We start from the raw sequence: 40,608 nt of genomic DNA on the forward strand, positions 1-40,608 counted from the left end.
CCGGCCGCCGGGCGACGACGCGCGCAAGGCCGCGTTGCTGATCAGCCCGGACGCGCTGGCCCTGGTGCGCTTCGGCCTGCGCGCGCCGGACGATCCGCGCATCGTCGACACGGTCAWGGCGATCGACGCGGTGCTGAAGGCGGAGCTGCCGCAGGGCCCGGTCTGGTACCGCTACAACGACGATGGTTACGGCGAGCACGCGGATGGCGCGCCCTTCGACGGCACCGGCATCGGCCGGGCTTGGCCGCTGCTGACCGGCGAGCGCGCCCATTACGAGCTGGCGGCCGGCCGGATCAAGCAGGCGACGGCGCTGCTGGCGACGCTGGAGCGCTCGGCCGGGGAGGGCGGGCTGTTGCCGGAGCAGGTGTGGGATGCCGACGACGTTCCGGAGCGCGAGCTGGTCCGCGGCCGTCCCTCGGGCAGCGCCATGCCGCTGGTCTGGGCGCATTCCGAGCACATCAAGCTGCTGCGCTCGCTGCGCGACGGCCGGGTGTTCGACCTGCCGCCGCAGCCGGTGCAGCGCTACCAACTCGACAAGGTGGTCTCGCCGGCCCGGTGCTGGCGCTTCAACCAGAAGCGGCGCGCCCTGCCGGCCGGCAAGATCCTGCGCCTCGAGCTGCCGGCCGCCGCGACGGTGCGCTGGACCCTGGACGACTGGGGTACGACCCGCGACGACCCGACCGAAGCGACCCCCTTCGGCCTGCATGTGCTCGACCTGCCGACCGCGTCGGCGCCGTCCGGCACGCGGATCCGCTTCACCTTCCGGTGGCGCGACGCCGAGCGTTGGGAGGGCGCCGATTTCCTGGTGCTGGTCGACGGCGAGACCGGCATTGCCGCCGGGCATGGTTGACGCTTTGCGAGGCGAGCCCCCATCCTGCGGCAGACTAGGGTGGCAATCGGTGAAGGGACGCGGGCCTTAATTGTTGCCTCTCCCGCTTGCGGGAGAGGTCGGAGACGCGAAGCGGCTCCGGGTGAGGGCTCTTTGTCGAGGCCCGGGCCAGCCCTCACCCGGTCGTCCTGCGGACGCCCGACCTCTCCCGCCAGGCGGGAGAGGCAAACGTGAGGGAACGGTGTCGTCGCTCATACGGTTTCAAGGACCGACGAAGGAGGAACGCGCGTGAAGCCTGGCATCCTGGCGATCGATGTGGGGGGCACGGGGCTCAAGGCCGCCGTGATCGACGATCGTGGTCAGATGCTGTCGGACCGGCAGCGTGTGCCGACGCCGCATCCCTGCCCGCCGAAGCTGTTCCTCGACACCGTCGCGGCGCTGGTCAAGCCGCTGCCGGAATTCGACCGCATTGCCGTCGGCTTCCCCGGTGTGGTCCGCGACGGCCGCGTGATCACCGCCCCCAATCTCGGCACCGAGGACTGGGCCGGCTTCGCCCTGGCCCCGGCCCTGTCGAAGCGGCTTGGCGGCGCCCCGGTGCGGATGGTCAACGACGCCGAGATGCAGGGCCTGGCCCTGGTCGACGGCAGCGGGCTGGAGCTCGTGGTCACCCTCGGCACCGGTGTCGGCACGGCCCTGCTCCGCGACGGCGTGCCGGCGCCGCATCTGGAGCTGGCGCACCACCCGCTGTCCAAGAGCGGCAAGACCTATGACGAATATCTCGGCAACGACGCTTACGAGAAGATCGGCAAGAAGCGCTGGAACAAGCGGGTGAAGCGGATGCTGGAGGTGCTGGAGATCCTGCTGCATCCGGACCGGGTTCACATCAGCGGCGGCAACGCCAAGCACATCGACTTCACCCTGCCGAAGGGCGTGACCATCGCCTCGAACGACGCCGGGATCGAAGGTGGCGCCGGTCTGTGGCGTGAGCCGGCGGGCAAGAGCCCGCGGGCCAAGAGCGCCCCTGCCAAAGGTCCGCCAGCCAAACGCCCGGCGGCCAAGCGCCCGCCTGCCAAACGCGCGGCGGCCAAGGCCTGACAGGCCGGAAGACGCCGGGAGCTGAAGCGTCCGGCGGCGCCCGCTCAGGCCGCGATTGCTATGAGAGGGCGATCGAACCCCACGAGCGCTGAGGATGAGCGACGCATGCGAATGGTCGGAGCCGCGCTGGTGCTCACAGGAGCTGTCGCGCTGTCGGCTGGGAGCGCCCGAGCGAACCAGGCCCCATTGGCGGACGTTTGCTATGGGGCGGTGCTCGATGCCGCGACGGCATACGCTCTCGGCAGAGTCCAGCTCGAAGCCGAGGATGAGAAGACGGGCCATCCCGGGATCGCCAGTCGCCTCAAAGCGATTCAGGACGAGCTGACACACCAGATGGGGGCCGCGCTCGATGCCGGGTGCTCATCCGCGCCGTTCGAGGAACTGATCGCGTGCCTTCAATCGAAAAGCGACGGGAGCGGCAAGAATGTGCTCAAGGCCAGTGAGTGCGTGGACCAGGTGACTGGGAGACGGGACGACCCTCGCATCGAGGGGGAATAGCTGCAGATCGGGCCGATGCAGCGCGGCGGCGCGTGACCGCGTTGTGCTATTGCGTTAACGTGTGATTCTCGTTCATGATATGTTCTATGGATAAGGCGCAATCCGAACCGATCCGGCCGACCGACCCCGACATGCATTGGACGGGCTGGGCGCTGACCACGCTGCGCGAGGCGGCCGAGATCGACATGCGCTGCAAGCGGCTGACCGAGCGGCAGCAGGAGCGGGCGCATCACGACCCGAAGGCGCCGCCGCCGGCTTTCGGCCTGATTCAGGCGCGGCTGACGCGCTCGGTGCGGCTGACGGTCGCCCTGACCGACCGGATCCGCAACGGCTTCATGACGCGGCGGGACGAACGCAAGGCCTCGGGCGAGGAAGCCCGCCGCCGGCAGCGGCGCGAGCGCGCGGCGCAAATGGTCGGCGAGGCGACGGCGCAGCCCGAACGCGGAATCGACGCCGAATGTATGCGGGCGATGGCGTGGGAGTCGCTGGTCGAGGACGAGATGCTCGACGCGCAGCTGGACACGCTGTCGGCGGAAGAATTGGTGCGGGAGGTCTGCCGCAAGATCGGCCACCCGCCGGTCCGGCTGCCGCAGAGCTGGGACGAGGGCGCCGAAATGACGCCCGTCCCGCCGACGGAGACCGCCGAGGCGGACCGCGAAACCACGGACGACTGGTCCGTCGAGCCGGCCGACTCCGACACCGGCCGGCCCGAGCCGCAGCCGCCGAACCCGGACAGCAGTTGAGCGCCGGTGCGGCACGACCGCGTAGGTTGGGTTCGCATCGCGAACCCAACATCCCGCCGTCGCACCATTGTTGGGTTCGCTTGCCGCGAACCCAACCTACGAAGCCAACACCGCCCAACCTTCCACTCTCCCCCTCCTCTTGCGGGAGGGGGTTGGGGGGAGGGGTCTGCGCGCGTCCGCGCGCGAATTGGCCTGCCTTCGCTTAAAAAACTCCCGTCATCCCCCGCGAAAGCGGGGATCTCGCCCAGGTCCATCGGCAGAAGATTCCCGCTTTCGCGGGAATGACGGTCCAGAGGATGGAATAGATCGGCCCTGATCCGTCGGTTTTGGCCACGGTAGCAGCCGTCCCAGCGTTCGTTGCGTTTCTAATCCACGAAAAGACCGACATCCCGATCAATCATCGGTGATGGTGCTTTTCATCGATCTAAAAATATGCCTCACTCATCCCACAGCGGGGGCAGGGGAGGCGTCATGGCGCGGCCGCAGGGGCACGGGAAGGTGCTGACATCCAGCGATTTCGGGGCGACCACGGTCTATGCCTGCGGTCTCGACCAACGCTTCAGCTACTGCGCCTATGTGCCGGAGGATTACGACGAGGACGGCACCGACCGCTGGCCTCTGGCGGTGATCGTGCACGGCACCGAGCGCGGCATGCAGAGGTACCGCGACGGCTTCGCCGATTTCGCCGAGCGGCACGGGGTGATCGTGCTGGCGCCGCTGTTCCCGGTCGGCATCACCGAGCCGGGCGACCTGTCCAGCTACAAGCTGCTGCGCGCCGGCGACCTGCATTACGATGCGGTGCTGCTGGCGATGATCGCCGAGACCCAGGCCCGCTACCGGATCGCGGGCGACCGGGTGCTGATGTACGGCTTCTCCGGCGGCGGCCACTTCACCCACCGCTTCCTCTACCTGCATCCGGAGCGGCTGCTGGGCGCCTCGATCGGCGCGCCCGGCGTGGTCACCCTGCTCGACTTCGAGCATGACTGGTGGGTCGGCGTGCGCAACTTCGAGGCGGTGTTCGGCAAGCCGCTCGACCTCGACGCCATCCGCCGGGTGCCGGTGCAGATGGTGATCGGCGGCGACGACACCGAGACCTGGGAGATCACGATCAAGCCCGGCGACGCCTGGTGGATGCCGGGTGCCGACATCGCCGGCCGCAACCGCCAGGACCGGATGCGGTCGCTGCGCCGCAGCCTGGAGGCGCAGGGCGTCGCGGTGCAGCAGGACACCATCCCCGGCATCGCCCATGACGACCGCGAGCTGCTGGGCGCGGTGAAGAGCTTCTTCGGGGAGGTGCTCGCGCGGCGACAGGCGGCCTGAGGTTCGGAACCAACAACGATAAACAGTGGGCAGTGATGAAGGCGGTGTTCGGCGGTCGACGCGGTCGGGCCGAAGCTGAAGGGCTACAAGCCCTGGGCCGCCGACAAGCCACGGCTCTGGGGCGCCTGGAAGGCGGAATAGGGTTCAGAACGGGTGAGAGCTCACCAGCATTCCGTGCACGCTGTAGGTCATGATCGCCAGGAGGGCGGTCAGGCCGAGATACAGCACGCCGTATTCGATCCGGGCGTCCAGCGGTGCGTTGTAGTAGGCCTGGGCCTCCGGGCTGTTCGGGTCGTGCCGCCAGGCCTTCAGCACCTGCGGCGCGGCGAACAGCGCCACCAGCAGCAGCACCGGGCTGGGCCGCCACAGCAGCAGGCCCAGCATGATCGGCGCGCCCAGCAGCCAGACCCGTGGCGACAGGATCGCGGTGATCCGGCCGCCGTCCAGCGGCGACACCGGCAGCAGGTTGATCAGGTTCAGGAAGAAGCCGGAATAGGCCACGGCCAGCAGCAGCCGGCTGTCCACCTCGCGCGCCCAGAAGTAGACGGCGAAGGCGCCCAGCGTGCCAAGGAACGGGCCGGCGAAGGCGACATAGGCCTCGGTCTCGACATTCATCGGCTGCTCCTTCAGCTGGATCCAGGCGCCGATGAAGGGGATGAAGGTCGGCGCCCCGACATTCAGCCCGCGCCGCCTGGCCGCGATGTAGTGCCCCATCTCATGCACCAGCAGCAGCAGCACGAAGCCGGCGGCGTAGCCCCAGCCGAAGACGAAGGCGTAGGTCACCAGCGACAGCAGCATGGTGCCGCCGGTCAGTGCCAGCGGGCCGAACTTCAGCCCGCCGACCAGCAGCAGGAGCATCTTGATCATGGCCGGTGCCGGGTCCTCTCAGGCGACGCCGCCGTCACGCGGCTTGCGCCGGAACAGCTTGGCCAGGGCGACGCCAAAGACGCCGAACCCGATGACGAACACCTTGGCGAACTTCAGGATGAAGGCGCCGGCGATGGCGATCAGCCCCAGCTTCTTCGCCGCCACGCCTGCCACCAGCGCCGCCAACCCATATTCGGCCACCCGGTCGGTGCCCTCGGTGAAGTCGTCATAGCGCTTGCCGGGGCTGTAGCTGATCGAATTCAGCAACTCGCGGGCGTTCTGCTTGAAGCCGTCGATCTTACGGGTCGAGGTGATCAGGTCCAGGCTGAAATAGCCGTCGCGGCCCAGCGCGTAGGTGTTGTAATTGGCCGAGCCTTCATCCTGCGTGTCATTCTTGCGCACGACCTTGGCCGACCAGACAAGGCGATGGGTGGCGGTGTCGTATTGCGGCGTCTCGATCCAGCCGGTCACGGCCAGCGGCGGGAAGCCGCGCGCCGCACGATCCTCGTTGTTGGCGTCGGTGCCGTCCTTCAGGTTGGTCAGCAACTCGTCGGCGTTCCAGTCCTTGGCGTCGTCCTCGCGGATGTAGCCGTCCTTGATGTAGTCGAGCGACGCGTACCAACTCGCATCACCGTCCGGAAAGACCAGGCCCACCAGGTTGTCGCCGGTGGTGTTGCCGTTCGCCCGTTCGATCCGGCCGGCCTCCGGCTGCGGCACGAAGGCGTATCCGGCCGGCAGCGACAGCGTGCCCTGGTCGATCAGCGGGATCTCCGTCGGGCCGAACTTGGCGACCTTGTTGGCGGCCTCGAAGGCGGCATCCTGCTCCGCCTTGATCGTGGCCGCCCGGTCGACGGGTGTTGCCGCCGGCGGCGTCTGTGCCGCGGCGGTGCCGGCCAGGGCCAGCGTCAGCGCGATCGCGAGCACGCGATGCGAAAAGCCGAAACTCATGATGATATCCCCCTCCCGTGTCCCACGGCCCCCGCCGCATGGGAACATCATCATAAGCACGCAAGATGGCAGCAATTTGAAGCGAATTCCGATGCTGTCCGGCGGGGCTCAGTCGTCGCCCGGGCTGCCGCGCATCCGCTTCACCGACGACCGCTTGCTCTTGGAATCGAGCCGCCGGATCTTGCTTCCCAACGTCGCCCGCGTCGGTCGGCGCTTCTTCGGCACCACCGCGGCGCGCTGGAACAGGTCGACCAGCCGGGCCACCGCCTCGGCCCGGTTGCGCTCCTGGCTGCGATACTCGCGGGCGGTGATCACCAGCACGCCATCCTTGGTCAGGCGCTGCCCCGCCAGGGTCTCCAGCCGCGCCCGCATGTCCTCCGGCATCTCGGCGCGGTCGATCGGATAGCGCAGCTGCACCGCGGTCGCGACCTTGTTGACGTTCTGCCCGCCCGGGCCGGAGGCGAGGATGAAGCTCTCCTCGAAGTCGCGCTCGTCCAGCGCGATGCGGGCGGTGATCCGGATCATGGCCGGACCCTCGCACGGCCGGGCACGCTTGTCATGCCCCCGCCGCTGTGCCATCCCGGTCGGGGGAGGGACTTCGTCCGATGACCATCAGGCTGAGGCATATCGAGGCGCTGCAGGCGGTGCAGAAGGCCGGGTCGATCACCGGCGCGGCCGAGCTGCTGAACGTCTCGCAGCCGGCGGTCAGCAAGCTGCTGCGCCATGCCGAGGACCAGCTGGGCCTGCGCCTGTTCGAGCGGGTCAAGGGCAAGCTGGTGCCGACCCGCGAGGCCAAGCTGCTCGAGGTCGAGATCGATCGCACCTTCGCCGGGCTGGAGCGGATCTCCAGCATCGCCGCCAACCTGCGGCGCGGGCGCGAGGGCCATGTCCGCATCGCCTGCCTGCCCAGCCTCGGCTTCGGCTTCATGACCGAGCAGATGGCGTCGTTCCACCGCCGCCACCCCGGCGTCAGCTTCGACCTGCGCACCCATCACACCCGCGAGATCCTCGAGCTGATCGCCACCAACAGCCTCGACCTCGCCATCGCCTATGAGCCGGTGCTGCCGCCGGGGATGCGCAAGATCGCGATCGGCACCTCGCGGCTGGTGCACCTCTCGACCACGCCGCTCGCGCCCGGCGAGGCGGCCGAGATCACACTCGACCGGATCGACGTGGAGACCTTGATCGGCGTCGACCCCGACACCTCGATGGGCATCACCCTGTCGGACGCTTTCGAGCGCGCCGGCATCCGCTACGCCCCGCGCAACCTGATCCAGACCTACTACCTGGCGCTGCCGCTGGTGCGCTACGGCGCCGGCTCGGCCATCGTCGACGAGCACACCGCCCAGGCCTGGGCCGTGCCGGACGTCACCGCCCGCGTGATCGTGCCGGAGATCACCCTGCCGATCACCGCGCTGCACCACGAAAACTATCCGCTGTCGCAGGCGGCGCATCTGTTTCTCGACCATCTCACCGGCAAGCCGACGCAGCGCACCCGCAGCGCCAGGCGATAACGCCCGATGCAGGTCCCATAACCGACCGGAATTTGACAGCCGCCGGGCCGCCGGGCATCACCGGAGGACCCGTTCCGCTTCCGCACAGGACGATCATGGCCAAGCCCGTCATCGGAGTGACCTTGGATGCCGAGGAGCCGGGCGGCTATTCCTCCTCGCCCTGGTACGCGCTGCGGCAGAACTATTGCGGGTCGCTGGCCGAAGCCGGCGCCGTGCCGCTGGCGCTGCCGCATCTGGTCGATGCGGCCGACCGCTATCTCGACCTCTGCGACGGCATCGTCGTCACCGGCGGCGGCTTCGATGTCGACCCCGCGCTCTGGGGCGCCGGCTCGGTGCACGAGACGGTGAAGACCAAGCCGGTGCGCACCCAGTTCGAATGGGCGCTGGTCAAGGGCGCGGTGGCGCGGAACAAGCCGGTGCTCGGCATCTGCGGCGGCGAGCAGTTGATGGCGGCGGTGCTGGGCGGCACCCTGGTGCAGCACATCCCGGCCGAGATCGACAACGCGCTGGACCACAGCCCTGAGCGCAAGATCCACGACCCGGCCGGCTGGAAGGCGGCGCATGAGGTCGAGGTCATGCCCGGCACGCTGCTTTCCCGCATCACAGGCGCGGCCCGCTTCGGCGTCAACAGCTCGCACCACCAGGCGGTGAAGACGGCGGGGCCCGATCTGGTCATCTCCGGCGTCGCCCCCGACGGGGTGGTCGAGGCGGTGGAGCATCCGGGCCAGCGCTTCTGCCTCGGCGTGCAGTGGCACCCGGAGTATCTGCGCAGCGAGGCCGACCGCGCCGTGCTCGCGGCCTTCGTCGCCGCGTGTGCCGAATGACGGGCGCCGCGCTGGTCCACGGCCTGCTGGACGAGTTCAAGGGCGAGGTCGGGCCGGAGGATTTTGGTCTGACATTCCGGCTCTACCCGGGCCGGCTGCGCGACGGCGCCGCCGACCGCTACTCGGACGGGCCGGTCTTCGCTCATCGCGACGAGGTCGCAGTCTATCCGGCCAGCACCAGCAAGAGCTTCTATCTCGTCGCCTTCCAGCATTGGGTCGAGACCGGGTTGCTGCAGCCGGATGACGAAGACCTGCGCGCCCTGTCGGCGATGATCCGCCAATCCAGCAACGACGCCACCACCTACCTGTTCGGCCGCATGACCGGCACCACGCCGGGCGGCCGGCTGCCGGAGCCCGAGATGGCGGCGTGGTGGGACAAGCGCCAGGCGATCCAGCGCTGGTTCGAAGGCTGGGCCTGGCCGGAATTCGACCGGCTGCGGCTGTGGCACGGCACCTACGAGGACTCGCCCTATGGGCGGGAGAAGGCAGCGCGGGCCCATGGCGGCAACCTGATCGCCCCACGCGCGGCGGCGGCGCTGCTGCACGGCATCGTCGCCGGGCAACTGGTCTCGCCCGCCGCCTGCAGCCGGATGATGGAGTTGCTCGACCGCGAGCACGAGCGCGAGCCGGAGCGGCTGCCGCCCGACTATTCGGACCAGGTCCGCGGCTTCCTCGGCGCGACGCTGCCGCGAGACGTGCGGCTGTGGTCGAAGGCCGGCTGGACCGGCGAGACCCGGCACGACATGGCGTATTGGGAAACCCCCTCCGGCCGCAGCCTCGTCGCCGCTGTCTACACCGTCGGCGGGCATATGTCTCAGAACCGCCGTTTCCTGCCGGCGGTCGGCGCCCGGCTGCACGCGCTGCTCGAGGCATAAGGATGTCCAAGCCGCCCGTCTGGCACGATGACCACCGCTCACCGAACTACGCCCATCTGGCGGCGCCCTTCGCCGACACCGTCTTCACCGCGGATGCCGGGACCTTCGAGACGCTGTGCCGGCTGTCCCGCTTCCGGCCGCGCGGCGCGAGGATCCTGTTCGGGCTGCGCGGCTGCGGCCTGGCCGAGCCGGACTCCGCCGGCCAGTGGTCCGAGGCGCTGCAGCTGCGCGAAGCCCGGCCGGATCATCACGTGCCGCGCTGCGTCCTCGGCGTCTGGGACCGGCCGGCGGGCCGGCTGATCGCCTGGCCCGGCTCGACCGTCCCCAACGTGCACTACATGCGCCGCCAGGCCGAGGCGCCGGACCAGCGCATCGCCAACATGCTGGCGCCGGGGCTGCATCCCTATGTGGTCGGGCCGCATGTGCCCGCGGGGCGCCCGGCGGAGGAGGGGGCGTTCCAGCTCGACCGCACCGTCGAGGTGCCGGTCTGGCGCTCGCCCGACGCCGCCGGCTACGACCTGTCCGGCCGCTTCGACATCTGCGTGCCGGAGGACAACATCCACGCTGCCGGCTGGCCGGGCGATGGCATCGAGTTCTCCTCGGCCGGCTGCCAGACCCTGCCGGGGCGGCACCTGCCGCCGGCCGACCCGACCGGCGCCTACGCTGCCTTCCGCGTGGCGGCCGGCCTCGCTGCCAGCCCCGACCTCGCCGAGACCGGCCTGGCCTTCGACGACCTGCTGGTCACGGGCCGGCATCTGCGCCTGGTGGTGGAGCGGGTCCCCGGCCTGGCCCGGCTGATGCCGGGGTCGAGCGGCCATGAGGTGCGGCAGCTGCAGGACGCCTTCATCGGCCTTGGGCTGATCCCCGACTGGGGCTTCACCGCCGGCGTGTTCAACGGCTTCACCGCTAAGGCGCTCTACGACTGGCAGGCCGCCGCCGGCCGGGTCGCGGACGGCGTGCTGCGGCCGCAGGAGGCCGAGGCGCTGGGCTTCCCGCTCGGCTGAGCAGCCGATAGGAGGATGGGGGTTCCCGTTGCAGCGGCGACATCTAGTTTCATCGGAAACCGATGAGATGTCCGATGAAGGCGCTGCAGTTTTTGGCCGTGGTGCTGACCGCCCTGGCTCTGGTCCCGGATGGCGCGCACCTGCTGGCGATGCCAAACAAGCTAGGCCTGGACGAAACGGCCTATTTCACGGCCCAGGCGGCTTATCGCGGCTGGTCGTTGCTCGGCATTCTTCTGGTCATGGCCCTCGCGGCGGATCTTGCCCTGGTGATCGGTGCGCGACGTCAGCCGACGCCGTTCCGGCTGGCCCTGGCCGGTGTCCTGTGCCTCGCCGCCACCCTCGCGGTGTTCTTCCTGTGGACCTATCCCGCCAACCAGGCGACGGCGAACTGGACCGCCGTTCCCGACGACTGGGCGGCGCTGCGGCTGCAATGGGAATACTCCCACGCCGCCAACGCGCTGCTGACCCTCGCCGCCCTGTGCCTGGTCACCCTGTCCGTGCTGCGCTGGCGGCCCGGCTAGGGTGCGGCGGTCAGGTTGTCCAGCGCATCCAGAAATTCCTTTGGCGACATGGGGCGCAACTTGTCCTGGGCCGTCCGGAAATACGGCTTGCCGCCCCAGAGGTCTCGATCGCCGATGATGTAGAAGCCCCGTTTCGCCCGGGTCGCAGCTACGTTCAGCAGATTGGGTTTCGACGACGCCCAATCGGCGCTGCTCGCATGTGCGTGATCCGCGCCGAGCACCATCAGCACCAGGACCTCCTCCTTGCCCTGGAAGGTGTGGACCGTGCCGATGCGCTCCCTGCACCAAGCGGCGAGGTCCGTCTTTTTGGGGACGGCCAGGCCGAGCGGATCGAGCTGCGCTTTCCAACACTCGATATCGCCGAGCCGCCTCGTCAGGGCCTGCTTGACGCTGCGGAACGGCGAGATGAGATAAAGGGACGGCAGCGCGCCTCGACCGAGGCGATAGAGATCCAGCACGGCTTGGACGGCGATCTCGATCTGCTTGGGAACGACCTGCCTGCCCTCTCGAACCAGACCCGGGACATCGACCCAGCCGGTATATCCGTCCTCATCCGGACGGGTGGCGAAGATCATCTTGCCGCCATAGGCGATGGCGTTCGCGATATCGAACATGGTCCTGGCGCAGCGCCGATGGACACGCAAGGGGCTGCCGATCCAGATGGTTTCATCCTGGTCATTCGCGGGAACCATCGCCCCGTATGGATTGGCGCGATCGGCGAGTTGCTGCACCGAGACGCGGTTGGGCGCATATCGTCCTTCCTGGACCGCCGCGACACCGTCCGACAGGGCCTCGATCAGCCGGGTCGGAACCGTGTACACGGGCTCGATCTGAAGCGGATCGCCCACCACCACCGCGCGCCTGGCCCGCCACAGCGCACCAACCGCGGCCTGGGGCGGGGCTTGGCCGGCCTCGTCGATGAACAGCCAGCCGATGTCGCCCGGTCCCAGGTCCTGGAACTGGCGGCCGAAGGACGCGAAGGTCGAGGACACGACCGGAACGACCATGAACAAGCTCTGCCAGATCAGCCTGGCGTGGTCGGCATCGATCGGGCGCCCGCCCTTCAGCATCCGGCGGATGGCGACCAGATTGCCGCCGAAGCCATGCCCGCCCTTGTCCTTGTGTCTGCCGGCCTCCGCCAGCCACGCCTCATGCAGGGCCAGTGCGGCTTTGAACAGGCTGGAACGCAGCTCGGCGAGGCGATCGTCATGCCAGAGCCCTCTCTCCTGGACGGTCTCCCTGTCCAGATCCGCCGGTTCCGAAAGCCCGAAGCGGTCTTGCAGAACCTTCCAACGATCCTGCTTGCGCGACCACTCCGCGGCCGCCGCATCGCGGGCCGATCGGGCCGTTTCGAGTGCCGCCGTGGCCGTGGTGAGCGTCGCCAAGGCGGAGGCCGCCTGCGCTTCCAGCACCCGCAGGCGCCTGCGGCGAGACAGCTGCTCTTCGGCATTGGCCCGGCGGCTCTCCTTGAAGGCTCGATGCCTGGACCGCCGAAACAGCCAGGCCAGGCGACCAGGCGCCTGCCGGTCGATCAGCCGTTCCTCCTCGGCGAGATCGGCCAGCTTCCGCTGGCATTGCGCGAGCTCGGCCTCGATCGTGGCGAGCCTCGCCGTGGCCGCCTGCTGCGCCGCCTCGGCTGCTTCTGCCTTCGCCGCTGCGGCGCCCGGGATGTCCATCGCATCCGACGACAGCATCTCGGCCGCGATGTCGGCTTGTTCCGCCAGCACCGCGATTTGCGCCGACACGGCTTGGTCCGCCTCGCGGAACGACCGCGCAGCAGCGGCGAAGGACGGGCCGTCGTAAGCGTCGATCCATTCGTGGATGCTTGCCGCCGGATCTCGCAAGGCGGGCTTGCGGCCCCGCTGGTCCGCCTTGACGAACACCCGATGGGCAAACTCTCGGCGGTTCGCGAACTTGCCGAGAGCGCATGAAATCAATCCCCAAGGCGCATCATCCGGGTCGTCGGGTTCTCTGAACCTCCCGTCTCCCTGCTGGACCACGACCTTGTGGGCGACCGGCCGCAGATAGCTGATGTTCCGCCAGCCCTCACCGAGCGCCTTTCGTTTCGGCAGATCCTTCGAGATGTTCTCGACCGCCGTGTTGTTGGACGAGCCGACCACCATCTCATAGCCGACGAGCTCGGGAGAAAGCTGGCGGATCGAGGCCGGATCACTCGGGCGCGCGAAGGCCACACGGATCGGGGTGTTGATCAGGGTGTCCGCAGCCGTCTCGAAGCTGGCCAAAGCCCGCGCCCGGCGGACGATGATCTCGGCGACGATGTCGCCGAGCAGAGTGGTCTTGCCGGTGCCCGGCGGACCGTTGACCGAGAACACGCCGTCCGTCTCGAGGCGTTCGAGGGCGGCGTTGATCGCGAACTGCTGCATCAGGCTCATCGCCTGCCCCGGCGTCCGCAACCAGCGTCCCGGAGGCAGGCGATGCGGATGCAGCATGTCTAGGATCGCGCGGCGCCCTTCCGCGGAGTAAAGGTCGATCCGCTCCCCAGCCGGCGGATCGAGATAGGCGGCCAGGGCGGCCGGGACCCTGCCCCCGCGCAGCATGGCCATCACCCGCTCCAGATCCCGGATGAAGAAGCTGTTCAGGATGTCGATCTCAGTACTCGTGGCGGCGCTCTCGTCGTCGTCGCCATCGGCCGGCTGTTCACCGGCGGGCTCCGGGCCGATCTGATCCGCTGCTCGGGGAGCCGGTTCTGATCTCTCTGAAATCCTCTTCTTCTTTGTTACGACCTGCAGCACGGCGGCGTCCGAGTGCTTGGGGGAAAAGCCGGCCCAATCCTGGAGCAGCCCGATGAGCGAGAGGAGATCAGAGCCGTTCAGTCCTGGTGCCTGATTGTCACCCGCTTTCAGCAGCCGCTTGGTCTCGGCACCACGCAGGCGCTCACCGAGGTCGGCGAAGGCATCGGCGCGGTTCTGGTCCGTCAGGGAGTCCCATTCGTCATGACCGGCGCGTCCGATCGCCCATGGCACCGTCGACACCGAGACCGAGTCGAGGTCCGGCACGCCACCCGGCGTCAGCTTCAGCCTGGCGAAGCAGGTGTCGCCTTCGGTGTCGGTGCGTTCGGCATCTTCGTTTTCCTCGTTCCCGGCGACCGCGTTGGTATGGAGCTGTTTGGCAAGCTGGTCGATTTCCGCCTTGGCGAAGACCCCGAGATAGAGATTGAACCCTGCGATCTCCTCTTCCTCGCCAATGGAGACATCCCAGAGATCGATGGCGGTCTTCTCGGCCAGCCCGGCAGAAGCGACCGCAATGCACTCACCTCTCTTCTCTTCGGTGACTTGCCTGAGGTCGAAGGGAATGAAGAACTCGATCCTGTGCCAGTAAGCCAGAATCTCGAGAAGCTTTGCGGTCTCGGCTTCGGGCAAGGTTACTCTCCGCAGAAGAGATGGTTTGAAAGCGTCAGTGTGCCGCCGCTTCCGTCACTGCCCGCCGCTCTTCAGCACCAGCGGCGACAGGTCGGTGATCTGGTCCTTCACCGCTGCGGCCAGCCCGGCCGGGCAGGTGGTGCCGATGCCGGACAGGTTGCACAGGCGCAGATCGTCGATGTCGGCACCGCCGGCGGCGATGGCCTCGGTCGAAAGCGGCAGATGGGCCTTGTCATAGGCCGGCAGCGGCCAGATCCGGCGGGCGATATAGATCGCCTCGCGGCCGACCGCGATGTGCAGCAACTGCATCTCGCCCTGGCCGTCGCTGATGCGCTTGGTGCAGCCGAGCGCGGTGCGGACGGTGCCTCCCGGGTCGGTCCGGACCTGGCCCTCGACGACGTCGTCGCAGGCTTGCTTCAGGGCCTCGGCGCTGTCGCGGATGAACTCGGCCGGATCGCTGTTGCCGAGCCCGCCGATGCGGGTCACGGTGATGCTGCCGTCCACGGCCCTGGCCGGGTCATCCTTGCGCCATTCGACGATGGTGGTGCTGCCCTCGGTGCCGGCGAAGCTGCGGGCCCAGCCGGACGGCAGGGTCAGGGCCAGGATCTCGCCATTGCCGCCGGGCAGGACCAGCGTGCTGCCCGTCTCCGCCGCGGCCGCGCCGGACACGGCCAAACCGGCGAGCAGCGCCAGCGCCGCGCCTCGAACCATCATCCTCATATGCTTGTCCTACTCAGCCTGCTTCGGCGGCGGGGACGACGAAGCTGTCCATCACCCGCTTCTCGCCGGAATGCTCGAAGGCGATGGTCAGCTTGTCGCTGTCGACGCTGCGGACGTCGCCATAGCCGAACTTCTGGTGGAACACACGGTCGCCGACAGCGAACGCACGGGCGGGGCGCGGCCGGGACTGCACCTCGTAGCCGCTGCCTTCGATCACCGTCGGAGCACGGCGCATGAAGCCGCCCTGCGGCGGTGCCGTCCACAGCCGGGTCGGCGCCGTCTCGGCGAAGCGGCCATAGCCGGTGTCGCCGAAGCCGGTCTCCGAGCTCACCTCGACATGGGCGTCCGGCAGCTCGCCGACGAAGCGCGAGGGCAGGGCGGTCTGCCACTGCCCGTGGATGCGGCGGTTGGCGGCGGCGGAAACATAGGCCCGGCGCTTCGCCCGGGTCAGCCCGACATAGGCCAGGCGCCGCTCCTCCTCCAGCGCCGCGATGCCGCCGTCGTCGAGGGCGCGCTGGTTCGGGAACACCCCTTCCTCCCAGCCCGGCAGGAAGACATGGGCGAATTCCAGCCCCTTGGCCGCATGCAGGGTCATCAGCGTCGCCTGCTCGCCGGTCTTTCCCGTCTCGTTCTCCATCACCAGGCTGACATGCTCGAGGAAGGCCTGGAGGGTCTCGAAATCCTCCATGGCGTTGATCAGTTCCTTGAGGTTGTCCAGCCGGCCGGGCGCCTCGGGCGATTTGTCGGCCTGCCACATGGCGGTGTAGCCGCTCTCGTCCAGCACGGTCTGGGCCAGTTCGACCTGCGAGGCCTGCTCCGCCAGGCGGCGCCAGCGCTCGAAATCGCCCATCAGGGCGCGCAGCGCCCCGCGCGGCTTGGGCTTCAGCTCGTCGGTCTCGATCAGCCTGAGGGTCGCCTCGGTCAGCGCCACACCCTGGGCGCGGGCGACCGTGTGCAGCATCTGCACGGTGGCGTCGCCCAGCCCGCGCTTCGGCACGTTGACGATGCGCTCGAAGGCCAGGTCGTCATCCGGCTGCGCCACCACGCGCAGATAGGCGATGGCGTCGCGGATCTCCTGCCGCTCATAGAAGCGCGGGCCGCCGACCACGCGATAGGGCAGGCCCAGGGTCAGGAACCGCTCCTCGAACTCGCGCATCTGGAAGCCGGCGCGGACCAGCACGGCGACCTCGTTCAGCCCGACCTGCTGGCGCTGCAGCCGCTCGATCTCGTCGCCGACCCAGCGCGCCTCCTCCTCGCCGTCCCAGACGCTGCGGACGATGACGGTCTCGCCGCCCTCCGCCTCGGTGAACAGGGTCTTGCCCAGGCGGCCCTGGTTGTGCGCGATCAGCCCGCCGGCCGCGCCCAGGATATGGCTGGTGGAGCGGTAGTTCTGCTCCAGCCGGATCACCGCGGCGCCCGGGAAGTCCTGCTCGAAGCGCAGGATGTTGCCGATCTCGGCGCCGCGCCAGGAATAGATCGACTGGTCGTCGTCGCCGACGCAGCACAGGTTGCGGTGCTTCTGGGCCAGCAGGCGCAGCCACAGATACTGCGAGACGTTGGTGTCCTGGTACTCGTCGACCAGGATGTAGCGGAACCGGTCCTGGTAGTCGGCCAGCACCGCCGCATGCTCCTGGAAGATGGTCAGGTTGTGCAGCAGCAGGTCGCCGAAATCGCAGGCGTTCAGCGTGCGCAGCCGCTCCTGATAGGCGGTGTACAGCTGCAGCATGCGGCCCTGCGCCACCTCGCCGGCATCGGCCGGCTTCAGCTTGGCCGGCGTCAGGCCGCGGTCCTTCCAGCGCTCGATCACGCCCAGCAGCACCCGGGCCGGCCAGCGCTTCGAATCGATGCCGTCGGCCTCGATCAGCTGCTTGATCAGCCGGATCTGGTCGTCGGTGTCGAGGATCGAGAAGTTCGAGCGCAGCCCCGCCAGCTCGGCATGCCGGCGCAGGATGCGGGCGGCCAAAGCGTGGAAGGTGCCCATCCACCAGCCCTCGGTCGGGGTGCCGAGCAGGTGGGCGACGCGCTCGCGCATCTCGCGGGCGGCGCGGTTGGTAAAGGTGACGGTCAGCACCTGGCTCGGCCAGGCCTTGCCGGTCGACAGGATATGGGCGAGGCGGGTGGTCAACACCCGGGTCTTGCCGGTGCCGGCGCCGGCCAGCACCAGCACCGGGCCGTCCAGCGTCTCGACCGCCTGGCGCTGCGCCGGGTTCAGATTCTGCAGGTACGGCGGCTCGAAGCCAGCCGGCATGTTCCGGGAAAGTTCGACCATGTGTTGTCTATAGCATGACCGGGCTGCGCCGAAACCGCTGGCGTCGGGTTGACGCAGCCCGGAGGCGCGTCGAGGATCGCCGCGACCCGAACCGAGAGCCTGCCATGACCGACCTCGTGATCCGCCCCGCCGAGCCCCGCGACGCCAAGGAAATCCTGGCGATGATCACCGAGCTGGCGGTGTTCGAGAAGGAGCCCGACGCGGTGCTGGCGACCGAGGCCGACCTGCTGCGCGACGGCTGGGGGCCGACCCCGAAATTCGAGGCGCTGATGGCCGAGCGCGGCGGCCAGATCCTCGGATTCGCCCTGTTCTTCTCCAGCTACTCGACCTGGGAGGGGCGGGAGGGAATCTATCTCGAGGACCTCTATGTCCGCGACGCCGCCCGCGGCCTCGGTGTCGGCCGGGCGCTGATCGCCCGGATCGCGCAGCTGGTGGCGGCGCGCGGCGGCAAKCGGCTGGACCTTTCGGTCCTGACCTGGAACCCGGCGCGGGAGGTCTATGACCGGCTGGGCTTCGAGCACAAATCGGACTGGACCGGCTACCGCCTCACCGGCGACGCGCTGGCGGCGTTGGCGGGAGAGGGCCGAGACGATGGCTGACCAGCAGGCACAGCCGCCCGGGTATCGGCCATCGGCATCGGCCGAGGAGCTGCTCCGCCGGTATCAGGCAGGCGAACGCTGGTTCGCCGGAACCGAGCTGCCCGACGGCGCGGTGTTTCGGGGCGCTGACCTGTCGGGCGCCAATCTGCGGGCCTGCTGGTTGAGCGATGCTGACTTTCGCGGCGCGGATCTGCGGGGCACGGCGTTCGACGGCTCGAACCTGAAGCTGTCCGATTTTCGCGATGCGGATCTGAGCGGCGCGTCCCTTCGCGAAGCCCTGCTCTGCGGAGCCAAGGTGCGCGGCGCGAGGATCGAGGGTACCGCCGTCGACGGCGCGACGTTCTACGGCGCACCGCTCGTCAGCCTCGGCGATCTTCCCGGATAGGCGCTACCGGCTCCGCTGCCGGAAGTATTCCAGGATGATGCAGAGGACCACCGGCACCAGGTTGAGCGCGACGATCGTCCCGGACAGCCCGGTGTCGAGATAGAAGCCGAGCGACAGCGCTCCGCGGAACGGGTCCAGGCCGATGCCCCAGGATGGCGTGATCGACATCGCCGTGGCGCCGGCGACCAGTGTCACCGGAAGCCGCGCGATCATGTGGAAGTGATAGGCGATACCGGCGGTGTAGAGGATCGGGATCTGGCTGGCCTGGACCAGCAGCGACAGGGCATAGCCGAGGGCGCGGCGGTTCCACAGCAGGGCGCCGGCGGCGATGCAGAGCAGCATCAGCAGCGCCGCGGCCAGCAGCACCAGCCATTGCGTCACGGCGATGATCGCCGGCCCGTCGCGATAGATCCGCTCGCCGATCTCGGTCAGGCCGGCAACGCCGCCGACGATCTGGATCACCGCGATGACGCGGTCGAGGGGAAGGGCGGGACGCCGGGTGGAACTGCCGGTGCTGGTCATCGCTTCGCTCGGTTCATGCTTCGGGGGACGCGGCCCGCCGGGCTATTCGCACAGCCCGATCGAGCCTTCGGCGCAGATCTTGGCGCCGTCGGTCCAGGTGGCGCCGGACAGGTCGGCGCCGCGGAACACGGTGCCGCGCAGATCGGCCCCGGTCAGGGTGGCGCCGCGCAGCCTGGCACCGACGAAGCGGGCATTGCGCAGGTCGCTCTTGCTCAGATCGGCGCCGGTCAGGTCGGCATCGGTGAAGTCGGAATTGCCGAGGCGCGCCGAATCCAGCTTGGCGCCCTTCAGGCTGGCATTGCTGAACCTGGCGCCATAGGCCTCGGCGCCGGTGAAGATCGCTTCGTCCAGCACCGCCCGGGTCAGGCTGACCTCGCGCAGCTGCGCGCCGGTCAGGTCGATGCGGCTGAGCGGCCGTTCGTCCAGCAGGCAGCGCCGCCAGTTGACCCCCGGCGCCGCGGCGTCGGTGCAGCCGGCGATCGCCGCCGCGGCCGGGCCGAGCAGCAGGGCGATGGACAGAGCGAGGGCCCGGGCGACTCGGGAGCCGAAGGATGCGACCGACATGGCCGGACAGTCTCCGATCCCCGGATTCAGCGCAAGGGCGCCGAAGTCACATCGATTTGCCGACCGGGCGGACGATCCGGCGCTGCCGCTCGCGGAAGGCGATGAACAGGGCGGAGCCGACGATCACCGCGGTGCCGAGCAGCTCGATCGGGGTCGGGAACTCACCCCAGGCGAGGAAGCCGAGGCCGAGAGCGAAGATCAGCGAGGCATAATCGAACGGCGCGATCACCGAGGCCGGGGCCAGCTGATAGGCCTTGGTCATCAGGATCTGGGCAATGCCGCCCAGCACCCCGACCGCGACCAGAATCGGGATGTCGATCAGGTCGGGCCAGACGCCGATGAAGGGCAGGGTGACGGCGCCGGCGATGGCGCCGGACAGGGTGAAGTAGAAGACGATGGTGACGTTCGATTCGGTGTCCGCCATCTTGCGGATCGAGACCATGGCGAAGGCGGTGGCCAGCGCCCCGCCGAGCGCCACCAGGGCGCCGAGAGAGATGCCGGTGGCGGGGCTGGGATGCACCACCAGCAGCACGCCGATGAAGCCGATCACCACCGCGCTCCAGCGATAGATCCGCACGGTCTCGCCGAGCAGCGGGATGGCGAGGATGGTGATGAACATCGGCGCGGCGTAGCCCAGCGCCGTCGCCGTCGCCAGCGGCAGCAGGCTGAGTGCGGTGAAGCCGCAGAACATCGAGACCAGGCCGGAGCCGGAGCGGCGCAGATGGCCGCCCAGCCGCTCGGTGCGCAGCACCCGCCAGCCGCCGAGGCGATGCACCAGCCACAGCACCGGGATCATGGCGAAGAAGCTGCGGACGAAGACGATCTGCCCGACCGGATACTGGTCGCCGAGCTGCTTGATCAGCGCCGACATGCAGGTGAACAGGGCGGCCGAGGCCAGCTTGTAGCCGATGGCGGGCAGAATGGAGGCAGGGGCCGCTTCGTCAGCGGACCCTTTCGGTTCGGCCTGGGAGATCGTCATCGGAAACGGGCCCCGTTGCGGCTCGATCGTTCCTCCAGAGTTACGCCGGAGGACTCGGCAGGGCCATGGCCGATCGCGCCGGGGCTGCCATGCACGGCAATGTCGGAAAGGACGCCTGGATTGGGTCCGCAGTCCGCGGACCCAATCCAAACGGCGCGGCTTACTCTCCGGTCCAGCCCTTGTAGTCGTTGACGTTGTCGCGGGTGACGAGGGTCGAGGGGATCAGGGTCGGGTCCTTCTCCGGCTTCTGGCCGTTGAGCAGACCGACGCCCTCCTGCACCGCCTTGCGGGCCATGAAGAACGGGTCCTGGGCCGAGGAGGCCTGCACCAGGGTGTTGCCCTTCAGCGCGGCGACGATGTCCGGCGCGCCGTCGACGGAGGTGATGACGATGTCGCTGCGGCCGAGCTGCTTGGCGGCCAGGTCGGCGCCGATCGCGGTCGGGTCGTTGATGGCGAACACGCCGTCGATCTTCTCGAACCGGGTCAGCAGGCTCTGCATCACCGACAGGCCGCCGTCGCGCGAGCCCTTGGCGTCCTGGTCGCCGGACAGGATCTTGAGGTCCGGCAGCTTGTCCCAGACGTTGTGGCAGCCCTTGACCCGGTCGGTCACGGCCGAGACCTGGGGGCCGTTGACGATGACGACGTTGCCCTTGTTGCCGAGCTTGTCGGCGATGTACTTGCAGGCGATCTCGCCGGCCTGGACGTTGTCGGTGGTCACCGTGGCATCGGCGCCCTCCGCCGCGGTGTCGACCGCGACCACGATGATGCCGGCGGCCTGCGCCTTCTTGATCGCCGGGCCGATCGCCTTCGGATCGCCCGGGTTGAGCAGGATCATGTCGACCCCGGCGGCGATGAAGTTGTCGATCTGAGTGAACTGCTTGCCCAGGTCGTAGTCGTAGCCGACGGCCTGGACCTCGACATTCGGGTTGGTCTTCTTCGCCTCGAACTCGGCGCCCTTGGCCAGGGCGGTGAAGAACGGGTTGCCCATCGAGCCGAGCGAGACGCCGATCTTCTTGAGATCCTTGGCTTCGGCAACGCCGACCGAAAGCGCCAGCGCGACGCCGGCGAGCAGGATGTGTTTCAGCACGTAATTCCTCCCCTGGTCTGTGCGATTGGAGCCGGCGGGCGACCAGAGGTCCCGCCGGCCCGTTCCGGAAAACGGGAAACTCAGGTGCGGGCCGATCCCTGCAGGCGCAGGCGGTCCAGCGCGACGGCGCCGATGATGATCAGGCCCTTGATGATGTACTGCCAGACGTCGGGCATCCCGACCAGGATCAGCCCGTTCGACAGCACGGCGATGATCAGCGCGCCGATCAGCGTGCCCCAGATCGAGCCGATGCCGCCGACGAAGGAGGTGCCGCCCAGGATCACCGCGGCGATCGCGTCGAGCTCGTAGCTGGTGCCGAGCTGGGTGCCGTTGGCGGCATAGAGCCGGGCCGCCGACATCACCCCGCCGAGCCCGGCGAGCAGGCCGGAGGCGCCGTAGACGAACAGCAGCACCCGCCAGACCTTGATGCCCGACAGCCGGGCTGCGTCCGGGTTGCCGCCGACCGAATAGATGTGCACGCCCAAGACCGTCCGCCGCAACACCAGCCAGGACAGGACGATCACCAGGAAGGCGATGATCACCAGCCACGGCACGCCGAGCACGGTGGCGTTGCCGATGAAGTCGAAGGGCAGGGACGGGTTGAACACGGTGGTGTCGTCGCCCAGCAGCCGGGCGATGCCGCGCACCGCGGTCAGCGACCCCAGCGTGACGATGAAGGGCGGCAGGCGCAGGAAGGCGATAAGCCCGCCATTGGCGAGGCCGAAGACGAGGCCGCAGAGCAGGCCCAAGGGGATGCCGAGCAGGCCGGCATCCGGGATCAGCGACCCGATGACCGCGACCATGGCGGCGGCGGCCAGGATCGAACCGACCGACAGGTCGATGCCACCGGTCAGGATGACGAAAGTCATGCCCGCGGCCAGCACGGTGTTGATCGAGGCCTGCTGCATCACGATCGAGGCGTTCTGCCAGGAGGCGAAGCGGCCGTTCATGGCGTAGAAGGCGATGCACAGCAGAATTAGCACCGGCAGCATGCCGACGGTCCGGATCAGGCCCTGGATCATGAGCCGGCGTTCGGCGTCGCGGTTGATGTCGGAGGTTGCGGCGTTGTCGGCCATGGAATGACGATCCCTTACTGGACGGTGACGGGGTCGGTGATGCCGGTGGCGAGGGCCATGATCGCCTCCTGGGTCAGCGGGCGGCCGGAGGCGCCGCCGGCCTCGCCCTCGATCCTTCCCTCGCGCATCACCAAGGCGCGGTCGGCGATGCCGATCACCTCCGGCAGTTCCGAGGAGATGACGATGATGCCGATCCCGGCCTTCGCCAGCCCGTCGATGATGCGGTAGATCTCCGACTTGGCGCCGATGTCGACGCCGCGCGTCGGCTCGTCGAGGATCAGGATGCGCGGCTTGGTCTCCAACAGGCGCGACAGCAGCACCTTCTGCTGGTTGCCGCCGGACAGCGCGCCGACCGTGACCTCCGGATTGGCCACCCGGATCTTCAGGGCGGCGATGGCGTCGCGGGCGCGGACCTTGGCGCGGGCGCGGTCGAGCACGCCGCCAGGGCTAGCATCGGTGCCGCAGACCACGAGATTGATGTTGTCCTGCACCGACATGTCGAGGAACAGGCCCTGGCCTTTCCGGTCTTCGGTCAGGTAGGCGATGCCGGCGGCGATCGCGTCGCCCGGTCCGTGGATCTGCAGCGGCTTGCCCTCGAGGCTGACCTCGCCCGTGGTCTTCGGCTCGGCGCCGAAGATCAGCCGCGCCAGCTCGGTGCGGCCGGAGCCGACGAGGCCGGCGATGCCCAGCACCTCGCCCTCGTGCAGCTCGAAGCTGCAGCCGCGCACCCGATGCCCGTCGCTGATGTCGCGGACCGCGAAGATCACCCGGCCGGCGCTCTGATGCGCGTCATGCTCCTTCTTGTAGAAGCCGGAGATGTCGCGCCCGACCATCATCTTGACCAGCGCCTCGGCGGACAGGCCGTCGCGGTCCAGCGTGCCGACATAGCTGCCGTCGCGCAGCACCGAGACGCGGTCGGACAACTCGTAGATCTCCGACATCCGGTGGCTGATATAGATGATCGCCAACCCTTCGGCCTTCAGCCGGCGGATCAGCTCGAACAGCCGGTCGGTCTCGCGCGCCGACAGCGCCGTCGTCGGCTCGTCCATCACCAGGATGCGGGCCTGGGCGTGAATGGCGCGGGCGATCTCGACCAGCTGGCGCTCGGCGATCGACAGCGTGCCGACCAGCGTGGTCGGGCGGAAGCCGGCGCCCAGCCGCTTCAGCACGTCCTCGCAGCCGGCCAGCATCGCCTTGCGGTCGACGAAGGGGCCGGATTTCGGCTCGCGGCCGAGATAGATGTTCTCCGCCACGCTCAGATTGGGCGACAGGCTGAGCTCCTGGTAGATCACGGCGATGCCGAGCTGCTTGGCGGCGAGCGGCCCGGCGATCGTCACCTCGCGGCCGTCGAGGCGGATGGTGCCGCCGGCATCGGCCTGGTAGGCGCCGGACAGCACCTTCATCAGGGTCGACTTGCCGGCGCCGTTCTCGCCCATCAGGGCGTGGATCTCGCCGGGATAGACAGTCAGGTCGACCCGGGTCAGCGCCTTCACCCCCGGGAAGGTCTTGGAGATGCCGTGCATCTCCAGGATCGGTGTGGGGCTAGTCTGCGGCTGCAGCATGGTCGCGCCATCCTCTCTCGTCGGCGCTGCGGGTCAGGATCGACGCCCGCGGCGAGAAGCTGAAGAACATCGGCAGGCTGGCGGCGCCGATGGCGCCGGCATCGCAGCCGAAGGAGCCGTGCAGCAGGCGCGGCGGCTGGCCGGCCTCCGGCACGGTGGCGGCCAGCCGCGCCTGCAGCCGGCCAATCAGGGCGTCGATCAGCCCGTCGTCGATGTCGGCGTCGATGATCACGCTGCGCACCTCCAGCAGAGCGGTGGCGGACCAGATCGCGTCGGTCAGGGCGTCGACGCAGTCCTCGACCCATTCCGCCACCGGTGGCCGGCCGGTGGCGATCGCGGTCTTCAGGTCGGCGCGGCCGCCGCCGGCCAGGCCGTGGAAGGCGAGGTGGCGCGACAGCGCATTCAACGAGGCCCGGGTCAACAGGATGTCGCGGCCGTCGACGGGGGAGGGGGCGGAGGCGAGGCGCCCCGGCCCGACCGGCAGCAGCGCCACGTCGCCGGCATTGCCGGTCGGGCCGCGCAGGCAGTCGCCGCCCAGCACCACGCCGCCGCCGATGGCGGGGCCGATGAACAGGTACAGGAAATCGTCGATGCTGCGGCCGATGCCGTAGAACAGCTCGGCCACTGCGGCGGCGGTGCCGTCGTTCTCGCCGAAGACAGGCAGGCCCGTCGCCGCCTCCAGCATCGCCGGGAAATCGACCGTGTCCCAGGCCGAGAAATCGGCCGATGGCAGGTCCAGCTGGTGCAGCCAGGCGCCGAGATTGTAGGGCTGGGCCAAGCCGATGCCGGCCAGCTTCGGCCGGTCGGCGGGGGCGAGGACGGACAGCAGCTCCTCCACGTCACGGCGAGCGATGCGCAGCGCCTCGGCCGGGGCGGGCAGCAACTGGTCGTGGCTGCGGCGGGCGATCACGGCGCCGCCGAAATCGATCAGCACCGTCTCCATGCTGCGCCGGTCCAGCCTTACGCCGATGCCGTAGGCGCCCTTCGGCGCCAGCCGGTACAGGGTGGCGGGCTGGCCGCGGCCGCCGTCGTGCCGCTTGCCGAGCGAGACGATCAGCCCGTCCCGTTCGAGTTGTGCGATAATGCCGCCGATCGCGGTGTTGGTCAGGTCGGCCAGCCGGGCCAGCTCGGCCTTCGACGCCTCGCCGGCGCGGCGCAGGGTCTGCAGCACCAACCGCTCATTGTAGCGGCGGAGCTGCACTGAATTCGTGCCGCGGCGGATGGCGGACCGTCGCACTTCCTTCCTCTCCTCCCGGGCGCGTTAATTAATTGAACGTGATGGAATTAATCCCGGCGGCCTGTCCGCGTCAAGGGACATTTTCTCTCGCTTTTGATCTGGTTCCCGACAGGAGCTTGTCGAAAACGCAAACAATTGCATCGTTGCGTCGCAACGCCCGAGGGAAGGCAGGCCGCTTATATCATGACGTGGCCGTGGAACTCCCGGTCGGCCACGTGGACAGCGCCTGCTCGGCAACAGCCTCCAGCATCTCGCGGCTGAAGCCGGCCTTGGCCTGCACCGCCATGCCGTGGGTGACAGCCATCACGAATGCCGCAAGGGCATCGGATCTGGCCGTGTCCGGCAAGTCGCCCTCGGCCTTCGCCCGTTCGAAACGCTCACGAATCTGCGCCTGAGCCGTCGCGCGAAACTCGATCAGCGCCTGCCGCACAGGTTCCGCCTCATCCGATCCCGCCAGGGCCCCATTGATGCCGAAGCACCCCGGATGGTCGGGAAAGCGCGTGTTGAGGTCGGCTGCATTGTACAGGATATGCGCAGCGACCTGCCGCGCCGTGGGGAGCTGAAGTGCCTCCGGAACGTAGCCCAGATATCGCTCGGTATAGCGAGCCAGGGTTCGGCGGAAGAGCGCTTCCTTGTTGCCGAACGCGGAGTAGAGGGCGGGTCGCTCGACGCCGGCAGCCTCGGTCAGGTCGCTGTAGGAAGCGCCCTCATAGCCCTTGCGCCAGAAGACGCACAGCGCAGCATCGAGCGCTTTCTCCACGTCAAATTCGCGATGGCGCCCCATCAGGCCAGTCCGATTTTTTCCATAATGGTCATTACTAAACCGCTTGACAGCCGTTGTCGAGATTTCATACCAATCGTTATCGTAACGCACATTACGAAACCAACGGCCGCTCGCTAGGTTCGGTCGGCGGTCTGATCGCGCACAGAAGGGATCCTCATGTCCAACATGTTGAAGAACAAGGTCGCTCTCGTGACCGGCGGCTCGCGCGGGCTCGGCGCTGCCGTGGCGGAGGCGCTAGCCGACCATGGGGCGGACGTCGCGATCAGCTACGTCGCGTCGGCTGCGAAGGCCGAAGCTGTGGTCGAGAAGCTCAAGGCGAAGGGTGTCCGGGCTCTCGCGATTCAGAGCGACCAAGCCGACACGGCTGCGGCCAAACCGCTGGTCGCCAAGGTGGTGGCCCATTTCGGCAAGCTCGACATCCTCGTCAACAACGCCGCGATCGCCGTGCAGGGCAAGACAGTCGACGATCCCGATCTGGACACGGTCAATCTCGACCGCCAGTGGCAGATCAACGTCATGGGCGCGGTGGCGACCACGCGCGCGGCAGCGCTGGTGCTGCCGGATGGCGGCCGGATCATCTTCATCGGCTCCCTCCTGGGCAGCCGCATCCCATTCGCGGGCGTTGCCGACTATGCGGGAACCAAGTCCGCCATCGCCGGATATGCGAAGGGCGTCGCCCGTGATCTCGGCGGACGCAATATCACGGTCAACATCGTCCAGCCCGGCATCATGCCGACCGACATGGCGGCAGCGGTGCGCGACAAGCTGCCCGACGCGATCATGGACCTGCACCCGATCCGCCGGATCGCGACGCTCGAGGAGGTGTCGGCCCTCGTCTGTTTCCTGGCGGGTCCGAACGGGGGCTACATCACCGGCGGCGTGATCGACGTGGCCGGCGGCCTGCAAGTCTGAGCCTCGAAGGTCAGCCCGCAGGGGCGTGRCCATCCAGCGGTATCGGCCGCTGGATGGCCCCTTCTAAACTCAAGGAATGCTCCGCGCCTCGTCATGACGGGGAACCGGCAGCTCGGCGATCCGCCACAGGCCCAGCGCCTTGTCGCGGTAGGCGCCGCTCTCCTCGGTGCAGCCCTCGACGATGATCCGGTGCGGCGCCGGCAGGCCGAAGGGTGGGCGCTGCAGGTTCAGTGGCCGCCAGTCGCCGTCGGCGATGGTGCGGTTGCCCTGCAACTCCAGGAAGGTGGTGGTCAGCAGCCAGGTCGAGCCGGAGCGGCGGAGATTGGCGAAGGCGGCGGCGATGCTCTCGGCCGAGAGGTGCACCAGGCAGTCGCGGCACAGCACGACATCGGCCTTCGGCAGCGGGTCGCGGGTCAGGTCCAGGCGCAGGAAACGGCGCCGGCCGGTCTCGCCGTAGCGCACGATGTTCTTGGCGACCAGGTCGGCGACGATGTCGCCGCCGGCATAGGCGATGCCCTCGAGGTCGACGCGGCTCATCCAGCCGAAATCGCCACAGGGCAGGTCGAGCAGCGAGGCGGCGCCGAGCTCGCGCAGCAGGGCGGGGATCGCGGCGCGCAGCCGGGCGGTGCCGTCGAGGCCGGAGCCGAGGCCCGAGCGCGATTCCTCGGCGCCCCAGACATTGTTGCGCCAGATGTAGTCGAAGGTGTCGGCCAGGCCGAGGTCCTTCAGGGCCCCGGTGTGCCGGCGGTAAACGCGCTGGGCCAGCGCCTCCGGCCGATCGGCGTCGGAGAGCGGCTTATCGGTCATCGCGGAACTTTCAGGCGGCGCAGGCCTGGGCGCGGCGGGGACGGATGCCGAGGAAGCGGCAGATCGCCAGGGTCAGCTCGGCCCGGTTCAGGGTGTAGAAGTGGAACTCCTCCACCCCATGCGTCTGCAGCAGACGGCACTGCTCGACCGCGACCGAGGCGGCGACCAGCTGGCGCGTGTCCGGGGTCTCGTCCAGCCCCTCGAACAGCATCTCCAGCCAGTCCGGGACGGCCGCGCCGCAGGCTGTGGCGAACTCCTTGGTCCGGGCGAAGTTGGTGATCGGCAGGATGCCGGGCACGATCGGCAGGCCGATGCCGGCTGCGGCGGCGCGGTCGCGGAAGCGGAGGAAYGCTTCGGTGTCGAAGAAGAACTGGGTCAGCGCCCGGTCGGCGCCGGCATCGGCCTTGCGCTTCAGGTTGTCCAGGTCGAAATCGGCCGAAGGCGCCGCCGGATGCGTCTCCGGATAGGCCGCGATCGAGATGTCGAAGTCGGCGATGCGGCGCAACCCGGCCACCAGGTCGGCGGCATAGGCGTAGCCGTCCGGCCGCACCTCGTAGGGCGCGCCGCCGGGCGGGTCGCCGCGCAGGGCCACGATGCGGCGGATGCCAGCGGCCCACAGGGCGCGGGCGACGTCGTCGATCTCCTCGCGCGAGGCGCCGACGCAGGTCAGGTGCGAGGCGGTGGGCAGGCCGCTGCCGTCCTGGATCTTGGTGACGATGCCGAAGGTGCGGTCGCGGGTCGTCCCGCCGGCACCATAGGTGACCGAGACGAAGTCCGGCGCCAGCGGCGCCAGCCGCGTCACCGTCTCCATCAGCGTCGCCTCCGCCGCCTCGCTCTTCGGCGGGAAGAATTCGAAGCTGACGATCGGGTCGCGACGGCCGGCCTCGGCCGACGCGTTTGCATGGAAGGTCGTCGTCATGCCGCGGCTCTCCGTTGTGCCGCCCGCCGGGCGGGCCAGATGGTGACGGTGAGGGGGGCGCCGGGCAGATGCACCGGCGGTTCGGTCTCGAAGCCGGCCCGCTGCAGCCAGCGGGCGAAGATGTCGTCGGGGAAGCCGAGCCAGCGATGGGCGTGCTCGCTGCGCAGGTTCTCGACGTCGTGCGGGGCGAAATCGGCGACGACCAGCCGGCCGCCGGGGCGCAGCACCCGCGCCGCCTCGGCGATCGCCGCGGCCGGATCCTCCAGATGATGCAGCACGTGGTGCACCAGTGCGACATCGAAGGATTCGCCGGGCAGCGGCAGCTGGTACAGGTCGCCCTGGCGCACCTGGCAGCGGCGCTGCAGCCCGGCGCGCTCGATATTGGCGCGAGCCACCGACAGCATCTCGCGCGACAGATCGATGCCGACCGCGCGGCGCACCCTTTCGCCCAGCAGGATCAGCATGCGGCCGCTGCCGGTGCCGAGGTCCAGCAGGTCGCCGATCTCGCCGGGCGGCAGCAGGTCCAGAATCGCCTGCTCGACCGCGCTGTCGGCGATGTGCAGGGTGCGCAGGTCATCCCAATGCGAGGCGTTGTCGCGGAAATAGCCGGCGGCCATCTCGGCGCGCTGGCGCTTCACCGCCTCCAGCCGCTCCAGGTCCAGCCCCACCGTGGCATCGGCGTCGGGGATCAGGTCGACCAGGCTGCGTGCCAGCTCGGCCACGGCGCCGCTCTCGGCCAGCCGGAAGAAGGCGAAGGTGCCTTCGCGGAAGCGGTCCAGCAGCCCGGCCTCGGCCAGCAGCTTGAGGTGGCGCGACACGCGCGGCTGGCTCTGACCCAGGATCTGCGTCAGGTCGGTGACCGACAGGTCGCCGTGGGCGCACAGCATCAGGATCCGAAGCCGTGTCGGCTCGGCCGCCGCTTTCAGCCCCTGCAGCAGACGCTCCACGACCCTCAGGCCTCCCGCTCAGCACCACACATGAGAGCCACGATACCAAACTCCCAGTAAGACATAAACATGTCTTTATGTGTTTGTGACGAGGCGCGGACTCGGCCGCCCTACAGCGCTCCCATCTCGACCAGCTCCCGCCGTGCCTGCTCCGGCGATTCGAAGTGGATCGCGCGCATGCCGACGGCGCGGGCGCCGATGACGTTGCCGGGGTTGTCGTCGATGAAGATGCAGTCGGCGAGATCCAGGCCGAAACGGCTTTCGAGCAGCCGGTAGATCCGCGCATCCGGCTTCAGCAGCTTCTCATGGGCCGAGACGATGACGCCGTCGAACCAGCCCAGGAACGGCCATTTCGTCAGGGCCAGGGCGAACTTCTCGGCCGAGAAGTTGGTGATGGCATAGACCTTGTCGCCGCGGTTCTTCAGCCCCTTCAGGATCTCGACCGTGCCCTCGATGACATGCGGCACCATCTCCTCCCAGCGCTCGTCGAAGGCGCGGATCAGGGGTTCGTGATGCGGGAACTCCGCGACCTTCGCCGCGATTGCCTCGGCGAAGGGCGTGCCGCCGTCCATCGACAGGTTCCAATCATGGGTGCAGACTTCGCTTAGGAATGCTTCCATCGCCACCTCGTCCGCGAACAGCTTGCGATAGAGATGCCGCGGGTTCCACTCGAGCAGCACGGCACCGATGTCGAAGACGACGGTGGGGCGCCCCGAGGGCGGGTGTGACGAGGACATGGCAACTGGCTCCGCTTCGGGCTATGTGGATTCGCTGGTAGCACGCGGGGAAAGCTGACCCAAGCCATGAAGCTGCACACCTATTACCGCTCATCCGCCGCCTTTCGGGTCCGCATCGCCATGGCGCTGAAGGGGCTCGACTACGATTCGGTGTTCCACCATCTGCGCCGGGGCGAGCAGGCGGTGGAGCCCTATCGTTCGCTGAACCCGCAGAAGCTGGTACCGGCGCTGGAAGGTGAGGGGCCGGTGATCACCCAGTCGCTGGCGATCATCGAGTATCTGGAGGAGACGCATCCCGCGCCGCCGCTGCTGCCGCCGGACCCGGCGGGCCGTGCCCGGGTGCGGTCGATCGCCCTGTCGATCGCCTGCGAGATCCATCCGCTCAACAACCTGCGCGTGCTGCGCTACCTGCGCTCGCCGCTCGGCCATGACGAGGCGGCGATCGAGGAATGGTACCGGCACTGGGTGGCCGAGGGGCTCGGCGCGCTGGAGGCCCAGCTGTCGCGGTCGCCGCAGACCGGTGCCTTCTGCCACGACTCCATGCCGACCATCGCCGATTGCTGCCTGATCCCGCAGCTGTACAACGCCCGCCGCTTCGACTGCGACCTCAACCCGTATCCGACGCTGCTCGGGATCGAGGAGCGGGCGGTGGCGCTGCCGGCCTTCGCCGAGGCGGCACCCGAGCGCCAGGGCGACGCCGAGGCCTGAGAGCCGACCTCCGCCGGATGCGGCGGCAATGACGAGGGCCCGCATGACGACCGAGACGAGCGATACCAGCCCGACCGCCTGGTTCCAGGAGATGTCGCCGCCGGAGCGGCGGACCTTCTGGGCCTGCTTCGCCGGCTGGGGGCTGGACGCAATGGATGTCCAGATCTACTCCTTCGTGATCCCGACCATCATCGCGCTGTGGAGCCTGACCAACGCCCAGGCCGGCCAGATCGCCACCGTGACGCTGCTGTGCTCCGCCGTCGGCGGCTGGGCCGCCGGGCTGCTGGCCGACCGCATCGGCCGGGTGCGGACGCTGCAGCTGACCATCCTGTGGTTCTCGGTCTTCACCTTCCTCAGCGGCTTCGCCCAGAGCTTCGAGCAACTGCTGATCGCCCGCGCCTTGATGGGCTTCGGCTTCGGCGGCGAATGGGCCGCCGGCGCGGTGCTGATGGGCGAGGTGATCCGGGCCGAGCATCGCGGCAAGGCGGTGGGCACGGTGCAGTCGGGCTGGGCCATCGGCTGGGCCATCGCGCTGATCGCCAAAACGGTGTTGTTCCTGGCCTTCGACCCGTCCGTCGCCTGGCGCTACCTGTTCTTCATCGGCATCGTGCCGGCGATCCTGGTGTTCTTCCTGCGCCGCTTCGTCGACGAGCCGCCGGTGTTCGCCGAGACGCAACGCCGGATCGCCGAGACCGGCGACCGGCCCGGCCTCCTGGAGATCTTCTCCGGCCCGGTCTTGAAGATCACCATCCTGACCTCGCTGCTGACCACCGGCGCCCAGGGCGGCTACTACGCCATCACCACCTGGCTGCCGAGCTACCTCAAGGGCCAGGGCCTGTCGGACATCGGCAGCAGCGGCTATCTCGCCGTGGTCATCGCCGGGTCGTTCACCGGCTATCTCGTCGGCGCCTACCTGGCCGACCGGATCGGGCGGAAGATGCTGTTCTTCGTGTTCTCGGCCTGCGCCATCGTCATGGTGTTCGCCTATACCAGCCTCAACCTGAGCAACGAGGTGGTGCTGCTGCTGGGCTTCCCGCTCGGCTTCTTCGGCTCCGGCTATTTCAGCGGCGTCGGCGCCTTCCTGACCGAGCTGTTCCCGACCCGGGTGCGCGGCTCCGGCCAGGGCTTCGCCTATAATTTCGGCCGCGGCGTCGGTGCCCTGTTCCCGATGCTGGTCGGCACGCTCAGCGCCAGCATGCCGCTGGGCCGGGCGATCGCCATTTTTGCCATCGGTGCTTACGCCCTGCTGTTCATCGCCGCGCTGGCCCTGCCCGAGACCAGGGGGAAGACCCTGCATGCCGATGGCTGAGCCGCTGCCCACCGCGCCGCTGTGCCAAGGGCCAGATCCGAAGCCGCGGTCGCCGCGCCGGATCACGCTGCCCGACGGGGCCTGCGACACCCATGCCCATGTCATCGGCGGGCCGCCCGGCTATCCCTTGGTCGGCAGCCGCAGCTACACCCCGCCGGAGGCGCCGCCGGCCGCCTATCTCGGCATGCTCGACGCCGTCGGCATGGCCCGCGGCGTGCTGGTCCAGGTCAGCGTGCACGGCACCGACAACCGGCTGATGGTCGAGACGTTGCGGGCCAACCGCGCCCGGCTGCGCGGCATCGCCGTGGTCGGGGCCGATGTGCCCGACGCCGAGCTGGCCCGGCTGAAGGAGGCCGGCGTGGTCGGGCTGCGCCTCAACGTGCTGTTTGGCGGCGGCATCGGCTTCGACCAGCTCGAGCGGCTCGGCGACCGCTGCTGCGAGCTCGGCTGGCACCTGCAGTTTTTGCTCGACGCCCGGACCCTGCCGGAGCTGGCGCCGCGGCTAGAGCGGCTGCCGGTGCCCTTCGTCGTCGACCATATGGGCCACATGCCGGTCTCGGCCGGGATCGACCATCCCGGCTTCCAGGCGCTGCTCGGCCTGCTGCGGCGGGGCAGGGGCTGGATCAAGCTGTCCGGCGCCTTCCGGGTCTCGACGGCGGGTCCGCCCTATGCCGACACCATCCCATTCGCGCGCGCCCTGGTCGAAGCCGCACCGGACCGGATGGTGTGGGGCAGCGACTGGCCGCATGTCGCCCATCCCGGCGTCATGCCGAATGTCGGCGACCTGCTGGATCTGCTGGCCGACTGGGTGCCCGACCCGGCGCAGCGCGACGCCGTCCTCGCCGCCAACCCGGCGCGGCTGTACGGGTTCGGCTGACCGGGCCGTGGCGGCGTCGCGGATCGGGACCGGCCGCGGACCGGTTGATACCGGCGTGATGGTGCAGCCCGGCAGGCCATGAAAGTCGCGACCTTCAACGTCAACGGCATCAACGGCCGCCTGCCGGTGCTGCTGCGCTGGCTGGCCGAGGCCGCGCCGGACATCGTCTGCCTGCAGGAGTTGAAGGCGCCGCAGGGCAGGTTCCCGATCGCCGCGATCCGCGCCGCCGGCTATGGCGCGATCTGGCACGGCCAGAAGGGCTGGAACGGCGTCGCCATCCTGGTGCGCGGCGCCGACCCGATCGAGACGCAGCGCGGCCTGCCGGGCGATCCCGACGACAGCCACAGCCGCTACATCGAGGCGGCGGTCGCGGGAATGCTGGTCGGCTGCCTCTATTTGCCGAACGGCAACCCGGCGCCCGGTCCGAAATTCGACTTCAAGCTGCGCTGGTTCGAGCGGCTGGGCGCCCGCGCCGCCGAACTGCTCGCCACCGGCGCCCCGGTGATGCTGGCCGGCGACTTCAACGTCATGCCGACCGACCTCGACGTCTACAAGCCGGAGCGCTGGGGCGACGACGCGCTGTTCCGGCCGGAGGTGCGGGAGGCGTTCCACAGGCTGCTGGCGCAGGGATGGACCGACGCGCTGCGGAGGCTGCATCCCGGCGAGCGCGTCTACACCTTCTGGGACTATTTCCGGAACGCCTATGCCCGCGACGCCGGCCTCAGGATCGACCATTTCCTCGTGAGTCCTGTGCTGGCCAAGCGGCTGAAGGCGGCCGGCGTCGACCGGCATGTTCGCGGCTGGGAGAAGGCCAGCGACCACGCGCCGACCTGGATCGAGCTCAAGAAGGCCCGGTAAGCTGACGGGAAGGGAGGGCGACGCCGATGTGCAACGAGTACAGCTCGAGAGTGGACGTCGCGACCGTCAACCGGGACTTTGCGGCGGCCGGGGTCGAGCTCCGCGCCTCCGAGGGCACGCCGAACCTCGAGGCCCGGGACAGCATCAGGATCACGGACTCCGCCCCGATCATCCGCATGGTCGAGGGCGGGGCGGGCCACCTGGTGCAGCGGCGCTGGAGCTGGCCGGGACCGGGGGGCAGGCCGGTCTACAACTTCCGCTCCGACGGCCGCGAATTCGCCACCGGCCGCTGCCTGATCATCGCCGACGGCTTCTACGAGTTTACCGACCCGGCGGAGTCGGGGAAGAAGCGCAAGGACAAGTGGCTGTTCACCAGGGCGGGAGAGCCGTGGTTCTGCATCGCCGGGATCTGGCGGGCCGCGCCCGACGTGGGGGAGGCCTTCACCATGCTGACCACGGCCCCCGGGCCGGACCTCGCGCCCTATCACGACCGCCAAGTCGCCATCCTGGACCGCGCCGACTGGGTCGCCTGGCTGGACCCGGCGGTGTCGGCGAAGACTCTGCTGAAGCCGCTGCCGGCCGGAAGCCTGGCGGTCGAGCAGGTCGGCTAGGTCTGCAGCAGCACCGAGCCGCTGGTGCGGCCGGCTTCCAGCGCCCGATGCGCCTCGGCCGCTTCTGCCAGGGGGTAGACGGCACCGATAAGGGGCCGCAGCCCGGCCTCGACCTCGGCCAGCACCTCGGCCGCGGCGCGGGGATAGACCACCGGGTCGGGCAGGTAGTGGCGCAGCACGCTGGGCCGGGCGAGGGCGATCGACCGCGCCGGCCCCAGCTCGCCGACATCGATCGTCGGCAGGCTGCCGCCGACCTGGCCCAGGCTGGCGATCAGGCCGTAGGGCGCCATGGCGTCGAAGGTCCTGAGCAGCGTGTCGCCGCCGACGCCGTCGATCGCCATGTCGGCGCCGAGCCCGCCGGTGGCCTCGCGCACCGCGGCGACGAAATCGGTCTCGCGGTACAGGATCACGTGGTCGACGCCATGCGCCTTCGCCACCTCCGCCTTGCGGGCATCGCCGACCGTGCCGATCACGGTGGCGCCGCGCCGCTTGGCCCATTGCGTCGCGATCACGCCCACGCCGCCGGCCGCGGCCTGGATCAGCACTGTGTCGCCGGGGCGCAGCGGCCGCACCCGCTCGAACAGCATATGGGCGGTCAGGCCGCGCACCAGCACCGCGGCGGCGACGTCGAAGCCGATGGCATCGGGCAGGCGGATGGCGCGCTCGGCCGGTAGCAGGCGGCGCTCGGCATAGCTGCCGGCGGGCAGCCCGGCATAGGCGATGCGGTCGCCCTCGCGCAGACCGGTCACGCCCGGTCCGACGCGCTCGACCGTGCCGGCGCCCTCGACCCCCAGCCCGGCCGGCAGGGCCGGCTGACCGTACAGTCCGGTGCGGTGGTAGATGTCGACGAAATTGACCCCGGCGAAGCTCTGCCGGACGAGGATCTCGCCGGGCCCGGGCCCGGGCTCGGCCTGGGCCACGGTGTCGAGCGACAGCACCTCGGGCCCGCCGGTGGCGTGCAGACGGATGGCGCGGGTGGTGGTGGACATGCGGCCTCCTTGGTTCGGTCGGCCGAAGATGGCTCCGTCACGATCCGTTCGGAAGTCGGGGAAGTCGCACGCGATCCGTGCAAGACTGCACGGATGGAATGGGGTGACGTCCGCTACTTCCTCGCTCTGGCGCGGGCCGGCACGCTGTCGGCCGCCTCGCGCCGGCTGGGCGTGGAGCACACCACCGTCGCCCGCCGGGTCGACGCGCTGGAGGCGGCGCTGGAGACGCGGCTGTTCGACCGGCTGCCACGCGGCTGGCGCCTGACCGCGGAGGGCGAGCGCCTGGTCGACGACGCGGCGAGGCTGGAGGAGGAGGCGCTGGCCTTCGCCCGCCGCGCCACCGGCGGCACCGGCGTTGCCGGCCCGGTCACGGTCTCGGCTCCGCCCTTCCTCGCCAACCACTTCCTGGCGCCGCGGCTGGGGCCGGTCCTGGACGCCCATCCCGGCATCGTGCTGACCCTGGTCGGCGAGAAGCGGGCGGCGCTGCTGGGCCAGCGCGAGGCCGATATCGTGTTGCGCCTGTCGCGGCCGACCGAGCACGGCGCCGTGGGTCGCCGGGTCGGCACCATGGCCTTCGGCCTCTACGCCGCGCCGTCCTATCTGGCGGGCCGGCCGCCGGAGGATTGGGTGTTCCTGGGCGACGACGAGTCCTCGGGCGAGCTGCCGCAGCATCGCTGGATGCTGGGCTTCGCCGGGCCGCGGCCGCTGGTGCTGCGCAGCAACGACATGACGACGCTGTTCCAGGCCGCCCGCGCCGGAATCGGCATCGCCGCCTTGCCCTGTTTCGTCGGCGAGGGTGATGCCGGCCTGGCCTGCGTCGAGACCGACCGCGACGGCGTCGGCAGCCGCGAGATCTGGATCGGAATTCATGAAGATCTCCGCCGATCGCCGCGGATGCGGCTGGCGATGGATGCGATCGCCGCAATCTTCACTTGCGAGCGCCGGCTGCTGCAGGGTTCCGCATAGCAGACGCGCAGCGCGGTCCCGGCTCCGCCGTCAAAAGAACAAGAATTCTGCCCCAGTGTTGGGCCTCGGTGCGGGGCTTTCCCGACTTCTCTTCACGCGCGTCGCTGACATGCTCGATGACATCAGATTCGCCGACTTGATCGGCCAGGCCTATGACGCGGCCCTGGGCCAGGAGGACTGGGCCGTCATGCTGGAACGCCTGTCGGGCGTGCTCGGCGGGGATTCCTCCGTCATCCTGCAGCGCGCGGCCCGGCCGGGGCGGCCGGGGCAGGCGGTCCGGGTCCGCGCCGATCCCGACTATGTGCCGCTGTTCGACCGCTATTACCGCGACCTGTGCCCGATCCTGCCGATGCTGGCCGGGCTGCCCAGCGGCTCGGTCTTCGTCGATTTCATGATGATCCCGGAAGTGGCCCTGATGCGGACCGAGTACCGGACCGACTATGCGCTGCCGCAGGACCGCTACAGCAGCCTGTACTGGACCGAGGCCGACGACCGCGGTGCCGGCACCTACCTGACCATATGGCGGTCGCGGCGCCGGCCGGGCTGGGACATGGAGCAGGTCCGGCTGCTGCGGCATCTCGGGCCGCACCTGTCGCGGGCGCTGATGATCGAGCGCCACCTCGCCGGCACGGCCGCTGCGCCGGGAGCCGGCGCGCTCAGCCCGCGCGAGCGGGACTGCCTGGCCCAGGTCGCCCGTGGCCGGTCCAGCAAGCAGATCGCCCGCCTGCTGGACCTGTCGGCCTACACGGTCGACGAGTATGTGGCGTCGGCCATGCGCAAGCTCGGCGCGGCCAGCCGCACCGAGGCCGTCGCCCTGGCCCTGAGCCGCGGATGGCTCAGGGCCTGACGGCGATCACACCCCCGTCGCCGCCCGCAGCGCCTGGTCGAGGTCGGCGATGATGTCGCCGACCGATTCCAGGCCGATCGACAGGCGGATCACCTCCGGCCCGGCGCCGGCGGCCTTCAGTCCCTCCGGCGTCAGCTGGCGGTGGGTGGTCGAGGCCGGGTGGATGATCAGCGACCGGGCGTCGCCGATATTGGCCAGGTGGCTCAGCAACTCGACCCCCTCGACCACCTTCACGCCGGCGTCGAAGCCGCCCTTGACTCCGAAGGTGAAGACCGCGCCGGCGCCGCGCGGCAGGTACCGCTTCGCCAACTCGTGGTATTTCGACGACGGCAGGCCGGCATAGTTCACCCACTCCACCGCCGGGTGGGTCGTCAGGAACTCCGCCACTTTCTGCGCATTCTCGACATGCCGGTCCATGCGCAGCGACAGCGTCTCGATGCCAAGCAGGGTGAGGAAGGCGTTCAGCGGCTGCTGGTTGACGCCGAGGTCGCGCAGGCCCACGGCATGGCCGTAGAAGGTGTAGGCCAGGTCGCCGAAAGTCTCGTGGAAGCGCAGGCCGTGATAGCCCGGCTCCTCGCCCGTCAGGCCCTTGAACTTGTCGGACTGAGCCCAGTTGAAGCGACCGGAATCCACCACCACGCCGCCGATCGAGGTGCCGTTGCCGGACAGGAACTTGGTGGTCGAATGGACCACGATGTCGGCGCCGTGCTCGATCGGGCGGTTCAGGTAGGGCGTCGCCATGGTGTTGTCGACGATCAGCGGCACGCCCAGATCGTGCGCCACCTTGGCGATCGCCTCGATGTCGCTGACCACGCCGCCGGGGTTGGCCAGGCTCTCGATGAAGATCGCCCGGGTCTTGTCGTTGGCGGCGCGGCGGATGTTGTCGGGGTCGTCGGCATCGACGAAATGCGTGGCCCAGCCGAAGGCGCGCTTGAAGCTGTTGCCGAGCTGGTTGATCGACCCGCCATACAGCTTGTTGGCGGCGACGATCTCGGCCCCCGGCTCCATGAACGGGAACAGCGCCAGCAGCTGCGCGGCGTGGCCCGAGGCGGTGGCGATGGCGCCGACCCCGCCCTCCAGCGAGGCCAGCCGCTCCTCCAGCACCGACACGGTCGGGTTGGTCAGCCGGCTGTAGATGAAGCCGAGCTTCTGCAGGTTGAACAGCGAGGCGGCGTGGTCGACATCCTCGAACACGTAGGAGGTGGTCTGGTAGATCGGCGTCTGCCGCGCGCCGGTGGTCGGGTCCGGCCGCGCGCCGGCATGGATCGCCAGCGTATCGAAGCCCGGGCCGCTGTTGCTGTCGGACATTTCCTCACCCTTTTCGCTGAATTTTCGACGAGATTACGCGCGACGAGGTGCCCATCCAGCTCAGCTCGCCGTTCAGCCGCGCCCATTCGATCTTCGGACAGCGGTTCATCACCACCTGGATGCCGGCGGCCTCCGCCTTCGCCGCGGCGGCGTCGTTGCGCACGCCGAGCTGCATCCAGATCACCTTGGGCTTGACCGGCAGGGCCAGCGCCTCGTCCACCACCCCCGCCGCGGCCTCGCTGTTGCGGAAGATGTCGACCATGTCGGCCGGCACCGGCACGTCGGCCAGGCGGGCATAGACCGTCTCCTTCAGGATGGCCTGGCCGGCGACGCCCGGATTGACCGGGATGACCCTGTAGCCCTTGCCCTGGAGATAGGTCATGGCGAAGTAGCTGGGGCGGTTCCAGTTCGGGCTGGCGCCGACCATGGCGATGGTCTTCACCCCGCGCAGGATGCCGCGGAGATAGGCGTCCTCGTAGCGCTCGTGCTCCATCTCGACGTCAGCGCCCCTGCCAGACGGGCGGGCGCTTTTCCAGGAAGGCGTCGATGCCTTCCTCGGCGTCGCGGGCCAGCATGTTCCGCACCATCACCTCGCTCGCATATTCATAGGCGCCCTGCAGCCCCAGCTCGGCCTGTTCGTAGAAGGCCTCCTTGCCGATCGCCAGGGTCAGCGGCGACTTGGCCGCGATCTGCCGGGCCAGGGCCATCGTCTCCTCGGCCAGCCGGGCAGCCGGCGCCACCCGGTTGACCAGGCCCAGCTCGCGCGCCCGGTCGGCGGTCACGGCGTCGCCGGTCAGCAGCATCTCCATCGCCGGCTTGCGGCCGACGGCGCGCGACAGCGCGACCATGGGGGTGGAGCAGAACAGGCCGATATTCACGCCCGGCGTGGCGAAGCGCGCCTCGGACGAGGCGACGGCGAGGTCGCAGGTGGCGACCAGCTGGCAGCCGGCGGCGGTGGCCATGCCCTGGACCTGGGCGATCACCGGCTTGGACAGGCGCGTGATGGCCAGCATCAGGGCCGAGCACTCGGCGAAGACGCGCTCGTAATGGTCGCGGCCCGGGTCGGCACGCAGTTCCTTCAGGTCGTGGCCGGCGCAGAACACGGGGCCGGACGCCGCCAGGATCACCACCTTGACCGACTCGTCCTGGCGGATCGCCTGCAGCTCGGTCTCCAGCGTCAGCATCAGCGCCAGTGACAGGGCGTTGCGCGCTGCCGGGCGGTTCAGGGTCAGCACGGTGACGCCGTCGGCATCCTGCCGCAGCAGCAGGGCGTCTTCCGCCTGGGAGGCGGTGGGCAGCGGGTCGGCGGACATGGCGGTTCCTCGGGTCCGGTCGGTGCGGCACGCACTCTACCCCGACGCCCGGAGGATGAAACAGCCGCGATGTCACCTCCGCCCCGCCGCCCGGCCCTTATCCGGTGTCGGGTGCGGTTTTGGTGTGGAGCCAGGGATGGGGGTCGATGCCGAGGGAGCGTGAGAGGCGCTCGGCGATGGTGTAGGTGGTCTCGGTATCGAACCATTTGATGACGTCGGCTTCCTGCAGCCGGACCGCCAGCCCGGCCTTGAGCCCCGGGATGCGGGCCGGGTCGAGCGTGGCGACAGCCCGCTGGAC

At 69.3% G+C, this 40,608-nt stretch carries 43 protein-coding genes (1 of these 43 running past the window's edge); 20 read left to right on the top strand and 23 right to left on the bottom strand.

All coding sequences use genetic code 11. From position 1 onward, the window contains the following. The 5 genes from AB4Z01_RS03735 to AB4Z01_RS03755 all read left to right on the top strand — a co-directional run. Positions 1 to 850 carry the 3' end of a glucan 1,4-alpha-glucosidase gene (locus AB4Z01_RS03735; protein WP_441690707.1) on the top strand. The gene continues 1,601 nt to the left of window position 1, outside the view, so 850 of the gene's 2,451 nt are visible here — the last part of the coding sequence; its start codon lies off the left edge, out of view; the stop codon is at positions 848 to 850. 267 nt (positions 851 to 1,117) lie between these two features. Continuing rightward, positions 1,118 to 1,924: an ROK family protein gene (locus AB4Z01_RS03740; protein WP_441690709.1), complete on the top strand. Its 807-nt coding sequence runs from the start codon at positions 1,118 to 1,120 to the stop codon at positions 1,922 to 1,924. Positions 1,925 to 2,035: 111 nt separating this feature from the next. Continuing rightward, a complete protein-coding gene (locus tag AB4Z01_RS03745; RefSeq protein WP_441690711.1) occupies positions 2,036 to 2,422 on the top strand; it encodes a hypothetical protein in 387 nt (128 codons plus the stop codon). A gap of 86 nt (positions 2,423 to 2,508) precedes the next feature. Beyond that, on the top strand, positions 2,509 to 3,165 hold the full coding sequence (locus AB4Z01_RS03750; protein WP_441690713.1) for a hypothetical protein: 657 nt from the start codon (positions 2,509 to 2,511) through the stop codon (positions 3,163 to 3,165). Between the two features lie 471 nt (positions 3,166 to 3,636). After that, on the top strand, positions 3,637 to 4,485 hold the full coding sequence (locus AB4Z01_RS03755; RefSeq protein WP_441690715.1) for a hypothetical protein: 849 nt from the start codon (positions 3,637 to 3,639) through the stop codon (positions 4,483 to 4,485). Between the two features lie 144 nt (positions 4,486 to 4,629). On the opposite strand, the gene AB4Z01_RS03760 is transcribed toward AB4Z01_RS03755, so the two are convergent. The 3 genes from AB4Z01_RS03760 to arfB all read right to left on the bottom strand — a co-directional run bounded on the left by AB4Z01_RS03760 (position 4,630) and on the right by arfB (position 6,825). Then, complete coding sequence (locus tag AB4Z01_RS03760; protein ID WP_441690717.1) at positions 4,630 to 5,352, bottom strand: site-2 protease family protein; 723 nt, start codon at positions 5,350 to 5,352, stop codon at positions 4,630 to 4,632. An 18-nt stretch (positions 5,353 to 5,370) separates the two neighbouring features. Then, on the bottom strand, positions 5,371 to 6,300 hold the full coding sequence (locus AB4Z01_RS03765; RefSeq protein WP_441690719.1) for a DUF2167 domain-containing protein: 930 nt from the start codon (positions 6,298 to 6,300) through the stop codon (positions 5,371 to 5,373). Between the two features lie 108 nt (positions 6,301 to 6,408). Then, positions 6,409 to 6,825 carry an alternative ribosome rescue aminoacyl-tRNA hydrolase ArfB gene (gene arfB / locus AB4Z01_RS03770; RefSeq protein ID WP_441690721.1) on the bottom strand — a complete coding sequence of 139 codons (417 nt, stop codon included), beginning with the start codon at positions 6,823 to 6,825 and terminating at the stop codon, positions 6,409 to 6,411. A gap of 80 nt (positions 6,826 to 6,905) precedes the next feature. Here arfB and AB4Z01_RS03775 point away from each other — a divergent pair, with 80 nt between their 5' ends. The 5 genes from AB4Z01_RS03775 to AB4Z01_RS03795 all read left to right on the top strand — a co-directional run bounded on the left by AB4Z01_RS03775 (position 6,906) and on the right by AB4Z01_RS03795 (position 11,038). After that, the gene (locus AB4Z01_RS03775; protein WP_441690723.1) at positions 6,906 to 7,814 is read left to right on the top strand and encodes a LysR family transcriptional regulator; all 909 of its coding nucleotides are present in this window, start codon (positions 6,906 to 6,908) and stop codon (positions 7,812 to 7,814) included. Positions 7,815 to 7,909: 95 nt separating this feature from the next. Beyond that, a complete protein-coding gene (locus tag AB4Z01_RS03780) occupies positions 7,910 to 8,638 on the top strand; it encodes a gamma-glutamyl-gamma-aminobutyrate hydrolase family protein (RefSeq protein WP_441690725.1) in 729 nt (242 codons plus the stop codon). Continuing rightward, entirely contained in the window at positions 8,635 to 9,513 is an 879-nt protein-coding gene (locus AB4Z01_RS03785; RefSeq protein ID WP_441690727.1) for a serine hydrolase, read from the top strand. The genes AB4Z01_RS03780 and AB4Z01_RS03785 overlap by 4 nt, the downstream gene beginning before the upstream one ends. A gap of 2 nt (positions 9,514 to 9,515) precedes the next feature. Next, a complete protein-coding gene (locus AB4Z01_RS03790) occupies positions 9,516 to 10,517 on the top strand; it encodes a peptidoglycan-binding domain-containing protein (protein ID WP_441690729.1) in 1,002 nt (333 codons plus the stop codon). Positions 10,518 to 10,591: 74 nt separating this feature from the next. Next, positions 10,592 to 11,038: a hypothetical protein gene (locus AB4Z01_RS03795; protein WP_441690731.1), complete on the top strand. Its 447-nt coding sequence runs from the start codon at positions 10,592 to 10,594 to the stop codon at positions 11,036 to 11,038. Here AB4Z01_RS03795 and AB4Z01_RS03800 read toward each other — a convergent pair. Genes AB4Z01_RS03800 through AB4Z01_RS03810 form a run of 3 tightly spaced genes read right to left on the bottom strand, consistent with a single transcriptional unit; the run spans position 11,035 to position 17,407 of the window. Further along, complete coding sequence (locus AB4Z01_RS03800) at positions 11,035 to 14,418, bottom strand: DEAD/DEAH box helicase (protein WP_441690733.1); 3,384 nt, start codon at positions 14,416 to 14,418, stop codon at positions 11,035 to 11,037. The genes AB4Z01_RS03795 and AB4Z01_RS03800 overlap by 4 nt on opposite strands. 54 nt (positions 14,419 to 14,472) lie before the next feature. Further along, a complete protein-coding gene (locus AB4Z01_RS03805; protein ID WP_441690735.1) occupies positions 14,473 to 15,138 on the bottom strand; it encodes a hypothetical protein in 666 nt (221 codons plus the stop codon). Positions 15,139 to 15,151: 13 nt separating this feature from the next. Then, entirely contained in the window at positions 15,152 to 17,407 is a 2,256-nt protein-coding gene (locus AB4Z01_RS03810) for an ATP-dependent helicase (protein ID WP_441690737.1), read from the bottom strand. A 104-nt stretch (positions 17,408 to 17,511) separates the two neighbouring features. Here AB4Z01_RS03810 and AB4Z01_RS03815 point away from each other — a divergent pair, with 104 nt between their 5' ends. Both AB4Z01_RS03815 and AB4Z01_RS03820 read left to right on the top strand, forming a co-directional pair. Continuing rightward, positions 17,512 to 18,006 carry a GNAT family N-acetyltransferase gene (locus tag AB4Z01_RS03815; protein ID WP_441690739.1) on the top strand — a complete coding sequence of 165 codons (495 nt, stop codon included), beginning with the start codon at positions 17,512 to 17,514 and terminating at the stop codon, positions 18,004 to 18,006. Continuing rightward, positions 17,999 to 18,391: a pentapeptide repeat-containing protein gene (locus tag AB4Z01_RS03820; protein WP_441690741.1), complete on the top strand. Its 393-nt coding sequence runs from the start codon at positions 17,999 to 18,001 to the stop codon at positions 18,389 to 18,391. The genes AB4Z01_RS03815 and AB4Z01_RS03820 overlap by 8 nt, the downstream gene beginning before the upstream one ends. 3 nt (positions 18,392 to 18,394) lie before the next feature. Here AB4Z01_RS03820 and AB4Z01_RS03825 read toward each other — a convergent pair whose 3' ends face one another. The 8 genes from AB4Z01_RS03825 to AB4Z01_RS03860 form a co-directional block, all read right to left on the bottom strand. Then, positions 18,395 to 18,913 (bottom strand): hypothetical protein, encoded by a 519-nt coding sequence (locus AB4Z01_RS03825; RefSeq protein ID WP_441690743.1) that lies wholly within the window; start codon positions 18,911 to 18,913, stop codon positions 18,395 to 18,397. Positions 18,914 to 18,955: 42 nt separating this feature from the next. Further along, on the bottom strand, positions 18,956 to 19,477 hold the full coding sequence (locus tag AB4Z01_RS03830) for a pentapeptide repeat-containing protein (protein WP_441690745.1): 522 nt from the start codon (positions 19,475 to 19,477) through the stop codon (positions 18,956 to 18,958). A 46-nt stretch (positions 19,478 to 19,523) separates the two neighbouring features. Beyond that, complete coding sequence (locus tag AB4Z01_RS03835) at positions 19,524 to 20,456, bottom strand: DMT family transporter (RefSeq protein ID WP_441690746.1); 933 nt, start codon at positions 20,454 to 20,456, stop codon at positions 19,524 to 19,526. A gap of 160 nt (positions 20,457 to 20,616) precedes the next feature. Then, entirely contained in the window at positions 20,617 to 21,543 is a 927-nt protein-coding gene (locus AB4Z01_RS03840; protein ID WP_441690748.1) for an ABC transporter substrate-binding protein, read from the bottom strand. An 80-nt stretch (positions 21,544 to 21,623) separates the two neighbouring features. Beyond that, positions 21,624 to 22,619: an ABC transporter permease subunit gene (locus AB4Z01_RS03845; protein WP_441690749.1), complete on the bottom strand. Its 996-nt coding sequence runs from the start codon at positions 22,617 to 22,619 to the stop codon at positions 21,624 to 21,626. Between the two features lie 14 nt (positions 22,620 to 22,633). Then, entirely contained in the window at positions 22,634 to 24,181 is a 1,548-nt protein-coding gene (locus AB4Z01_RS03850) for a sugar ABC transporter ATP-binding protein (protein WP_441690751.1), read from the bottom strand. After that, positions 24,162 to 25,418 carry an ROK family protein gene (locus AB4Z01_RS03855; RefSeq protein WP_441690753.1) on the bottom strand — a complete coding sequence of 419 codons (1,257 nt, stop codon included), beginning with the start codon at positions 25,416 to 25,418 and terminating at the stop codon, positions 24,162 to 24,164. Before AB4Z01_RS03855 ends, AB4Z01_RS03850 begins: the two co-directional genes overlap by 20 nt. A 181-nt stretch (positions 25,419 to 25,599) precedes the next feature. Continuing rightward, positions 25,600 to 26,202, bottom strand: a complete 603-nt coding sequence (locus AB4Z01_RS03860; RefSeq protein WP_441690754.1) for a TetR/AcrR family transcriptional regulator — start codon at positions 26,200 to 26,202, stop codon at positions 25,600 to 25,602. Positions 26,203 to 26,358: 156 nt separating this feature from the next. On the opposite strand from AB4Z01_RS03860, the gene AB4Z01_RS03865 reads away from it, so the two are divergent. Then, positions 26,359 to 27,114, top strand: coding sequence for an SDR family NAD(P)-dependent oxidoreductase (locus AB4Z01_RS03865; protein ID WP_441690756.1), 756 nt, complete (start codon positions 26,359 to 26,361; stop codon positions 27,112 to 27,114). Positions 27,115 to 27,183: 69 nt separating this feature from the next. Here AB4Z01_RS03865 and AB4Z01_RS03870 read toward each other — a convergent pair whose 3' ends face one another. The 4 genes from AB4Z01_RS03870 to AB4Z01_RS03885 form a co-directional block, all read right to left on the bottom strand. Continuing rightward, positions 27,184 to 27,921, bottom strand: coding sequence for a class I SAM-dependent methyltransferase (locus AB4Z01_RS03870; RefSeq protein WP_441690758.1), 738 nt, complete (start codon positions 27,919 to 27,921; stop codon positions 27,184 to 27,186). A gap of 10 nt (positions 27,922 to 27,931) precedes the next feature. Further along, complete coding sequence (gene metF, locus AB4Z01_RS03875) at positions 27,932 to 28,840, bottom strand: methylenetetrahydrofolate reductase [NAD(P)H] (RefSeq protein WP_441690760.1); 909 nt, start codon at positions 28,838 to 28,840, stop codon at positions 27,932 to 27,934. Beyond that, complete coding sequence (locus AB4Z01_RS03880; RefSeq protein ID WP_441690762.1) at positions 28,837 to 29,787, bottom strand: ArsR/SmtB family transcription factor; 951 nt, start codon at positions 29,785 to 29,787, stop codon at positions 28,837 to 28,839. The genes metF and AB4Z01_RS03880 overlap by 4 nt, the downstream gene beginning before the upstream one ends. 110 nt (positions 29,788 to 29,897) lie before the next feature. Further along, a complete protein-coding gene (locus AB4Z01_RS03885; RefSeq protein ID WP_441690764.1) occupies positions 29,898 to 30,524 on the bottom strand; it encodes an HAD family hydrolase in 627 nt (208 codons plus the stop codon). A gap of 66 nt (positions 30,525 to 30,590) precedes the next feature. Between AB4Z01_RS03885 and maiA the strand changes: the two genes are divergently transcribed. From maiA to AB4Z01_RS03910, 5 genes are all read left to right on the top strand, one after another. Continuing rightward, positions 30,591 to 31,232 carry a maleylacetoacetate isomerase gene (gene maiA / locus AB4Z01_RS03890; protein ID WP_441690766.1) on the top strand — a complete coding sequence of 214 codons (642 nt, stop codon included), beginning with the start codon at positions 30,591 to 30,593 and terminating at the stop codon, positions 31,230 to 31,232. Between the two features lie 43 nt (positions 31,233 to 31,275). After that, positions 31,276 to 32,541 (top strand): MFS transporter, encoded by a 1,266-nt coding sequence (locus tag AB4Z01_RS03895; RefSeq protein WP_441690768.1) that lies wholly within the window; start codon positions 31,276 to 31,278, stop codon positions 32,539 to 32,541. Continuing rightward, entirely contained in the window at positions 32,528 to 33,418 is an 891-nt protein-coding gene (locus AB4Z01_RS03900; RefSeq protein ID WP_441690770.1) for an amidohydrolase family protein, read from the top strand. Before AB4Z01_RS03895 ends, AB4Z01_RS03900 begins: the two co-directional genes overlap by 14 nt. Positions 33,419 to 33,496: 78 nt before the next feature. Then, a complete protein-coding gene (gene xth, locus AB4Z01_RS03905; RefSeq protein WP_441690772.1) occupies positions 33,497 to 34,276 on the top strand; it encodes an exodeoxyribonuclease III in 780 nt (259 codons plus the stop codon). Between the two features lie 50 nt (positions 34,277 to 34,326). After that, a complete protein-coding gene (locus AB4Z01_RS03910; RefSeq protein ID WP_441690773.1) occupies positions 34,327 to 34,887 on the top strand; it encodes an SOS response-associated peptidase family protein in 561 nt (186 codons plus the stop codon). On the opposite strand, the gene AB4Z01_RS03915 is transcribed toward AB4Z01_RS03910, so the two are convergent. Then, positions 34,884 to 35,876 carry a quinone oxidoreductase family protein gene (locus AB4Z01_RS03915; protein ID WP_441690775.1) on the bottom strand — a complete coding sequence of 331 codons (993 nt, stop codon included), beginning with the start codon at positions 35,874 to 35,876 and terminating at the stop codon, positions 34,884 to 34,886. The two genes, AB4Z01_RS03910 and AB4Z01_RS03915, sit on opposite strands and share 4 nt — an antisense overlap. Before the next feature lie 93 nt (positions 35,877 to 35,969). On the opposite strand from AB4Z01_RS03915, the gene AB4Z01_RS03920 reads away from it, so the two are divergent. Beyond that, entirely contained in the window at positions 35,970 to 36,842 is an 873-nt protein-coding gene (locus AB4Z01_RS03920) for a LysR family transcriptional regulator (RefSeq protein ID WP_441690777.1), read from the top strand. 109 nt (positions 36,843 to 36,951) lie between these two features. Beyond that, entirely contained in the window at positions 36,952 to 37,689 is a 738-nt protein-coding gene (locus tag AB4Z01_RS03925) for a response regulator transcription factor (protein WP_441690779.1), read from the top strand. Between the two features lie 6 nt (positions 37,690 to 37,695). Here the strand turns inward: AB4Z01_RS03925 and AB4Z01_RS03930 are convergent, their stop codons facing one another. The 4 genes from AB4Z01_RS03930 to AB4Z01_RS03945 form a co-directional block, all read right to left on the bottom strand. Beyond that, a complete protein-coding gene (locus AB4Z01_RS03930) occupies positions 37,696 to 38,997 on the bottom strand; it encodes an O-acetylhomoserine aminocarboxypropyltransferase (protein WP_441690780.1) in 1,302 nt (433 codons plus the stop codon). Positions 38,998 to 39,001: 4 nt separating this feature from the next. Beyond that, positions 39,002 to 39,490 carry a CoA-binding protein gene (locus AB4Z01_RS03935; RefSeq protein ID WP_441690782.1) on the bottom strand — a complete coding sequence of 163 codons (489 nt, stop codon included), beginning with the start codon at positions 39,488 to 39,490 and terminating at the stop codon, positions 39,002 to 39,004. Positions 39,491 to 39,497: 7 nt separating this feature from the next. Next, complete coding sequence (locus AB4Z01_RS03940) at positions 39,498 to 40,310, bottom strand: enoyl-CoA hydratase (RefSeq protein WP_441690784.1); 813 nt, start codon at positions 40,308 to 40,310, stop codon at positions 39,498 to 39,500. Positions 40,311 to 40,407: 97 nt separating this feature from the next. Continuing rightward, positions 40,408 to 40,608 (bottom strand): hypothetical protein (locus AB4Z01_RS03945; protein WP_441690786.1); only part of this gene is annotated, 201 nt, incomplete at its 5' end.

Origin of the sequence: Inquilinus sp. YAF38 (assembly GCF_052113205.1) — a bacterium.
Lineage (GTDB): Bacteria > Pseudomonadota > Alphaproteobacteria > DSM-16000 > Inquilinaceae > Inquilinus.

Bases quoted from the DNA above. Each gene is read 5' to 3' on its own strand.
- AB4Z01_RS03920 (WP_441690777.1), top strand. From the start codon at position 35,970: ATGGAATGGGGTGACGTCCGCTACTTCCTCGCTCTGGCGCGGGCCGGC.
- xth (WP_441690772.1), top strand. From the start codon at position 33,497: ATGAAAGTCGCGACCTTCAACGTCAACGGCATCAACGGCCGCCTGCCG.
- AB4Z01_RS03745 (WP_441690711.1), top strand. From the start codon at position 2,036: ATGGTCGGAGCCGCGCTGGTGCTCACAGGAGCTGTCGCGCTGTCGGCT.
- AB4Z01_RS03760 (WP_441690717.1), bottom strand. From the start codon at position 5,352: ATGATCAAGATGCTCCTGCTGCTGGTCGGCGGGCTGAAGTTCGGCCCG.
- AB4Z01_RS03805 (WP_441690735.1), bottom strand. From the start codon at position 15,138: ATGAGGATGATGGTTCGAGGCGCGGCGCTGGCGCTGCTCGCCGGTTTG.
- AB4Z01_RS03930 (WP_441690780.1), bottom strand. From the start codon at position 38,997: ATGTCCGACAGCAACAGCGGCCCGGGCTTCGATACGCTGGCGATCCAT.
- AB4Z01_RS03790 (WP_441690729.1), top strand. From the start codon at position 9,516: ATGTCCAAGCCGCCCGTCTGGCACGATGACCACCGCTCACCGAACTAC.
- AB4Z01_RS03850 (WP_441690751.1), bottom strand. From the start codon at position 24,181: ATGCTGCAGCCGCAGACTAGCCCCACACCGATCCTGGAGATGCACGGC.
- AB4Z01_RS03755 (WP_441690715.1), top strand. From the start codon at position 3,637: ATGGCGCGGCCGCAGGGGCACGGGAAGGTGCTGACATCCAGCGATTTC.
- arfB (WP_441690721.1), bottom strand. From the start codon at position 6,825: ATGATCCGGATCACCGCCCGCATCGCGCTGGACGAGCGCGACTTCGAG.
- AB4Z01_RS03750 (WP_441690713.1), top strand. From the start codon at position 2,509: ATGGATAAGGCGCAATCCGAACCGATCCGGCCGACCGACCCCGACATG.
- AB4Z01_RS03820 (WP_441690741.1), top strand. From the start codon at position 17,999: ATGGCTGACCAGCAGGCACAGCCGCCCGGGTATCGGCCATCGGCATCG.
- AB4Z01_RS03765 (WP_441690719.1), bottom strand. From the start codon at position 6,300: ATGAGTTTCGGCTTTTCGCATCGCGTGCTCGCGATCGCGCTGACGCTG.
- AB4Z01_RS03780 (WP_441690725.1), top strand. From the start codon at position 7,910: ATGGCCAAGCCCGTCATCGGAGTGACCTTGGATGCCGAGGAGCCGGGC.
- AB4Z01_RS03825 (WP_441690743.1), bottom strand. From the start codon at position 18,913: ATGACCAGCACCGGCAGTTCCACCCGGCGTCCCGCCCTTCCCCTCGAC.
- AB4Z01_RS03935 (WP_441690782.1), bottom strand. From the start codon at position 39,490: ATGGAGCACGAGCGCTACGAGGACGCCTATCTCCGCGGCATCCTGCGC.
- AB4Z01_RS03915 (WP_441690775.1), bottom strand. From the start codon at position 35,876: ATGTCCACCACCACCCGCGCCATCCGTCTGCACGCCACCGGCGGGCCC.
- AB4Z01_RS03895 (WP_441690768.1), top strand. From the start codon at position 31,276: ATGACGACCGAGACGAGCGATACCAGCCCGACCGCCTGGTTCCAGGAG.
- AB4Z01_RS03885 (WP_441690764.1), bottom strand. From the start codon at position 30,524: ATGTCCTCGTCACACCCGCCCTCGGGGCGCCCCACCGTCGTCTTCGAC.
- AB4Z01_RS03860 (WP_441690754.1), bottom strand. From the start codon at position 26,202: ATGGGGCGCCATCGCGAATTTGACGTGGAGAAAGCGCTCGATGCTGCG.
- AB4Z01_RS03775 (WP_441690723.1), top strand. From the start codon at position 6,906: ATGACCATCAGGCTGAGGCATATCGAGGCGCTGCAGGCGGTGCAGAAG.
- maiA (WP_441690766.1), top strand. From the start codon at position 30,591: ATGAAGCTGCACACCTATTACCGCTCATCCGCCGCCTTTCGGGTCCGC.
- AB4Z01_RS03845 (WP_441690749.1), bottom strand. From the start codon at position 22,619: ATGGCCGACAACGCCGCAACCTCCGACATCAACCGCGACGCCGAACGC.
- AB4Z01_RS03900 (WP_441690770.1), top strand. From the start codon at position 32,528: ATGCCGATGGCTGAGCCGCTGCCCACCGCGCCGCTGTGCCAAGGGCCA.
- AB4Z01_RS03830 (WP_441690745.1), bottom strand. From the start codon at position 19,477: ATGTCGGTCGCATCCTTCGGCTCCCGAGTCGCCCGGGCCCTCGCTCTG.
- AB4Z01_RS03810 (WP_441690737.1), bottom strand. From the start codon at position 17,407: ATGGTCGAACTTTCCCGGAACATGCCGGCTGGCTTCGAGCCGCCGTAC.
- AB4Z01_RS03940 (WP_441690784.1), bottom strand. From the start codon at position 40,310: ATGTCCGCCGACCCGCTGCCCACCGCCTCCCAGGCGGAAGACGCCCTG.
- AB4Z01_RS03925 (WP_441690779.1), top strand. From the start codon at position 36,952: ATGCTCGATGACATCAGATTCGCCGACTTGATCGGCCAGGCCTATGAC.
- AB4Z01_RS03835 (WP_441690746.1), bottom strand. From the start codon at position 20,456: ATGACGATCTCCCAGGCCGAACCGAAAGGGTCCGCTGACGAAGCGGCC.
- AB4Z01_RS03870 (WP_441690758.1), bottom strand. From the start codon at position 27,921: ATGACCGATAAGCCGCTCTCCGACGCCGATCGGCCGGAGGCGCTGGCC.
- AB4Z01_RS03785 (WP_441690727.1), top strand. From the start codon at position 8,635: ATGACGGGCGCCGCGCTGGTCCACGGCCTGCTGGACGAGTTCAAGGGC.
- AB4Z01_RS03795 (WP_441690731.1), top strand. From the start codon at position 10,592: ATGAAGGCGCTGCAGTTTTTGGCCGTGGTGCTGACCGCCCTGGCTCTG.
- AB4Z01_RS03865 (WP_441690756.1), top strand. From the start codon at position 26,359: ATGTCCAACATGTTGAAGAACAAGGTCGCTCTCGTGACCGGCGGCTCG.